Origin of the sequence: Arthrobacter sp. UCD-GKA (assembly GCF_001863355.1) — a bacterium.
Taxonomy (GTDB): Bacteria; Actinomycetota; Actinomycetes; order Actinomycetales; family Micrococcaceae; genus Paeniglutamicibacter.
The window spans coordinates 113,386-170,427 of sequence record NZ_MOLR01000004.1 but is presented as its reverse complement, the minus strand read 5'-3'; the positions used below and the strand labels follow the sequence as shown (position 1 = coordinate 170,427).

The following is a 57,042-nucleotide window of genomic DNA, read 5'->3' as shown; positions in this document are numbered from 1 at the left end:
GCTTATTCGCGGTTTGACGGGCGGCTATGTGGTCCGGGAAGCTGCCATCAGGCCGTTGACGATGGCGCGCAGCCCGGCGCGGAACGCGGCGTCGGCACTGTTGCGCCCGGTGGCCCGCTGCGCCTCCAGGGCGCCCTCGAAATTCGGGATGCCTCCGGCGTTTTCCCCGGGGTCGAAGATGTCCAGCGGTGCGGTGGCATCGAGGGCCGAGCCGAAGATGAATGATTCCAGGGCCACGATGGCGGGAATGATGTCTTCCTGCTTCCAGCCGGCGCGGGTGAACCCGGCCGCGACCTTTTCATACATTTCCAGCGTGCGCGGGGACCCCGAGACCGGCAGCACCGCGATCAGCGGGATCAGCGGCGCGTGCCCGGCGAAGATGTCGCGGTAGGTCACCGCCCAGGCCGTGAGCGCCTCATCCAGCGGCAGGGTCTCGAACACGGTCGAATCGACCCCGTCCATCACGATTTCCTGGATCCACTGCATGATCTCCTGCTTGGACTCTACGTGGTTGTACAGCGCCGAAGGGGAGACCGACAGCGACTTCGCCAGTGCCGACATGGTCAAGGTGGAGTATCCGCCCGCCACCACGAGCTTCAGCGCCGCCCGCGCAATGAGCTCCCGGTCCAGGACCCCAGACCTCGGGCGCCCGGCGCGGCGGCGCGGCGCGGCCGTGGAAGATGCTGGTTCTTGCTTCAAGTTCCGCTCCTGACGTGGCCCACTTCACAATACTGCACAACATGGCCTACCATGGAACCAGTCTAGTAAATGAACGTCATTCATTTAGAACACCGGAAGAAGTGGACATCATGACAACCCTGGATCGCGACGTCGTCATCATCGGAGCCGGCCCCTCGGGCCTGACCGCAGCCTACGAGCTGCGCAAGGCGGGAAAGACCGTCGCAGTGCTCGAGGCCCGCGACCGTGTCGGCGGCCGCACCTGGAGCCAGGACATGGACGGGGCCACCATCGAGATCGGCGGCCAGTGGATTTCCCCCGACCAGACCGGCCTGTACTCGCTGATCGAGGAACTGGGCATCGAGACCTTCGAGCGCTACAAGGCAGGCGCCTCGGTCTACATGGCGGCCGACGGCACCCGCACCGTCTACACCGGCGCGGACTTCCCGGTGGCCGAATCCACCGTCGCCGAAATGAACAAGCTCATCGCCGAGATGGACCGCCTTACCGCTCAGGTCGACCCGGACGCTCCGTGGGAGCACACGCGGGCCGAAGAACTGGACATGATCTCCTTCCACCACTGGCTGCGCACCCTCTCCGACGACGAGGTGGCCTGCAACAACGTCGGCCTGTTCATCGCCGGCGGCATGCTCACCAAGCCGGCCCACACCTTTTCCGCGCTGCAGGCACTGCTGATGTCATCCTCCGCCGGCTCCTTCACCAACCTGGTCGACGAGGACTTCATCCTCGACCGCCGCATGGTCGGCACCATGCAGGGCGTCTCGATCGCCGTGGCCCAGCGCCTGGGCACCGACGTCTACCTGAACAACCCGGTGCTCAAGCTCGACTGGTCCGAGGAGGGCGTGACCGCCCATGGTGCCGACGTGACCGTCAATGCCAAGAAGGTCATCGTCGCCGTCCCGCCGAACCTGTACTCGCGCATCTCCTACAACCCGCCGCTGCCGCGCCGCCAGCACGTGGCCCACCAGCACCAGTCCATGGGCCTGGTCATCAAGGTCCACGCCGTCTACGAGACCCCGTTCTGGCGCGAAGAGGGCCTCTCGGGCACCTGCTTCGGGCCGACCTCGATCGTGCAGGAAATCTATGACAACACCTACCACGAGGAAAGCACCGGCACCCTGGTCGGCTTCATCTCCGACTTGCAGGCCGACGCGATGTTCGAGCTCTCCGAGGCCGAGCGCAAGGAAACCATCCTCCAGGACATGGCCACGTACCTGGGCCCGAAGGCACTGGAGGCGAAGGTCTTCTACCTCTCCGATTTCGCCGCCGAGGAATGGACCCGCGGCGCCTACGCCACCAGCTACGACCTGGGCGGGCTGTTCCGCTTCGGGCCAGACCAGAACAAGAACGTCGGCCCGATCTACTTCTCCTCCTCGGATCTGGCCGGCGAGGGCTACCAGCACGTGGACGGCGCCGTGCGCATGGGACGGCGCACGGCCGCCCGCATCGTCGCCGCGGTGGACGGCACCGCCGACGACCCGGGGTACGACGGAGTCATCTCCAAGTTCGGCACCCTGACCTCGATGGACGCCTAGGTTCCATGCGCTATCTCGTTGGATACACCGCCGACGCCCGCGGCGCGGAGGCCATCGCGCTCGCCGCGGCGCTGGGCGGGCCCGCGGCCCACCTGGACATCGCCATGGTCCTGCCCGAGGACACCCCGTTCTCGGCCACCTACCCGGGCAGCGACCACGGATACTCCTCCATCCTGGCTGACCAGGTTGACGCCTGGGCCAAGGAAGCGCTCAACCTGGTTCCGGCCGGTCCCACCGCCCGGGTCATCGCCCGCGCGGTCTCCTCCCCGGCCGCCGGATTGATCGCCATGGCCAAGGAAACCGGCGCCCGGGCCATCGTGCTCGGCGGGCGCAAGCGCCACGTGGCAGGGTTCTTTGTCCCGGGCTCGGTGGCCAGCTCGCTGCTGCACGCCTCGCCGTTCCCGGTGGCCATGAGCACCCCCGGTGCCGTCGCGTCCCTGGAAAGGGCCGGGGGCAAGCTCAGCCGGATCACCGCATTCGTCGGCACCCGCCCCGGTGCCCGCGCCGTGGTGCAGGCCGCAGCAACGGCGGCAAGCAACCAGGAACTGGCGCTGCGCGTGGTGTCCCTGGTGGCCCAGGACCATGCCACGGCCGGTTCCGCGGAAGCGGTCGACTCCATAGAGCGCACCCGGGCCGCGGCCGCCGCCATCGTGGAGGAACTCGGCCTCACGGCCGAGATCACCGTGGCCTCCGGCACGGGCATCGACGACGCCATCGCCGAACTCGACTGGGTGGACGGCGAAATCGCCGTCGTCGGCTCGAGCCGCCTGGCGCGCAAGCGCCGGCTCTTCCTGGGCACCACCGCCCAACGCATGCTGCGGACCCTCCCGGTCCCGCTGGTTGTGGTTCCCAAGAACCACAAGCCCGAAACGGCCCGCTCCTAGCACCAACTCCCCGCATGAGGGTGCCGCGCTTTCCCCTGCCCGCCAGGCGGGAAGCGCGGCACCGCCTGGATGAAGGAATACAACCATGAGTCGTGACACAGCGACCGAATCCCGCGCCACACCGGCGGCCGAATCAGGCCTGGGCGACAAGGGCCTGTCCAAGGGCACCGTCGGCGTGCTTGGTGCCGTGGTCATCGGCATCTCCTGCATTGCCCCCGCCTACACCCTGACCGCTGCCCTGGGTCCGACGGTCGCCGAGGTCGGCACCCAGTTGCCGGCGATCTTCCTGGCCGGTTTCCTGCCGATGCTGCTGGTGGCCCTGGGCTACCGCGAGCTGAACTCCGCGATGCCGGACTCCGGCACCTCCTTCACCTGGGCCACCCGCGCCTTCGGCCCCTGGATCGGCTGGATGGGTGGCTGGGGCCTGATCGCCGCGACCATCATCGTGCTCTCCAACCTGGCCGCGGTCGCGGTGGACTTCTTCTACCTGCTGATCGCCCAGCTCACCGGCAACGACGCCATCGCGGAGCTGACGCGCAACCTGTGGGTCAACATCCCCACGACGCTGGTGTTCATCGCCGCCGCCTGCTGGATCTCCTACCGCGGCATGCAGACCACCAAGGCCTTCCAATACGCGCTGGTCGCCTTCCAGCTCGTGGTGCTCACCTGGTTCGCCGTGGCAGCGTTCAGCCACGTGAACAACGGCACCGCCTTCGACCCGACCCCGATCGCGCTGGACTGGTTCAACCCGATGGCCGTGCATTCCTTCGCGGCCTTCGCCGCCGGCGTCTCGCTGTCGATCTTCATCTTCTGGGGCTGGGACGTTACCCTGACGATGAACGAGGAAACCACGAACCCCGCCAAGGTCCCGGGCCGCGCCGCCACGCTGACGATCCTGATCATCATGGGCATCTACATGGTGATCTCGCTGGCCGTGATCTCCTACGCGGGCATCGGCGAAACCGGCCTGGGTGCCGGCAACCCGGAGAACCAGGAATCGATCTTCGCGGTGCTGGCCGGACCGATCATGGGCCCGTTTGCGATCCTGATGTCGCTGGCGATCCTGTCCTCCTCGGCGGCTTCGCTGCAGTCCACCCTGGTGTCCCCGGCCCGCACCATCCTGGCCATGGGCTACTACAAGGCGCTGCCCGAGCGCTTCGGCAAGGTTTCCCCGCGCTTCATGTCCCCGTCCACGGCCACCATCACCGCCGGCTCGGCGGCCGCGGTGTTCTACGTGGTCACCCGGTTGCTGAGCGAAAACGCGCTGTGGGACACCATCACGGCCCTGGGCCTGATGATCTGCTTCTACTACGGAGTCACCGCACTGGCCTGCGTCTGGTACTTCCGCCGCGAGGCGTTCGACACCGTGCGCGGCTTCTTCTTCAAGTTCCTGGCCCCGCTGGTGGGCGGGGTGATCCTGCTGGTGATGTTCGCGAGCACCGCACGCGATTCCATGGACCCGGACTACGGCTCGGGCTCCAACATCGCAGGGCTGGGCATGGTGTTCATCCTGGGCATGGGCGTGCTGGTCCTGGGCGTGGCCGTGATGTTGTACATGCGCATCCGCCAACCCGGGTTCTTCAAGGGCGAGACGCTCAAGCGCATGCTGTAGGCGTTGGCCCGGCAAGACCCCTGGTGGCTGCCGGTTTGGCGGGAGACATGTTCCCCGCCAAACCGGCAGCCGCCCCGTTAAGCCCGAAATGCGGCCATGATCCGGTCCCGTGCGGGCATGGGATGATTGAGGCTGAGGGGCATGGCCCCGCCACCTTCGAAGAAAGAGAGTCATGAGCGAGGAACTTGTGGTGTTGTTGGCCAACGACGGCACCCGCATCGGAACGGCATCCAAGGCGCTCGTGCACACCGCACACACGCCCTTGCACCTGGCCTTCTCCTGCCACCTCTACGATGGCCAGGGCCGGATCCTGATGACCCGGCGCGCCCTGTCCAAGAAAACCTGGGCAGGGGTGTGGACCAACTCGTTCTGCGGGCACCCGGGGGAGGGGGAATCCTTTCCCGAGGCCATCGCCAGGCGCGCCGAGCAGGAACTGGGCACCACCATCTCCTCGATCGCCCCGCTGCTTCCGGACTTCGCCTACCGGGCCGTGGACGCCTCGGGAATCGTCGAGAACGAGATCTGCCCGGTCTTCTCCGCGCTGATCACCTCCGAGCTGGCCCCCAACCCGGAGGAGGTCGCCGAGTACGCGTGGGTCGAGCCCCAGGCGCTGAAGACCGCCGCGCTGGCCGCGCCCTTCGCCTTCTCCCCGTGGCTGCTGGAACAGATCGCCCAGGGCTCGCTGTCGGAGGGTCGGCCCTAGGTGCGTGGGTCAGTATCGCTTTGACGGTCGGCACTGTGTCTTCGGGAAACCTGGCCGCGGATGGCTTGATTGGGGTGTCTGGCGACCAGCGGTGAAGTATTCCGGTTTCCGGGGTTCCTTTGGTCCGGATCGGGGTCTGGTGGGGGCCTGCGCGCAGCACAGGCCCCCACGCCTCGTTCCCGCTACCTGGCCGGATTGCCCCGGTAACCATGCAGCTTCATCAGGTTGTGGCAGGCGGCCAGCAACTTCCACTCCAAGGCCGCCTTCCCCAGCCCGCGCAGCAACGAGTGCTTGCCCTGCCGCGTGTGGACCTGCCCGAACACCGGCTCGACGATGGCCTTGCGCCTCGAATAGACCTTCTTCCCGACCTTGGTTTTCAGCTTCCGGGCCATCCGCTCTCCCACGGTGGCGTTCGCCGGGATCCGGCCCCTGGGTGCCTGAGGGATCGGGGTCGAATGCTTCATGCGGCCGGTGGAAATGAAGAACTCGGTGCCATGCGCCGTTTCAAGGTCCCGCGCGATCGCGAGGTTCGCCTTTGAGCAGTATCCGGTGTCCGCCAGCCACTTCCTGGGCATCCGCCCGAGGTTTTCCATGGCCTTGTCGACCATGGGAACCAGCTGCCCGTAGTCGTTGGCTGCCTGGTTCAGTTCCGCCGCAACGATGACCTGACGGTATTCATCTACGACGGCCTGGCCGTTGTAGCAAGTAGGAGAAGGCACCGGAGGCCTGCTTCATGATCCGTGCGTCGGGATCGGTGAAGTTCCGCTGCGCCTTGGGCTTCGGCACCGCATTCTTGGCCGCCTTGTCCCCGGCGGCGGTGATGCCCTCGTCGTCGTCCCCGCGGTCCCGGGCCTTCTCCTCGGCCTCGGCCCGCGCCTTCTCGGCGGCCTCCGCCTCGATGGAGGCCCGAGCGATGGTCATCGCCTCGGCGCGTGCCTGCCGGCTGGCCAACTCCGCCGGCAGCTTGTCCGCGCGCTTGACCGGCCCGAACTTCGCGTCCTCCGTTGCATCCACGGTCTTGGCCTCCGCCAGCAGGCCGCAGACTTCCCGGGCCAGGACCTTCTGCTTTTCGGTGAGCCGCTCATAGGACATGGCCTTGTGCTTGGAGGCATTGGCCCGGACCTTGGTCCCGTCCAGGGCCACCTTCCCCAGCTTCACCATCCCCGCAGCCCGGCAGAGTTCCAAGGCCTGGAGGAACACGTTGGCGAAGGCCGCCAAATGGCGATCGCGGAAGCGGGCAATGGACCGGAAATCCGGGGCCTGCTGCGCCGCCGGCCCGCGGAACGACACCACATTGGTGTAGGCCCGCTCAAGCTCGCGGGAGGAACGGACCCCGGTGCAGTACCCGTAGAGCAGGATCCGCAGCATCAGCCGCGGATCGTACGGAGGCTGGCCCTTCGCCTTCCGGTAGGAGGCATAGAAGCGGTCCAGGTCCAGCTCGTTCGCCACCAGCTCGGCGATGAACCGGGCCAGGTGACCCTCGGGCAGCCATTCGTCCAGGGACGGCGGCACCAACATCACGGCATCCGGATCGAAGGCCCTGAACCGCTTCTTCGCCCCGCCCTTCAGGTCGATCCGGTCATCGGAGGCGACCTCCACCCGCTCCACCAGGGACTCGTCAAACAAACCATCCTGCGGCAGCGAAGAAGTGGTATCCATACCCCCAATTACCCCAGTGTTGGCGCTGAAACCCGGTTAATCCCCCGGCGCTTTAAGGATTCCCCGGATCACCGTTTCCCACTACTGACCCACGCACCTAGAAGGAATACGCCTGCTTGGTTGGTTGGCTGTCCAACGCGGCCCTACCCCAAATCTTGAATCGTTTCTCCAGACCTTCAACGGCCCAGACACTTACGCCAAGTCTTGAGGATACCGCGCGCCGCCCGAAACCTTCCTCGAAAAGATCGACGGCGGCCAACCGCTGCTCGGCGGTTAAGGAGCTATGTTGATTCATGAAAAATTCCCCGAAAGTATGGATCTGGTTTAGTCAGTCCAACTTTCGGGGAGCAGTTCAAAGATCACCGGCGGCCCTTCGTGCGTCAGCGGCCGGATGCCGAGCCCTACCTACTAATCGTCCATCGGCACCAAGGCGGGCACAGGACTCATGGTGCTCGACAAACGGTTTTGCGCGGAGGCTGCTGCCTGACGGACAAATCCCTTGAGTATGTTGAGTTGTTCATCGCTTGTTTTCCAGAGAACCTCTGGATGCCATTGAACTGCGACAACGGGCTCGTTTGGCATCTCAAAAGCTTCAATTAGCCCGTCGTCGGCATAGGCGACTTCTAAAGTTCCCGCCGGGAGCCTTTTGATTCCCTGATGATGCAGGCTGTTGACCGATATCTTCGACATCCCTCCGAGCCATTCAGAGAGCTGGCTGCTCCCGGCCACCGAGATGTCATGAACCGTCGTGACCAAAGCTTCCTCCGTATATCGATGCTTCACGAGCTCTCCCCGATCCCGGGGAAGATCCATATACAGATCCCCTCCAAGTTCAGCAGTCAATAGCTGAGCCCCACGACAGATAGCAAGAACTGGGATGCCTCGCGAACGCGCCGATCGCCAAGCTCGAAGTTCGTTTTCGTCACGGGCGACGTTCACTCCACGTAGAGTCGGATCCTGACGGTCCCCCTGATATTGCATTGGATCGATGTCACCGCCGCCGCTCAGAATAAGTCCGTCTACCCGACCGGTGATCTCATCGATTCCGAATACTTCCGCCTGACAATCAACAGCGAGAGGTACCGCGCCAGCTTCGACGATACCTTCAAACATTTGCCGCCAATGAGTGAAATCCTCAAGTTCTCGCGAGGAGTAAGTAATGGCAATGATTGGACGAGGCACAGATACTCCTTATTTCATTTTTGAACAAGAATCTAATGAACTGCACGCATACTCGACATACCAAGTGCGCGCTGAACCCGCTCCTACTACTGGACTTGCTGCACATCAAATTCGAGCGCGTTGACCTTTGCCTGTTCAATGAGCTGCAGGTACATTTCCGGGCCATCCGGCCACTGCGAAACGATTTTTCCCGTTTTTGACTGGAAGTAGTTTCGCGTTTCGCCCCACACCGTGAGACCCAACCGATCCTGCAACCAGGTGTTGTAGGACTCGAATTGCTTTCGTGAAACATCGACCGTGGACGCACCGCGATCGTCCATGCTGGAAATAACCGAAGCGATAAAGGCCGCCTGTGCCTCATAGAAAGTAACGAGGGGTATTGAATTGGTATTCGGTCCATACATCATGAAGAAGTTAGGGAAATCCGGGACCATCATTCCGAGGAACGCTGATGGCTCGCCCGCCCAAGCTTCATGGAGATCCCTCCCGTCGCGCCCTCGGACGGTCATCCCGCCGAGGTAGTTTGCCGCGTCAAATCCGGTCGCAAAGACAACGACGTCGAGTTCGTGCTCCTCCCCGTTTGAGTCCCGGATTCCTTGTTCGGTGAGTTCCTGGGCTCCAAACGGCACGATCCGAACCTTCGGATCTTGAATTGCTTGGTAGTAGGAGTCGCTATTGACGGTACGACGAGATTCGAATGGAAATTTGGGGGTGACGAGCTCAATAAGGTCCGGACGGGCTGCCAGCTCTCCCTGAAGATAGTCCAGCGCGCGCTGTGCCCGCAACTGATTCCAATGGCCATCCCTCTTGGCGTGGCTTGAGCCCCGCTGCATCTCGTCGTACCAGTCATACAGACGTTGCCTCTCTGCAAAATAGGTGTCGCTGCACGAGTACGCCTTGCGTTCTTCCTCGGTGAAGTCGCGCGCCTCCTTCGGGACTATCCAGTTCGGCTCCAACTGGAAGATCGTGACGCTTTGTGCGGTCTTGGTCGCTTCGGTCACGATCTGGACGCCAGACGACCCCGTCCCAAGTATTCCCACGCGTTTGTTTTCCAGCGAAAGACCTTCCGACCAGCGGGAAGTGTGGCAAATCGGGCCTGGGAAAGGATGATCGCCTCGAGCAAAAGGTGGAATCAATGGAATATTCAGAAAGCCAACACCACTGATAACGGCATCGAAGGCCCCGTAGTTAGTCCCGCTTGATAGTTCGATTGAATAAGTTTGGGATTCGTCATCCCAAATAACTGAGTCAACCCTCTCGTTCAATCGAATGCGACGCCCCAGATCCCACTTTTGAGCGACGTGGTTCAAGTAAGCGAGAATCTCGTGCCACTCAGCGTGAGTGCGGGACCAGTCGTACTGCTCAAATGAAAATGAGTAGATGTGCGATTCGAGGTCGACCTCAGCGCCTGGATAGCGGTTGTGCCACCATGTACCGCCAAGCCCCGGAGCCGACTCGAACATGGTGAAGTTTTCGACACCATCCCGAATCAACGCAGTGGCGGCCGCGATTCCACTGAATCCCGCACCGATAATAGCCACCCGAGCATTTCGGGAGATTGATTGTTGGGCCATCTCGCACACCTTTCCTAGAACCTGAACATGCCGTAAGAGCGAAGCCCTCACTTAATTTATAGTCCAAAAAAGTCTATTGGTCTAGTCAATGAACCATAGAACTTTCAGCGGTCACTTCCCGCAAACCGCTCCTGCCTTGTAGGTTGTATCCATTTGCCGACCGCCGAAACTCCAAAATGGCTCAATTTCCGCAGATTTTCCTCGTTCGCAGAGAGGTAGGCCCTCTGGTCTAGACGTCCCTGATCGCGGCAGATTGCGAGGAAGCCTGCCACCTTGCGACACGAAACATTGGGCAGCCCTGCCCCTTGAGTGAAAATAGCCCTTCAGAAATTTGGTAACTTGCGTTGCGAATCGGCTATGATCCCCCTCCGTGAGGGTGGCGTAGATTCGCGATTTTCGAGATCTGCCGGGAAGTTCCTTCCGGTCATCCATCACCAATTCCAGAGGTCAGCCAACCGGATTCGACATCACACTGGTATGGCAAATGGGTGTCACTGCTAGCCGATCGTCAACTTGATTTGCCGCAACAATCGGCATGGCGCATCCAAGGATTCCCGCCCTCTTCAGGCCACTCGAACGTGATGCCGCGACGCTGCGCCCCGAAGGGGATTTGCTGCTCGCTTGACAAAAGGGGAGCTTGGATTCTCTGCGGCATGCCGTCGTGAGCCAGTGAAGTATCGAAGGAAAAATGGCCAGGTGGCAAGCAAAGCAGCCCCTAGCGCCCCGTAGTCGCTGCCACTCCATCCAGAACGGCCGTTGTGGCGCCTCGAAATTTCAGAGATCCCCGCAAGAGTTTCAGGTGTTCACTCCGACCGGAGACTCGGCTCACTCACCCAACGATGGGCGGAGACATCCAACTCGCGACCGCACCGACCTCTTACCGGACCTTGCGTGAGACTGACCGAACAACTGGTGTTTAGTCCATAAATCGGCTCAACCGTTTACCGCTTCAGCCAAGATTCGATTGTCCTGCGCGTATCACGGATATGCGCCTCCATCAGTTCGGCAGCAAGAACATCGCTTTTCGCCTCAATAGCCCTCAATATTTCATCATGCAGGTCATTCGCATTCTCCTCAATGCGACCAAAGAGCGACCCCACCGGGGCCCACATCTGCCGGCGGGCATGACCGACCGCTTCGAGCAGCTGTGGATTCTGCGCTGCCGCCGCAATTCCCAAGTGAAAAGCCGAATCCAGCGCCTGGAAACGGGCCGTATGCTCAGCATTCTGGTCCGCGAGGCAGACCTGCAGGCTTGTATCCATACTTTCTAGTAGCGCGCGGAGCATAGCCACATCCGACCCTGTTCGTCGGGTGGCCGCAAGCCCCGTCGCCGCGGACTCGACGATAGAACGAAAGTCAAAGGCGTCACGGATTTCCTGCTGGTTCTTCCGCATCATCAAGCGGGCAAGCTCTGGATCAAGAGGTGGCGTCTGGACGACAAACCCGCCGCCTCGCCCACGCCGCACCGTCAACATCCCTTCGCGCTCGAGGACGGTGACCGCAGCGCGAACGGTCGTGCGAGACACGTCCAACTGCTCAGCCATTTCCCGCTCAGAGGGGAGCCTGTCGCCAGGCCTAAATTGACCCGCCTCAATAGAACGCCGAATCTGATCAAGCACAAGCTCATGGGCTGCGACTTGTCGGACGGGCTTCAAAGCACTCTCATTACGCATGTGCGGTTCCTTCCTTCGGGGTCATAAGGCCCAGATTTAGTTTGAGCATATCTGTGAATAGAGTGCCAAGAGAAAAATAAATGGTCTAGTTACTTGACCTATGGCCCTTTAGTGCTGAATGATGAGCGTTATGTCAGTCACACTCACAGATGGGAAAGAGAACTTGAGCTCAAAAGTTATTGTCACGGGTGGAGCCGGAGTTATTGGCCAAGCGATCTGTTTGAGGCTCAAGGCCGAGGGGTATACGCCCGTTGCATTTGATCTTTCATCCGCTGTATCTTCAGGGTTCCGAGAGGGCCTAGAGGGCATCCAGGCCGTGGACGTCGATATCACTGATCAGTCGAGCGTGGACCGCGGGATTCTTGAGACACTTGGTAACGGAGAGAAACTCGCCGGTCTCGTCAATTGTGCCGGCATCCTGCGTGAAACAAGTCTTGGCGGTCTCAAAGCTGAGGATATGGAGCTCATGTTCCAGGTGAACATTGCGGGTATGGCTCGGATGACGGAGGCCTGCTCCCCTCATCTGCACGATGGTCAGGCCGCTATCGTCAATATTGGCAGTTTGACGGGGCACTTCGGTCGATTCCGCGGAGCGTCAGTCTACGGAGCCACGAAAGCTGGGGTTTCCACCTATACACGCTACCTCGCCGAAGAACTGGCTGAACGAGGGATACGTGTGAACAATGTAGCCCCCGGCGTTATCCGCGCCCCGATGAGCCCTTCCATGGCAGCGGTTTCCGGAGGAGAAGAGGTATCCGCCAGCTATGCAATGCTCAAGCGGATCGGAGAGCCGGAGGAGGTCGCCGAGGCGGTCGCCTTCCTGATCTCTCCCAAGGCCTCATTCATCACGGCGCAAACCCTCCTTGTCGATGGAGGCGTTGTCGCATGGTAACCACGATTCAGAAGAGCACAAACGAAGAAAGTCTTGCACGTCTCGCCAACGACGAAAGTTTCGAGCGTCTAGATGCAGCTGACCCCTGGGTCATCGACGTGAAGCCCGCGGGTGAGGTCATTCCAGGCTTCCACAGTCGCCTGGTACTTACCTCTGGCGCACCGATGCCTTGGAGCGAATACACCGGAGGGCAGCGCGAAGCACTGATCGGGGGCGCTCTCTTCGAGGGACTCGCAGCAGATCGGGCTGGTGCCATAGCAGGTTTCGAATCAGGCGACATTGAGGTCGGCGGTTGCCAAGACTATGCCGCAGTGGGCTCCCTGGCCGGCATTTACACAGCTTCAATGCCGGTCTTCATCGTTCAGAACCGAGCACACGGCAACCTGGGATTCTGCAATTTTTACGAAGGCAAAGAGCCACGAAGGCTGAACTACGGCTGCTATGACGAGGGCGTGCATGAACGCCTGCTTCATGTGAACACGGTACTGGCCCCCGTGGTCGGCGAAGCGATCCGTCGACTCGGAGGAATCGCGCTGAAACCTCTTATCGCAAAGGCTTTGCGCATGGGGGACGAAGTCCACAGCAGAAATGCCGCTGCCTCAGTCCTCTTCAGCCGCGAGATCCTGCCAAGCGCACTGGACATGGTGCAGGAAGACTTCCCAGGCGTCCGGGAAACAATGCTTCATCTGGCAGAAAACGACTACTTCTTTCTAAGGCTCTCAATGGCCGCGGCCAAAGCCAGCGCTGACGCCATGCACGTTCAGGGCTCCTCCCTCGTCAGCGCGATGGCCTTCAGCTGCCGGGGTTTTGCAATAAAAGTTGCTGGTCTGGACGGCTGGTTTGAAGGTCCACCGCCGCTCCACGAGGGAAAGCTCTTTGCCGGCCACGACGAAGGAGAAATCACCTGGATGGGTGGCGAAAGCCCGATCACCGAGACCATCGGGCTCGGCGGATTCGCCCAAGCCTGTGCTCTCTCGTTGCAGAACTACCAAGGTGGCTCTGCTGCTGCCATGATCGACCGGAACACCGAGATGTATCAGATCGTCCATGGCGAAAACGGAAGCTACAAGATTCCGCTCTTTGACTTCCGCGGAACGCCAACCGGTATCGACATTTTCAAGGTTCTTGAAACGGACATTTTGCCCGTGATGGATGTTGGTCTGGCCGGCCGCGATGGCGGACAGATTGGGGCCGGTGTGATCCGAGCTCCCCGCGAGTGCTTTGAGCTGGCTGCGGCAGCATGGATGGAAAGGTACGGGGTGTGACCGTCACGAGCCGAGGTTTCGAGCTCACCTTTCAGGGCACAACTGCCCTCGTCACAGGGGCAGCTTCCGGGATTGGGAAAGCAACGGTTGAACGTTTTCTCGACTGTGGCATTGAGGTATTGGCCCTCGACCGAAGTGTTTCACCGGCCGTAACACGGAACGGGGTTTCTTCGTTTCCGTTTGCTGCGGACGTGCGAAATACCGACCAGTTGAAACTGGCAATAGCCGAATTTGGCCGGGCCCCTAATTATGTGGTCAATTGTGCCGGAATCCTTGATCCCACGGGGTTCAACAATGTCGACCGTGAAGCCTTCATGAAGGTGCTCGACGTCAACCTTGTCGGTGCTTACCAGGTGATTGACCTCGTGCGCGATGCAGGAGCGCTCCTTTCGGTCGTCAACGTCACCTCGATCGAAGCGACTCGTGTCGTTGCTTTGTCGGATCCAGACCCACACCCGGCCTACTCGGCGTCGAAAGCTGCGTTAACGATGCTTACCAAAACTGCGGCTCGGGCACTGGCGCCACTGGGTGTCCGTGTAAATTCCGTGGCTCCGGGTTTTGTGCTGACGCCAATGGCTCAGGAACATGGTGGACAGGAGAGCTTGCCTCCCGTTCTTGGACACCGAGTGCCTCTGGGCACGTACGCAGAGGCCAGTCAGATTGCCGACTCGATCGCTTTCCTATCCAGCGATCAGGCCAGCTACATTACCGGATCAGAACTAGTTGTAGACGGCGGCTTCCGGCAAACTTAGAAGATTGTTGAACCCGAAGTGCACTTTCCCACATTCTCTCGATTGATCGTTACGAACCATAGGAGATACGTTGCTTTCCTCAGTTGAATTTTCCACCCTTGGCCTTGAGACCTATCTGGAGCTCATCGAAACCGGTGAAATAGACACCGTCATGTGCGCAACTCCCGATCCGTATGGCCGCCTCGTTGGCAAGAGACTAACAGTGCAGGCGTTTCAGGCCCTGTGCCTCGACGGACATGGAGTCCACGCAACCAGCCATATGTTTGCCACAGATATAGAGCTCAATTCCCTCGAACTCCCGGTATCGAACTCCGCGAACGGCTGGGCTGATATTCGGCTGGTGCCCGATCTGACGACCTTACGACGCATTCCGTGGGAAAAGAACACACTGCTGGCACTGTGCGACGTCTACGAATCGGATTCTGATGACTTGCTCGCAGTCGCACCCCGAAGCATCCTGAAGGCCCAGATCGAACGTGCCCGCCAGGCAGGAATTCGGCTGAAGTTTGCCTCCGAGCTTGAGTTCTACCTATCGAGGACTCCTCACAAAGAAGCCTGGAAGACCGGGTACCGGGATGTCGAGATGCTGTCGAGCTACCGCTCTGATTACCAGATGCTTCAGTCGAGCCGCGATGAATGGTTTATTCATCAGATCCGGACGATGATGCCTGAATTCGGGATCTCTGTTGAGTCGTCAAAGCCCGAATGGGGCCTCGGGCAGCATGAGATCACCCTCGATTACTGCGACGCCCTGGAGATGGCGGACCGGCACGTTCTGTTCAAGCACGGGATCAAGGAACTCGCGTATAAGGCGGATCTGACCCCAACCTTTATGGCAAAACCCTCGATAAACGATGTGGGCTCGTCATGTCACCTCCACGTCAGTATCTGGGATGAGAACACCGGCTCCCCCTTATGCTGGGGAGACAACGGAATGTCCACGACTTTTGGGAGTTTTGTCGCTGGTCAGATGAAGCATGCAGTAGAGCTTGGGCTTCTCTTCGCGCCGACGGTGAATTCTTACAAAAGGTTCCTGCCCAACCAGTTTGCAGGAGGGGCCATCGCACTCGGACTTGACAACCGTTCCTGTGCCTTCCGACTTGTAGGTGCGGAACAGTCCTTCCGCGTTGAGAATCGGATTCCCGGTGCTGACGTCAATCCCTATTACGCCTACAGCGCGACAATTATGGCGGGGTTGGACGGCATTGAATGGAACCTCCCGGCACCTGCCATTTTCAAGGGAAACGCGTGGGAGGGACCGCAAATGGAGTTCATGACAACTTCGCTGCACAGCTCCATTGACCGCTTCGCCCAGAGTTCACTCGCCCGCTCAGCCTTCGGCGACGACGTCTACGAGCACATTTTGGCATCTTCCCGAAGTGAACTTCTTGCTTTTGACTCAGGCGTCGTCACCGATTGGGAAACCAAGCGCTACTACGAACGCGTCTAACCATCCACCCTGCAAACCACATGAAAGGAACCACAGTGACTCGACTCGACCCAATTGCACAGCAAATGATTGACGAAACCCGATCATCGGGCCAAATAAATGCGCATCTGCTGCCAGTGGCCGATGCTCGTCTACGGTTTGAGGCCGCTTTTGCGTCTCTCCAGAAGCCGGAGCTCGCTTCGGTTCGTGACGTGACTATTCCGACACGCGACAATCAGGCGATTCGGGGGCGCCTTTACCTTCCCGATGGCCGTACGGCACCCGGTCTGGTCCTCTATTTCCATGGAGGAGGTTGGCTACTGGGGAGCATTGACTCGCATGACGTAACGGCCCGAAAGCTCGCGGAATCCTCCGGATGCCCCGTCCTTTCCGTGGACTATCGGCGAGGCCCGGAGTCTCCATTCCCCACGGCCGTTAACGACGCCCTCGATGCGCTCGCCTGGGCAAGTTCCCCAGAGAATCCTCTCACCATCGAAAACAACAACAGAGTCGTGGTGGCGGGCGATAGCGCGGGTGGCAACCTCGCTGCTGCCGTCGCCAATGAAAGTCGTGATGAGGGGACTGTCATTCACCAGCTCCTCGTATATCCGGTGACCACGTGGGATCTGGACCGCGGAATGGACCCCGAGTTTGATGGCATCATGCTGGAGCGCGATGAGCTCCAATGGCACCAAGACAACTATCTTGCCTTCGAAGAAGACCGGTCGGACCGACGAGTGAATGTGCTATCTGCCGATCTTCGGGGCGTGCCTGAAGCAACAGTTATTCTGGCCGAATGCGACCCTATCCGCCCGCAGGGCGAGCTCTACGTTGAAGCTCTGCGAGAAGCCGGGGTCACTCTTGAAGTTCAACAATATACCGGGATGATCCACGGGTTCTTCGGTCTCGACGAAGTGTTCCCTGTTGCTGCAGAAGCGATGGAATTCGCGGGTCAGCGGGTTTCGGAGGCATTCCGATGAGCGACACAGGCTCAGTCACCCTCGTCACTGGAGCAACAGGTGGCATTGGAAAAGCGATCGTCTCCGAGCTTGTACGAGGAGGGCACCACGTCATAGCAACAGATCTCCGGGAGCCGGCCGCGAAGGACCGGGTGCCGGGCGCCCAATACGTTGCTTCAAATCTCTTGGACGATGCAGGGATTGAACGGCTGATCTCTGCGGTTCCGGGAGGGCTGCTAACAGGCTTGGTCAATGCCGCAGGCGTTGCCTTTTTTGATACTGATGGTTCCGTATTCGATATCGCAGAACCGGTGTGGGCGCAGACTATTGGGGTGAATCTAGACGGGCTGCGAAAGGTTACCAAGGCCGCGCTTCCCCTCCTTCGTGCAGGAAACCAGGCATCAATCGTAAATATCGCAAGCACTGCGGGTCTCCGAGGTATGGACGATCCTCTTGATGCATACCAAGTCTCTAAAGCTGCAGTGGTTTCGCTCTCCCAGTCAATCGCGCTTCAGCTTGGTCCCGAAGGTATTCGATGCAATACCGTCTGTCCCGGGGCCATTCTTACCCCGATGATATCTTCCCTCTATGACGAGTCTCCTGAACGCCGTCAAGACATGGAGAGGCGCACGCCGCTGCGTAGACTTGGTCTGCCTGAAGATGTCGCTTCCGCAGTTTCCTTCCTTCTGTCGGACAATGCATCATTCGTGACAGGAACGAACCTTGTCGTCGATGGTGGCTGGACGGCGCAAATCAAATAAAACATTAGTAACCACAAACTGTATGGGTCTCGATAGCGGGAGTTTCCTAGCTAATTACTCCGAGACTCATACCCTGCCTAGTCAGCCATTATATTAATATCAGGAAATGTATGACCTAACTTTTCTTCGGGGCCAGCTTCCCGAGGTTGAAGATCGCGGCAAGGTTGGCGTGGGTGTCGATTTCTTCGGTGAGCATGCGCCGGGCCTTGGGCCGGCCTCCGGTGGAGGGGTACATCATCACGGTTTCCTGGATGCTGCCTTGCCGTTCGAGCAGGTCGTGCACCGAGTGGTGTTCGCCGGCTTGTTCGGCTTCGCGGCGCATCAGGTGGGCCATCTACAGGGCCAGGACGCAGGTGAAGGTGTGGATGCGGATGTTGTGTTCGGTCCAATGGTTCATCGGTGAGAAGGAAACCACCTGGGTGTCCTTGAGTTGCCGGAACCCGAATTCGGCATCCGACTGGGCCCGATAGGCCTCCACCACCTCGCCGATGGGCCAGTGCTCGTGGGTGGTGACTAGGATCCGCTACCGAAGACCTCGTCCTCGAAATCCCGACGGGCTGCCTCATCGATGCTCACGCTCAGGCGGTGGGCGGCGGGCGTGGTGCCGGTGACCTCGCAACGCAGGATGCGCTGGAGCCAGGTGTCGCGGGTAATCGAGGCGATGTGTTCGGTAAGTTCGGTGGTGGTGCAGCGGGTCTTGCCGCGTTCCAGTGTGTCGGTGAGGTCCGCGAACCTCGCCTGGGTGTTGACCATTGCGTAATTCGACGATGAAGCCGTCACCGGATCTGACGACGAACCAGCTATGAAAACACCCCGCCACGATATTCCTGGCGGGGTGTCCATGGTCATGGTGGTGGCGTGATCGTCAGTGGTGCCGCGGGGTTATTCACTGGAAAACAAGGGATCTGACCGGCCGGCGAACCCGAGGTTCCCCTTGAGGTAGCAGGTGGTGTCCTCCAAACCCATGGGACCGATGGTGAATCGGGTGCCGATGCGCTGGTCCAGGGCAGACCTGACCGCCAGTTTCAACCGCCTGCGCAGGGTCGGTTGGCCGATGAGCAGCAACGAGTATTCTACGCTTTGGGAGCCACTGATATTGCCGTTGGGGGCCGGTACCTCCCCGGGTGGGAGCCACCGGCCTCCCGCGGGCCTATCCGTTCCTGAACGGCGCCGATCTTCTCGCGTCATGTGTACGTTCGGCCCGGATCCGGATGGGTGGTGGACGTCCCGGTCAGTGTCCACCTCGGCGTGGACGCCGGTGCCGGCCCACCTGCGGACTGCTCGTGCAGGACATGCAGTGTGCCGGGCCGCAACGACGTTCCCTGGGCGCGCGTCGTCTACGGAGGGGCTTCGCTGCAGGGTCCTCGCCGGACAGCAGCTCCGCTATCGCCGCCAGGATGGAGTCCGCCGTGTACTTCCCGTGGTTGGCGGTGCCCGGCAGCCTGCAGAGGCGACCGGTCCAGACCGGACCTGCTCACGTCGCGGCGTCGCCCACCACCCCGCCGGCCAAGTGGCTCCCGGCAATGCCCTTGGTGGCTCCCATGGAGAAAATTTGCGCTTTCCCGCGGTGGTCCCCACGCGCAATATTGCTGGCTCCCATACGAGCCAATATTCAATCAGTCACTACAGCGAGGACCGCGCCGGCTCCCCTGTATTCTTTCTGTATGCTCGCCGCCCACCTCGCATGGTGCCTGTGCACCGCCCGGGCACAGCTGAGCTTCACCGATGAAAACTGTCCCGTCCCCCCAAAGACCCAGTCGCCAGCTGGGAACTCCCCACCCATGGGTGAATCCGGCCCCGCAGCACCATCCGGATCCAGGGCGGCCGGAAGACCCTCAAGTTGCTCATCATGCCCACCGCCCGCCGGTAACGGGTCATGAGCCTCATGGGACAGCATGCCGAAGTCCACAGAAAGTAGCCAGACGCCCTGAACCCAAAAACGGCAGAATTCCCAACCGGGGATCCTGCCGTTTTTGTACGCCCAGCATGGGCATTTGCTTGGAGGTGAAAGTCCTCTGAAGGAGAAGGTGGTTTAACTTCTAGCCAATGGCAACTGCGTCACCGCGAGGTGGGGTGGGAAGGAAGCCGGAGGCAAAACCCTGCACCGAGGAACACGAACCGCATAGAAGGCATGCCGGTTGGGGTAAGCCGGCAAACGACGGTGAAGCCCGTCCCACCAAAACGGCCAGCGTGTAAATGCGGCGGCGGCAGGGGGAAAGTAAATGTTCTTATCTGGGGAGATCTGCTCCAGTGCGTCACCAGCAGTCGGGGTGGAGCGGCTCGGCCTTAAGGGTCGTGGCTGATGGGGCAGAAGTCAGCAGACGCCATAGTACCCACCGGGATCTTGTAGGTGGTGGGGAAGGGCCGAACGCTGGGAATTGATGATTGGAAGCGATATTTCTCGTGACTCATTGGCATCGTAGTAAATCCGTGGAGAGCGGAGCAGATGGCTTGTTGGAGGTACCGGTGAATCCGGGAGGGCCCCTGTCTGTGCGTAGTAGTGGGATTCCGGCGGGTATCGGGGACAACGTCAGGGGTGAGCAGGATCTATGGGAAAGTGTCTTTTCCCAAGGGAACCTGCTGGCCGCGTTGAAACGCGTTGAGCGCAACAAGGGCGCTGCCGGTGTTGACGGGTTGGGCACGGGGGATCTCCGCGGCTGGCTTCGGGAGCACTGGGTGGCGACTCGGGAGGCGTTGGACGTTGGCACGTATGCTCCGTTGCCGGTGCGTCAGGTGATGATTCCGAAACCTGACGGCGGCCAACGGATGCTGGGGGTGCCGTCCGTGCTGGATCGATTGATCCAGCAAGCTCTCGCGCAGGTCCTGGCCCCGGTCTTTGAGTCGGGGTTCGTGCCGGTCTCCTACGGATTCCGGCCGGGCAAAAGCGCCCACGATGCCGTGAAGGTCGCCCAAACGGTGATCTCCCAGGGGTATCGATGGGTGGTTGAGGTTGACCTAGATGCGTTCTTTGATCGGGTGAACCACGACATGCTGATGGCCAGGGTTGCGCGGAAAGTGAAAGACAAACGGGTCTTGAAATTGGTCCGCCGCTATCTCGAGGCGGGGATCATGGCCAACGGTATTCGACGGGACACGACGGAGGGAACCCCTCAGGGTTCTCCCTTGTCGCCGTTGCTTTCGAACGTCATGCTTGACGATTTTGACCAGGAGTTCTGGGGTCGGGGGCATCGCTTCGTGCGGTACGCCGACGATATCCGGTTGTTCCTGAAATCAAAGAGGGCCGCGGTCCGGGTGCTCGACCAAGCGACGAGAGTCCTTGAGCGGCGCCTGTCGCTTCGGGTGAACCAAGAAAAGTCCACGATCAACCCAGCGAACAAAGCTACCTTGCTGGGTTTCGGGTTCTACTTCGCCAAGGGCGGGGTCAAGATCAGGATCGCCCCAAAGGCGTTCACGCGCATGAAGGAGAAGATCCGTGCCCTGACCTCGCGGAAGTGGAGCGTGTCCATGGGGTACCGCATCGAACAATTGAATCGCTATGTGCGGGGTTGGATGGGCTATTTTCGGCTGTCTGAGACACCGAAGAAGTTCTCCGAGCTGGATAAGTGGTTTAGGCGTCGGATGCGGCAGATCCGGTGGAAGGAATGGAAAAGAACGCATACGCGGGTCGCGAACTTGCGCAGGCTCGGGATACGCCATGATTTGGCGTATCAATGGGGCATGGCAAGTCGTGCGTACTGGCGTGTTGCGGGATCTCCGATTCTTACTCGGGCGCTGCCCAATGCTTATTGGGCGGATCAAGGCTTGGTGTTGTTTCGCCAGAGTTGGGACAGGTTTCAAACGACCTAGCGAACCGCCGTATGCGAGGTCCGCACGTACGGTGGTGTGAGAGGTGGGAGGCAAACCCTCCCACCTACTCGATTGCCGTCGTAATTCTACAAACTTAGGCGTTCGTCGCGGGCCTGGAGGTCACCCCTCAGTTGACCACGGCAGGTGTACTCTGGCCGAGCCGCTCCGATTTGCTCAAGGTCCGCTTTCCGAACACGAGGTTCTTGAATTGCATCAATTAGTGGTGTTCCAGATGCCGTGAACGCTCCCAGCTCGTGATGTTAGTACGGAGCCATTGCTCATACTCTCGGATTTCCGTGCGCTGGAGCTGGTGCACTGCACCAACAAAAATTTCGCCCAGGAGTTCCTTCGCGATCGGGGAATTCGCGAACTTTTCGGTGGCCTCGGAAAGTTCCGTTGGTAGTGGCGCTCCGGTTTTGGCGGTTTCGTCAAGGTCCAAACTATTTTCGATTCCGTGTATACCGCCAGCTAGCACCCCAAGAGCAGAGAAATACGGGCTGGTGTCGGCGCCAGAAATGCGATGTTCCACCCTGGCAGCACTCACGTTTGATGTCAGTGTCCGGCAGGCAACGCTTCGGTCATCGTTTCCCCAGCTGGGGCGGTTGGCCACATACATATCCGGGGCAAATCGTTTGTAGGAGTTGACATATGGCGCGAAAAGGGCCGTGAAGTCAGACATTGTCGCAAGCAACCCGGCTAGATATTGTCGTGCGGTTTCGGACAGCCTGCCAGGCTCTTCCGCAAAGATATTCCGACCACCGGCCATAAGACTTGAATGGATATGACCTCCGGCACCGGACTCGCCACCAAAGGGCTTCGCCATGAACGATGCGGCAAGTCCTCGTTCTGCACAGAGTTCACGCATGTACTGTTTCGCTCGGGCAGCATTATCTGCCGCTCGAAGTGCTGGTTGCGGTGACAGAGTGAATTCAAAGAGACCTGGGCCAAGTTCTGAGTGGAATGTCTCTACTTCAATGCCGATGTGTTGCATACGCGCCACAAACTCTTCGATGAGATCGGCGGCGCCAGCGATTCTGCTCAAGCTGTATGCGTTTTTGACTCGACCAAGTCCCTCAGTCTCGCCGTCTCGCCTTCCACGATCCTCGTCATGAAATATCCAGAATTCAAACTCATAGCCGAGGACTGGGGTGAGTCCACGTTTTAGGTACCGTTCAACGACTCGCTGCAGTGCTCCACGCGGCGAGGCGCCGAATGGTTCGCCATCGTTCGTCACTAGGTCCGCGATGACGGCTTCGGTTTCATCACGCCAGGGAAGGGTTACACGCGTTTCTTCATCAATACGAAGTGATGAATCTGGGTATCCATTCGTTGCGTTGCTAAACGCATTGTCCGTGACGCTGTCCGGCAGCGAAAGCCCATACAAGATTGAGCTGAAGTTCGACAGGGAATCCGGTCGCGTCTTTTCAGACCTCAGCATTTTCCCGCGTATCCCGAGGGCGTAATCCGGAATTTCGAGTCGGGTCAGTGGCACCCTTGGCGTTGAATAGGTCATTCCCGTTCCTTCAAGAAGTACTCGTTGGGCGACTTGGCCGACTGTCAGCCGTTCTTCCGACACGTGTGTAAATTTCATCTGGGATAAGAGAGGGATGTCGATAGACCCACCAGGTACAGGCCGTGGGACCATCGCCGTTGTTCCAAACGGGGGGATCGATTACCCTGGTCGGATACCCTAGCCGATCGATGGGCATCACTTCGTTGAGCAGACAGCAGTGCACACAGTATGAACAAACGCCTGTCTGGTTCCAAGCCCAGTCGTGTGGCTCTGTGGTCACAGCAAAATCAAAGGGGTGCCCAGAACGAGGTTGGCCGCTCGTTATGGTGGCGTCCACGGCCCGTCCTCCAGAACCGCACGGAGCAAAGCGAAAACCTATGCGGTCGTCCTCATAGATCACTTCTATGTCTCCCTGACGATCGACTCCGGCCAAATGGGCATGAAAACCGTCAACGATGCTGATCATGAGTTGGTGGGCTGAGGTTTCCCACGGCTGATGCTCAAGGCTGTATCGACGGGCATGTATTTCATACCAGTCGGACAGGAGATAGTCCCACAGCAGAACGAGGTTTTCCTCTCCAAGAAGCCTCACGGCGATATCAATCAGACCAGCGACTCGATCGACCGCGTCATCGTGCATTGCGAGCCAGGTGGCTCGTGCTTCTTCAATGAGAATCGTCGTTTCGGCGTCGGCGTTCTTACAGGCAGCAAGTACACGCCGGACTGAGTTTTCGTAATTCGGCCATGCAGCCTCAATCCCCCGCATGGCGCGCTCTCCAAGTACCTGGTGAAGTCGGCCTTGCTCGCGTTCGATATCGGATTCGAGTGCCCCTTGGCCGCGGACCCAACTGATGATCGCCTGCGGCCAATCCTCATAAATTTCCCGCAGTTCCTGGGCTTCGAGCAGGCTTACATCCACGAGATCCGCTGCGTCGTGCCATCGAAGTTCCTGGGCTGCACGCGTTGCCTCCCGGAATGTCCCATTCGAAAGTTCGTCCCAGCTTCCGGTCCGTGTACGCCTGCCCAGAAACCCAATGAATGTTGTAGTTCCGGAGTTCGGGCCCTGAACTCCCGAGCCGGGAAACAAAACGGATCCAGTCATCGCTGAACTTCGGGAAGCGTTTGGCCGCCGTCGACAACTATGCTTTGTCCGGTTATGAATGAGGCATCGCGAGATCCAAGGAAACTCACCGTAGCGGCAATATCTTCTGGAAGCCCTATTCGACCGACGGGGATTCGCGAGACAACATCCTGAAGTGCGTCTTCCTCCGAATAGAGGAGCTTAAGATTCTCGGTCAGGATAGTTCCGGGGGCGACCGAGTTCACTGTGATGCCTGCCTGAGCCAGTTCCACGGCTGCCGAGCGAACGAGTGCTTCCAAGCCCCCTTTTGATGCCGCGTAATGTGTCAGATTGGAAATGCCTGTGCGAGGACCTGTGATCGAACTGATCATGATAAATCGGCCGTACTCCGATCTGGTTAGGTCAGGGATCGTTTCCCGCATTAACAACATCGCAGCTGTGAGATTGAGGTTCATGACCTGGTCCCACGCATCACGAGTCATTTCGCGGAGCGGTTGCTCCGGATATATTCCCGCTGCATGGCACAACAGGTCAATATCTCCGAAGAGATGGGACCGCGCCTGAGACAGAAACTGGGGAATGAGTTCGAGATCCAGGAGGTCGCCTTGGACAAAGAACGCCCTCCCTCCGCTTTCTTCAATAGTGTGACAGGTTTCCTCACCGGCGTGCTTGTCGCGGCCCACTACTGCAACGCATGCGCCTTCCGATGCAAATCGTCGCGCGATAGCTTGACCAATGCCTCGTGTCGCCCCGGTAACGACTACTCGCCTGTCCTCATGCAATTTATTCATCGTTCTTCGTATTCCATTCTGTTGTCAATGGCTCCCGCAGGGGTCACTGACAATGGCTCTTCCAAGTGAACCTCATAGACAGTCGATCCGATTCGGGCGTACGTTGCCGGCTTTGCCTGCCGCCAGTAGAGCGCTAGCAAGATGCCCAAGGTGAAGACGGTCACGACTGCCCACGGCACCAACCGTCCCACCATTGTCGTCGCAGCTGGCCCTGCAGCGACATCGTAGTTGGTGAGAAGCAGCCAGATGACAACCGCCATCCCGCCACCGCCGACGATGGGCGAGAGGAAGGTACGCCACCAACTGGCCGTCTCGGGGTGGTTTCCCCGAACATGGAAGTAGCTGATTGCGGCCATGCTGGTCAGAATCTGGGCTGTGAGGAAAGAAATTGTTGCGAAGAAGGCGACCAGCACGAACAGCTCACCGTAAGGGTCGACACCAGCAAAGAAGCTAACAATCAGGAGAACTGCTGCAAAGCAGCTCTGCACCATCGACGCGATGTGGGGAGACTGGTGGACCGGGTGAGGCTTCCCGAGCGCACGAGGAAGGATTCCGTCTCGCCCGATGGCGTAGAGATAACGGGTTGCAGAATTGTGGATTGCTAGTGCGCATGCGAATGAACCAAGGATCATGAACCATTCCATGGCAAACACACTCCAAGAGCCTAAGTAGGTCTTCATCGGATAGTAGAGCAGATCGAATGGGTTGGCCCCGGTGGCACGTTCGACCGCCCCGGTTGCACCGTTGCCGGCCACCATGGCCCACGAAATGAACGCGTAGAAGAGACCAATGCCGACAACAGCAATAAGAGTGGCTGCCGGGATCACGCGCTTTGGGTCACGGGATTCTTCGCCGTAAATAGCGGTGGATTCGAACCCGACCCAGGACCAGAATGCGAAGAGCAAGCCCACGCCGACAGAACCACCGACCAATCCGTTTGTGCTGAACGCGTTGATCGGGTTCAGCGACTCAGGCATGAGGCCGTTCGGTCCGCCTCCGTGAAAGAGCACCGAGAACGCCATTGCAGACAGCAATGCGATCTCGCCGATGAGCACCACTGCAAGAATTTTTGATGCGAGACTAATGTCTCTATATGAAAGCAGACTCATGATGGCAACCACGCTGACTGCATAGACAATCCAGGGAAGGTCGATGCCCAACTGATTCTTGAACGTCTGCTGGCTAAACGCAGAGAAAATCCCCACGAGGCCTGCTTCCATTACCATGTAGCTCAGCATGCTCAGAAAGCCGGCGCTAAGGCCGAATGGCTTGCCGAGCCCTCGCGAAACAAAGGTGTAGAAGGCTCCGGCGGAGGTGATGTGCTTCGCAAGGGCTGTAAAACCGAAGCTAAAGATGGTGAGCACGATGGTGGCAACGAGGAAGCCCGCTGGCGCGCCTGTTCCGTTCCCGACTCCCACCGCGACCGGTACGTTTCCAGACATTGCGGTTACTGGCGCAGAAAACGCCACCACCATAAAGACCACGCCGACAAGGCCAATCGTGTTGGGTTTGAGTTTGCCCTGCGAGACCGGAGGACGTTCAGTTGACTTAGACAAGGGTGCTCCTAGTTGCAATTTGCAATAAGTGATGTCTGCAGAGTAATGAAGATAAGTGCCCGAGCAGACTCCGTGGAACTTCTGTCCTCAAACTACTTAGAACTATTGCCCCAGTCAATAGTCCTTTTAGACTTTTTCGAAGAAACCTAGGGTGAACGCTAGTTCTCTTCTCCCGGCCCATTGCCCCTGGATGAAGACGAAAAGAAGGGCGACGTCACTTTTCTGGGATCAGCTTTCCGCCGTGGCATGCCTTGTTCTCCCCCTAGGCGTGTGGGTCGGTAGTGAAAAATGGCTGTGGAATCCTACAGCGAGAACCCACTATTTAGTTCAAAATTGATGTATCTGCTGTAGGTTACCTACATACAAAATGGGTCAAAATCGACTACTGACCCACGCACCTAGCAGGGGCGGAAGCCCGGTACGGAAAACCAGGTTAATGGGTTCGCGTCCGACATTGCCAACCTTGACGCGAACGCCAATGAATCCCCGCCCGTCGGATCGCGCCGTCCGCGGAAGTGATGGCCATTGCTTGGAACCCGGTGCGTCTCACTGCAGCAAATCCACGACGAGTGGGCCGACGAATTCCATACCGACCCCAAGCCCGCCCATGAACCCTGCCAGTATCGCCACGGCGATGAGCGCCAAAAGCGCCAGCATGCCGATCTGGGCCCATGTCTCCCGTGCCTTCGATACATTCCGCTTTGCCCGTGGCTCTGCGCGGGTCCCGTTACGGTTACGTGGGTTCCCGGGTCGATGGCCTTGGGTTTTGGCTGTCGTGACATGTCCGCCATGAGCCACGAATACGACAACCAAGTGAAGAGCACCAGCAGGAGCACGCTCACCAACAGCCGGATCGACGAGGCCGCGGTCGGCGATAGGCGATTGAATATCATCGTCGGCTGGTTGGTGGAGGGGCTTGTGGGGTTGTACGTCACCGCTCTTGTTGAGCCGGCTTCTACCGTGTTCCACAGATCCGAAGGCAATTCCACGCCGGTGGCGTGTTCTTCCGCCAGGTGACCAGGCGTGAAGGTGTAGTCAATCAGGGAGTACACACTCTTGGTTCTGCTGCTTGGCGCGGTTTTCTTGTAGTGCTTGCTGACAGTGGCCGATGCATGGACTCCCGACTGTGTCAGCTCTTGTTTTCCGGCGATGGAGATCACCAGCGTGCTGCCGCCCCACACCGGGCCGGCCAGCAACGCGGCTTTGGAAACTAGCAGCGGAACCGAGTTCATGAAGCTCTTTTTCCGGGCCTTCGACAGGCGGCTTTTCTGCTTCGGCCTGGATGGCGCGCGGTGCTTGGCGGTCATCGTGGGGGGGCATCGATCCAATCTCCGGGGATGCTCCGGAGGTGCTCCAACACGCTGTGGAGCGGGCCGCCGACGGTGGGACAAGGCTTTCATCTCCAAACGACTTTACGTCGGAACAGGCCAGTCTCCGTAAATGGTCGAATATGGGTGCAGAGGACCAGAGCAAACGGAAGATCCTTCGTGGCTGCCGACCTAATCCGTATTTCCTTGGGTTCGTGCCAAGCCCGTGGCACCGCGGTGGTTCCGTGTTCCGTCTCGGATCGCTGGGAACGCATGTCGCCCGCGGGCCAAGATATCCGCACGCTGCTGCTCGAATGCATGTTCCGTGGCGGAAGCCGCCGTCATCGCAATTTAGTAGGAAGACCTAGTAAATTTTGGCCCTTCCCAGTAGAGTCGCGAATGAGTGAACGACACGGCACCCGGGAAGGGAATACGGATGAAGATCGCGGTTTTGATCAAGCAGGTTCCGGACACCGCCGAGGAACGGATCCTGGATCCGGGCAGCGGACGGGTGGACCGGGAGGCAAGCGACCCGGTGATCGACGAGATCACCGAGCGCGCCCTGGAACTGGCCCTGACGGTCAAGGACCAGGACAAGACCACCGAGGTGGTGGTCGTGTCCATGGGGCCGGCCGACACCGCCAAGTCCATCCGCAAGGCCCTGTCGATGGGCGCCGACTCCGGGATCCACGTGCTGGACGACGCCCTGGCCGGGGCCGACCTGGTGCTCACCGCCAGGATGCTGGCCGCCACCCTGCGCGACACCGGTGCGGACCTGGTCATCGCCGGCAACGAGTCCACCGACGGGCGCGCCGGAATGCTCCCGGCCATGGTCGCCGAGCACCTTTCCCTGCCCATGCTCGGCTCCCTGGTTTCAGCGGACATCGGCAGCGACTCGGTCAGCGGCCGTCGGCAGAACGAATCCGGCACCCAGGAGGTCGTCGCGAGCTACCCGGCCATCATCACCGTGACCGAACGCTTCGACGAGGCCCGCTTCCCCAACTTCAAGGGCATCCTGGGCGCCAAGCGCAAGCCCGTGGAAACCCTGTCCGCCACCGATCTCGGCGGGGAGACCAATGCGGCCAGCACCGTGCTTGATGTCGCCCAGCGCCCGGCCCGAACCGCGGGGGCCAAGATCACCGACGACGGGAACGCCGCCGCCGAACTCGTCGACTTCCTCGCCTCCCGGCGCCTGATCTAGCGAAGGACCATTCCATGGCAAACATCCTGGCACTGGTTGAACTGACCCACACCGGACACCTGGCCGCCTCGGCCCGCGGCATGCTGGCCGTCGCCGCCCGGCTCGGCACCCCCGTGGCCGTCACCGCCTCCGAGACCGCCTTGGACCCGGCCACCGCGGCGCAGCTGGCCGACCTCGGCGCCGCCGTGATCCACGCGGTCCAGGTTCCCGGGGCCAACGGCACACTCATCACCCCGCTGGTCGACGCCCTTGCCGACGCCGTGGCCGCCCACGCACCGGCCGCGGTGCTCGTGGCAGCCTCCGTCGACGGGCGCGAGGCCGCCGCACGCCTGGCCGTGCGCACCGGCGGCGGCCTGCTGGCCGACGTCGTGGACGCAGCACCCACGGATGCCGGCATCGTCACCGAGCACTCGGTCTTCGGCGGCGGATACACCGTCCACGCCCAGGTCTCCGGCGCCCTGCCCATCATCACGTTGCGCTCCGGGGCCATCGACGAGTCCGCGGCCCCGGCCGCCGGAACGCTCAACGCGGTGGTCCTGGAGCCGCCTGCCACCCGCAGCGCCACCGTGACCGCATTTGCCGATGCCCCGGAAGACTCCGCGCGGCCCGAACTGCGCGGGGCCGCCACCGTGGTCTCCGGCGGGCGCGGCCTGGGCTCGGCGGAAAACTTCGTGCTGGTCGAACAGCTAGCCGACGCACTTGGCGGCGCCGTGGGCGCCTCCCGGGCCGCGGTCGACGCCGGCTACATCGCCCAGACCTCGCAGGTCGGGCAGACCGGCGTATCCGTCTCCCCGCAGCTCTACGTGGCACTGGGCATCTCCGGGGCCATCCAGCACCGCGCCGGGATGCAGACGGCCAAGACCATCGTGGCGATCAACAAGGACGAGGACGCCCCGATCTTTGACATCGCCGACTTGGGGATCGTCGGAGATGTCTTTACGCTGGTTCCGCAGGTGATTGAGCTGCTCAAGTCCCGGACCTAGCACCCGGGACGCACCCCGATGACGATCCCAACCACGAACGCGAGGCACCATAAATGACGGCCCGGTCCACCCCCAAAAAGCAGGCCACCAACAAATGGGCACGAGCCGGCATCATCGCCGGGTCCCTGGTCGTCCTGCTGGTTATCGCCGTCTTCGTGGCCCGTTGGCTGGTCAGCCTCGAATCGGTCAAGACCTGGATGGACACCTACACCGGGCACTCGGCGCTGCCCGACGGCGCCCCGGTCGGGTTCCCCGCCTGGCTGGGCTGGCAGCACTTCCTGAACGTGTTCTTCCTGGTGCTGATCGTGCGCACCGGCTGGCAGGTGCGCACCAATACCCGGCCCGCCGCCCACTGGGTGCGCAACAACAAGGGCCTGATCCGCACCAAGGGCGCCCCGGCGCGGATCAGCCTGGACCTCTGGTTCCACCTGACCCTCGATGCCCTGTGGGTGCTTAACGGCCTCATCTTCATCATCGTGCTCTTTATTTCCGGGCAGTGGGTGAGGATCGTGCCCACCAGCTGGGACATCTTCCCCAACGCCTTGTCCGCCGGGCTGCAGTACCTGTCCCTGGACTGGCCGACCGAAACCGGCTGGGTCAACTACAACGCCCTGCAGGTGCTGACCTACTTCGTGACCGTCTTCATCGCCGCCCCGCTGGCGATCGCCACCGGGCTGCGCATGTCCGGTGCCTGGCCCAAGAAGGCCGCCGCACTGAACAAGGCATACCCGATGGAACTGGCCCGCGCCCTGCACTTCCCGGTCATGATCTACTTCGTGGCCTTCACCGTGGTGCACGTGGCCCTGGTGCTGGCCACCGGCGTGCTGCGCAACCTGAACCACATGTATGCAGCCAACGACTCCACTTCCTGGACCGGACTCATCATCTTCGCGGTGTCCATCGTGGTGATCGTGGGCGTCTGGTTCCTGGCCCAACCGGTCTTCCTGCGTCCCCTGGCCTCGCTGACCGGCAAGGTCGGGAAATAGCCAGGCAACACTTCCGACCATCCGCCCGCCCGCCATCGACGACCCAGGAGCCGAGAATGTTTGAACTCACCGAAGACCAAAAGGCCATTGTCGAGATGGTGGCCGACTTCGCCGCCGAGAACATCGCACCGCATGCCGCGGCCTGGGACCGGGACCACCATTTCCCCGTCGATGTGCTGGCACAGGCCGGGGAACTGGGGATGGGCGGGATCTATGTCCGCGAGGACTTCGGGGGATCGGGCATGAGCCGGCTGGATGCCGCACTGATCTTCGAGGAGCTGTCCAAGTCCGACCCGACGATCGCCGCCTACATCTCCATCCACAACATGGTCGCGTGGATGATCGACCGCTTCGGCAACGACGAGCAGCGTGCGGCCTGGGTTCCGCAGCTGTGCACCATGGAGATGCTGGGCAGCTACTGCCTGACCGAACCCGGGGCGGGCTCCGACGCCGCGGCGCTGAGCACCCGGGCCGTGCTCGACGGCGAACACTACGTGCTCAACGGGACCAAGCAGTTCATCTCCGGAGCGGGGGCCTCGGGCATGTACCTGGTGATGGCCCGCACCGCCGACACCGGCGGTGCCGGGATCACCGCGTTCATCGTCCCGGGCGAATCCGCGGGGCTGTCCTTCGGCGCGTTGGAGGCGAAGATGGGCTGGAACGCGCAGCCCACCCGCCAGGTGGTCATGGAAGACGTCCGGGTTCCCGTGGGCAACCGGCTGGGCGAGGAGGGCACCGGCTTCGGTATCGCCATGAAGGGCCTGAACGGGGGCCGGGTGAACATCGGGGCGTGCTCGGTCGGTGGCGGCCAGGCGGCGCTGGACAAGTCCATCGCCTACCTGAAGGAGCGCGAGGCCTTCGGGGCACCGCTGATCGGGCAGCAGGCGCTGCTCTTTGCGATCGCTGATATGGAAACCGAACTCGAAATCGCCCGGACCATGATCTGGCGCGCCGCGGACGCCTTGGAACGCGGCACCAAGGACACCGTCCGGCTGTGCGCGATGGCCAAGCTGGTGGCCACCGACGCCGGCTTCAACGCCGCAAACACTGCCCTGCAACTGCACGGCGGATATGGTTACTTGTCCGAATACGGGATCGAGAAGATCGTCCGTGACCTGCGAGTGCACCAGATCCTTGAAGGCAGCAACGAGATCATGCGCCTGATCATCGGGCGCCTGGCTGTGGAGAAGTAGGCTCCCCGCGCGGCATGGGCCGAGCCGGGCCGCCGGGGCCGGGATCGGTGGGGTCGTGACGCTTGTGCCCTCGGGTACCGCGTTTCCCCGAGTGCGCCGGGGACACGACGGACCGGTTCCAACCAGTGGTTGGGGTCGGTCCTTCGCTTCCCTGCAGGTTCATGTTCTGCGGGTGCCTAGTTGCCCGCCCAGGCGGTGGCCTGAACCTCGACCAACAGCTCGGGAGCGAGCAGCGGCGCAACGATGGTGGCACGCGAGGAACGGTGGCTGCCGAAGGTGTCGACCCAGGCACGGTTGTATTCCCCGGCCATGGCCGCGTCGTTGATGTAGACCGTGGCGGTGGCGACCGCGTCCAGACCGAGACCATGGGCGGCCAGCACGGTGTGCAGGTTTTTGAGCGTCTGGACCGTTTGCGCGTAGATGTCTCCGGCTCCGACCAAGACCTTGTTTTCGTCCTTGGCGACCATGCCGGAAACGAAAACCAGGTCTCCGGCGCGGGTGGCGCTCGGAAACGGGCTGGCCCCGGTGGTGATGCCTGCAACGTCGATGTTCGTAAGTCCCGAAGTGCCCATGATGCTCCTCAACCAAATATGGTGCGGACGGCAAAACACCGCCCGGAAAAAGACTAGGGCATCAAGGGCAAGGTCAATGGAACCCTTGCCGGGCATGTTTCGGCCGGTCAGCTCAGGTGGTCGAGCAGCGCGGTGGTGCGGTAGGGGATCACGTCGCGCAGGATCATCGAGGTGGAGGTCCGGGTTATCCCCGGGCACAGCCGGATTTCCTCGCTGACCCGATAGAGGTCATCCGGATCGGTGGCAACTGCCCGGATCAGCAGGTCGGTGTCCCCGGCCGGGGCCACGCATTCCAGGACCTCGGGAATGAGGCTCAACGCCGCGATGGCCTCATCCAGGTGCGACTGGTCCAGCTCGGCGCTGACGACGGCCGATACGCCGCGTCCAACCGAGGCGGGCTTCACGCGGCTCGAATTCGGGCGCAAGGCGCCGGAACTGGCCAGGCGCTCCATGCGTGTCTGGACGGTTCCTCGAGCCAGCCCCAGGCGCTGCGCCAGCATCATGGTGGGAACGCGGGGATCCTCGTCCAAGGCCAAGAGAATGCGCCTGTCCGTATCATCCAGTTGGTACGATTCCGGCGTCATTCCGGCTCCTTCGCCTAGGTTCGGTCAGACTGACCAAGTTGTTCGGTAGCTACCACTCCATGTTAGTCAAAATGATCAGTGATACCCAACTGTGTTGCACGGTATGCCCGGTTGTTGCTTTAGTGGTTGTTAGAAGCTCAACCAAGGTCACAAGCTACGGGGAGCAGACCCTTGCAGCGGGACTGGATCCAGGCCGCGCTACAGGCCGGCCCACAAGGCCCCTGGTCGAAACGTCAGAGTGGTCCGCAAAGATTCCAAAACTTGGAGTCACCGCGGACCACTCTAGTTTTTTGCCCCCGGGAGGTCCCGAGCCCAGTGAAACCAGCATCCGTTATCCACAGAAGCGACCTGGACCGCCTCGGTGAACCCGGAAACGGGTAGCCTTCAATACATGAGGTTCATGCGTCTAGAAGATGTCGCCGACGAGTTGAATGTAAACCTGCCGCAGGTGCGATCATTGGTACGCAGCGGGGACCTGCCGGCCATCAAGATCGGCGGTCGCGGAGTCTGGCGGGTGGAGCGCAGCGAACTTGAAGCCTACATCCAGCGCCAGTACACCGTGGCGCGCGAATCCATCGAGGCGGGGGCCGCCGACGGCGACGAGGAATAGGCGCCTGGAGAGAATCGATTTTGCATGCGGGTCGCCACGGGTTTAGGCTGAAAATGTTGCGGCTCCAAGCCATGACACGGGGCATTAGCTCAGTTGGTAGAGCGCTTCGTTCGCATCGAAGAGGTCAGCGGTTCGATTCCGCTATGCTCCACACATCGGCACCCGCCGGAACCCTAGGGGTTTTGGCGGGTGTTGTCCTTAGTGCCGGCTGGATCCGTGACGAGTTCCCAAGCGGTGACCGACACGGCACCGCCGTCGATGATGTCCAGGTCCACCGGCGAACTATGGCGCAAAGTCCCTGCGTAGGGTGCGACCAGCATGGTCCCGGTGCGCACGTCGCCCGCTGCCGCCATGGCGTTCCAGCCCAGGAAGGCCCGCGCGCTTTGACCGGGCAACAGGGTGATGGCCGAGACCCCGGCATCATCGGTCATGAACGAACCGCCATGGACCAATAGCACGTCGATGGCCCACCCTTCGGCGTTGTTGAAGGCGATGTCTGGGTAGGACTCCACGACGCAAGGACCGGTCCCGGTATTCGTCAGGTCGAAGCCCATCCCTCGGTGTCCCGTGGCCCCTTCCGGTTCATGCCATGAGATGGACACGCCTTCGCCCGGACACCAGTTTTCCCCGGCCGGTTGGAAGGCGTCCGACCGATCCGGCCAGCCGTACGGGGTTGGCGAGGGCGCGTCGGGCGGCGGGGGCGCGGCCAGCGGGGTTTGGGTTTCCGCGGTGTCGTTGTGGGCGGCGGGGATCGTGACGACAAGTATCACCGCGAGCAGTCCGGACACCAACAACGGCATGGCATCGGGCTGCCGCCGCGCGGCCTTCGGGCCGGGGAGCTGCTTGGGGGATCTCATGGCCAGGGTTCCCGCCAGCGCGGGCAGCCAACCCCAGATGATTCCCCAGTAGCCGGCTGCAAGCAACGCGGGCTGGACACCGTCCAGCAACCACGCCAACCGTGCCGGCGGCCAGGAGGCAATGACGTAGCCGAGGGAGGCAAAAGCGGCCGCGGCGAAACCGGCAAGCACGATGGACATCCACGCGGCAAGGAATCCGATGGGTTGATCTCCGGCTTGCTTGCCCGCACGCATGCCGGCTCACCGCAGCAGCAGGAGCGTAAAGGCCATCAATGCCAGGACGGAAAACAGGGAAAGCAGGATCGGCCACGGCTGGGCCGATTGCCAGGTTCGCATGGCGATCGTCTCGGGAAAAAGCATCCGGGTGAACTGGGCAGGCAGGCGGACCTGGTGGGCGAGCATCCATCCGTTCAGCGCGCCGCTGAACAGCCAGAGGATTCCTGCCCCGGCAACGATCCATGCGGTGCCGATGGCTGTTTTTCCGTGTTGTCCCATGCCACCGAGCCTATCCGAGCTGGCTCGGGGTGCGGCTCCACCGGCGGGTCAGCCGCGGGCCGAGCGCGGCGACCAGTCTTCGGGAAAGGCCCCGGAACCTAGGAAATCGCCCAAGGCCGAGGACGCGGTTTCGTCCAACAGCTCATCGGCCTGGGCGTAAATGACCTTTTCCTCCATGGCGTTGTGCTTGTCTAGAAGCCCGAGCAACTCGGCGCAAGCGGTGCGGGTGCCGGGGGCGTCTTCGTGTTCGATCAAGCTGTCGATTTCGGCCATGGTGTTCCACAGCTGGCCGTGTTCGCGTTCCATGGCGAAGATCGGCCCCATCAACCCGCGCCTCTTCATCGGCGGGAAGAGGAACTCTTCCTCCAGGTAGATGTGGCGGCGAAGTCCGGCCAGGGAGCGCATCAGTGTCTCGGACTGATCCTGCGCGGTTCCGGTCGCGGCCAGATACGCCTCGATCCCGCCATCGATTTCGCGGTGCTCCGCCTCGAGCGCTGCACCCAGTGTCTGTTGTTCCACGACGTCTCCTTGCCCGAATCCACGATGGGATCCCCAGCATAGGCACGTTCGTCCTCCCGAGGATCCCTGGGAACATGCGCTTGTGCCGGCAGAAAAACGCGAATCGATGGGTAAACCGCGTGTAGCATGTATCGGTGGACCAGGCACTGCAAGGGCCGCCGCCTCATCCCCAGACCCAGGGAAAGATTCATTACATGCCCCTGCCCCGCAGGTACGACCCCACGATCGAGGATCCCCGGATCCCCGATGCCAACGAATTCCAGCACATGGCACTCGGATTCGTGGAACGGCGCATCCGGATCTTCCACTTCATGCTTTACGGCGCGGGGCTCTTCCTGGCTTCGGCAGCCGCTTTGCTGGTGCGTCGGCTCACCGACGTGGATCCGTGGGGAACAGCCGTGCTGACCGGTCTGGGCATCGTGGTCCTGCTCATTTCCGGGGCTGTCGCCGGATTGGCGGCACTGCGCCCGGCCAAGCCATCGGTGGCCTTTACCGTGGCAGACCAGTCGATCCGGGGAGACAAGGCTGCCGCCATCGGGATTGCGGTGGCCGGTGCGGTCTTCACCGTGATTGCCGCCTTCATGGCCGGTGACCACGACATCGCCCGGGTATCGAGCATCCTGGTGGGGATGTGGGTGGCCATCGCCTTGGCGATCCATGGCCTGCTCCACGCCCGCAAACTGCGCATGGAGCGCGACAAGGTCTACGCCGCGCACCTGGCCAAGAACGGGGCCTCGCCGCAACCCGACCGGCGGGTGGTTCGCGAAGTCGCGCCCGGTCCGCAGGTCTTCGACAGCGAGCCCACCGAATTCGAACGGGAAGCCGCTGCCTATGCCGGGACCCGGGCCCGTGCCTGGGCCTGGATGCTTTTCGGTCCGCTCTTTGTGTACTTTCTTGCCCCGGTGCTGGTGATGAGTTGGGCCATGGGGTTCGACTACGAAATGTGGATCGTGCCGGTGCTTGTCGCCCTGGGCTTCGCGCTGGCGTGCTTTGTCCACGGCTTCTTGAAGCTGAAAAGAGAACGCCCCGGAAAGGTGCGGTACAGGCGGTGGTACGGGCGCAACATGTACCAATCGGTGGGCAGCAATCGCAGGACGGGCATCGCGTACTACAGCATGGCGGTGGGCATTTTCATCACGGGGTCGCTGCTTGCGGGGATTGCCGCCAGTCCCGAATTCGTGCTCTATCCAACGGCATTCGCCATCATGATTGCCGCGATGGCCCCGCTGATGTTCATCGCCAGCAGGATCCTGCACCGGCGCCGCGAACTCTACACCGCATGGCTGCTGCGCAACGGCATGCCAATCGAGGTCACTCCGAGCGGGCAGTCCGATAATCCACGGGGGAGCGCAGGTAACACGGGCCGAACCTGAGTGCCCGGATCGCAGCCCGGTGTTGGAACCAGGCGAACCGCCGGATGCGCGCCCGCATGCCCAGGCCTTCGGGCGGGGGACACCGGGCCGATGGTTGCTGCAGCCCCCTCGCCGGCTTCGGCCGTTGGGTCCTTTGCTGTTGACGCGGGCGCAGGTTGCCGCACGCTTGAACCCGACCATGGGTTGGTTGCGGAAGACCATCGGTTCAGGCCGTGGCGCATCCAAGCAGGGCAGCCGGCGTGGGCCGGGGTGCGCCCATGTTCCAGTGGATCCCGTAGTGGTTTTTGGCGCGGTCCCTGGCTGTTCCGCAGAGGCAAGAATTCATTCCGAGTTTAGTTTCCGGTGGTCAACCGTCCGTTCGACGTTCCTATGGTTGCTGCGGGGCAACCTGCATCTGCCTCAGCCTTCCACCTATCGTTTTGCCGCCCGGCAGGCCCATGACGTGGCGCCGCCAGACGGACATTTCCAGCGGAAAGAATCCTGAACCAATGAACAACAGACGAATCCTCGCCCCGCTCTCGGTGGGTGCACTTGGCCTGTCCTTGCTCCTGGGCGGTACCTCGGCAGCAGCCGCCCCGATTGAGGGAACGGTTACGGCCTCGTATTCCCACATGGTGCTCAACGTCGGTGCCACCGATCTCGACCGCAACTTCGCCTGGTACTCGGATGCCGCCGGCGCCCAGCAGCTTAAACTGGCAGTCAAGGGAGCCGAGGCGGACACCACTCGTATCCTGGAGCCCACAGCGTCCGGCACATCGAATGAGCAGCCCGGCCTGTCCTGGCAGCATGCCGCAGCCACGGGCCTGACGCCGGGGGCCACCTACGTTTGGCAGGTGGGATCCGACGCACTGGGCTGGTCGGATCTGCAGGAGTTCAGCATCCAGTCGGACGAGAAGCTGGACGTGCTTGTCTATGGCGACACGCAGATCGGCTCCGGCGGCGGGGTTCCCAGCGACGTCGGTGCGTGGCAGGAAACTCTCGACGCGTCGCTCCAGTCCGTTCCCGACCCAGACTTTTTGCTCTCGGTCGGCGACCAGGTGGACGACCACGACTCGGATTCCCAGTACGACGACTACCTGTCGCCGAGCCAGCTGCGCCAGCACTCCCTGGCCACCAACATCGGCAACCACGACGACGGCTCCGTTTCATACGCCGAGCACTTCAACATGCCCAACGAACACGATCTCTCCGGCTGGGACGCCGGCCTGGGCAACTACTGGTACATCCAGAATGACGTTCTCTTCGTCTCCCTGAACTCCAACGAGCAGGACCCCGCGGCACACACTGCGTGGGTACGCGACATCGTCGAACAGCACGGTACCGGCGTGGACTGGAAGGTAGCCACCTGGCACCACGGGCTCTACTCCACGGCATCGCACGCCACCGACGGCGATATTGAGAAGCGGCGAGAATGGATGCCCCAGCTGATGTCGGAACTGAACTTCGACTTGGTCCTCTCCGGGCACGACCACGTGTACACCCGCTCGCACCTGCTCAACCAGGGCCACGCCGTCGGCAACCTCGATGCCCCGGCCGAACTGGCCAAGCAGGACGGCGAAGTGCTTTACCTGACGATGAACTCCTCCACGGGATCGAAGTACTACTCGATCCAGGAGGACATCGACTTCACGTTCAACGCGGTGGAGAGCCAGAACCGGAAGACGTCCTACTCGCATCTTCAGGCCGACGGTGATTCGCTCCGCGTCACCACCCGCCAGGTCGACGGCACCGTCCTGGACGACGTCACACTCACCCGCGCCGCGGAAGACGCCGTCCCGAACCCGGTACCGGACCACCCGGCGCAGACCGTGTTCGAGGGCCCCGGATACGTTGACAAGCCCATTGAAAACGTGGTCAACCCCGACACCGGTGAGGTCTCCGTGGAGGCTCGGGTGCTCTCCGCCAACGACGACGTCGAAGAGTACGTCGCCAACGGCAGGATCTACCTTGATTCCTCGGACCTGGAAATCACCCAGGAATCTCCCGGCAGCGAGGATCCCGAGACCCAAAACATCGGCATCCGCTTCGACCAGGTCGCGATCCCCGCGGGTGCCACCGTCACCGGTGCCTACCTGCAGTTCACCACCGACGAGCCGAACAAAAATGCCGATCCCTTCGATGTCGCGATCTCCCAGGAGAACACCGGGCACGCGGCACGATACACGGAGGACGCCTACAACGTCTCCAACCGCGAATTCCTTGACGACACTGTCGCATGGAGTGGCATTCCCAGCTGGACGACAGCGGGCGAGGCCGGCGAGGCCCAGCGCACCCCGGACGTCACCGGTCTGGTGCAGTCCGTCGTTGACCGCGAGGATTGGGCCAGCGGGGCTGCCATGGCCTTCAAATTGACCGGAACCGGAACCCGGACCGCCGAGGCCTATGAAGGCGGCACGGGCGAGGAAGCTCCGAAGCTCATGGTCACCTACACCCTTGACGGCGCCACGGAAATTGCCGCCACTATCGATGACGCACGTGACGACGTCGAACAGTACTCCGCCTCCGGGAAGATGGACCACGGTTCCTCCGACTTGGAAATCGTTGACGAAAAGGAATCGCAGATCATCGGCCTGCGCTACGCCGGACTTCAGATTCCCGCCGGCGCTGAGATCCTGTCCGCCCGCGTGCAGTTCACCACGGATGAAGAAGACAAGAACACCGATCCGTTCAACATCAGCATCGCTGGCGAGGCGGCAGGTTCATCGGCAGCTTTCGGCGACACCGACTTCGAACTGGCCGGCCGTGAACTGACCACGGCGCGCGCGACATGGGCCGATATTGCACCATGGCTCATCGAGCACGAAGCGGGCGCGGACCAGCGCACCGTTGATCTCTCCAACATCGTGCAGGAAATCGTGGACCGCGAGGACTGGGCTGCAGGCAACGCCCTGTCGTTCCTGCTTTCCGGCACGGGCCTGCGCAGCGCGGAATCGGCAGACGGCGAGCCGACCATGGCACCGAAGCTCAACATCGTTTTCCGCGCAGGCGAGACCGTCGAACCCAAGCCGGGCAAGCCGGATCACGCGGGCCAAAAGGGCAAGCCGGATCACGCGGGTCAAAAGGGCAAGCCGGATCACGCCGCCGATCCGTCCAAGCCCGTCCAGCCGACGACGTCTTCGGAAAACTAGCCGCCACCGTGGACGGCGCCCCGGGCCGCAACCGGGACGCCGTCGAAGCGAACGTGGTGACCAAAGGGCACCGATGAACCACCCGAGGACCTCCGGTATCGAATTTCGACCATCCGGGGGTCCTCGTGCATCACGCCGCCAAGCGCGACCGGTCCCGCCGTATCGGCAGCCGGACCGGCCAAGGGCCGAGTGCCACCCGCTCGCGTCCCCGCGCGTCACATGGCGACGCCCTTGACCAGGAATACTTGTCTCCCGGCAGGCCACCCGGGGCCACGTCGGACACGGGATGAACGCCCAATCCCACCCCGACAACGAGCACCGGCCCGGGGACCTCGGGGACCAATGCCAGGACTTTTCGGACGCCGGGGATGCCGACCCGTGTACCGTGAGCCTCATGGGGCAGGTCATTTTGGCATGCTCCACACAGGAAGAGAACACGAAGAATGGGCTTTACGAACGAACTTTCACTGGGTGTCATAGCCACTTCCAGCAAGGTGGACGAGCAACGTTTGCCGATCCACCCGTCTCACTTTGAACGTATTGACGAGCGCTTCCGAGACCGCATCACGGTCGAATCCGGCTACGGCGTGGCCTGCGGAATGGACGATGAAGACCTCGCGCCGTTCGTGGGAAATTTTGCCACTCGCGAAGAAATCATGGCCGGCAGCGACATCGTTCTCTTGCCCAAGCCCCAGGCCTCGGATCTGGTGCAGATGCACGAGGGCCAGACACTGTGGGGCTGGCCGCACTGTGTCCAGGACACTGCGCTGACGCAGCTGGCCATTGACAAGAAACTCAACATCATCGCCTTCGAGGCCATGAACCACTGGGGCACGGACGGCAGCTTCGGGCTGCATGTGTTCCACAAGAACAACGAGTTGGCGGGCTACTCATCGGTCATCCACGCCCTGCAGCTTTGCGGCAACACGGGTGACTACGGGCGCAGGCTCTCGGCCACCGTGATCGGCTTCGGCGCAACCGCCCGTGGAGCTGTCACCGCCCTGCGCGCCCACGGGATCCACGACGTGCGTGTCCTGACCGGACGCTCCGTCGCGGCCGTCGCTTCGCCCATCCACGCCGTCCAAATGGTCCAGTTCGACCACGACGGCGGACCGCACCTGAGCGAGGTCATCACGGACGAGGGACGCTTGCCGCTGGCACCGTTCCTGGCCGAAAGCGACATCGTGGTGAACTGCACCCTGCAGGACCCCAACGCGCCGTTGATGTACCTGAGCTCCCAGGACCTCGACGCATTCGCCCCGGGCAGCCTGATCATCGATGTTTCCTGCGACGAGGGCATGGGATTCGAGTGGGCCAAGCCCACCACCTTCGCCGACCCGATGTTCACCGTTGGCCGGAACATCAACTACTACGCGGTCGACCACAGCCCCTCATACCTGTGGAACTCCGCCAGCTGGGAAATCAGCGAAGCACTCCTGCCCTTCCTGGATGTGGTGCTGGACGGGCCCGCCGCCTGGAAGGAAAATGAGACGATAGCCCGCGCCATCGAGATCCGGGACGGCGTGATCGTGAATCCGGCCATTCTCGAATTCCAGAACCGGACCGCTGCCTACCCGCACGACATCAACGCCGGCTGACACCGGCGCGGTTTCGTGTCCCGGGGGCCAGGGGGCGCGGAACCGAACCGACAGGAAGGACCCCCGACCCATGGACGCGCTCTTTTCCGACAGCTTCCTGGGCCGTCCCCGGCGGGAGCTGGCACCCGGGGCCCACTGGGTTCCGGACTGGCTGGACCTGGAGGAACAGCGCTGGATCGTGGCCCGCTTCCACGAGTGGGGGCGGGGCCCGGTGCCGCCGCGCGCGGCCAGGATCGGTGCACACGAGATGTCGGTGCAGACCGTGTGCCTCGGGTGGCACTGGCGGCCCTATGCCTATTCCCGCGAGGCCGTCGACGTCAACGGCAACCGGGTGCTGGAGTTTCCCGACTGGATGGTGCGACTGGGACGCAAGGCCTTGTTGGCCGCCACCGGGGACCAGTCAGCGGCCAAGGCCTACACGCCCGACACCGCCCTGGTGAACTACTACGGTGCCGACTCCAAAATGGGCATGCACCAGGATCGCGACGAACGGTCGGTGGCCCCGGTGGTCTCGATTTCCATCGGGGACACCTGCACCTTCCGCTTCGGCAACACCCTGAACCGCAGCAAGCCCTATCAAGACATCGCGTTGGCCTCCGGGGACCTGTTCGTCTTCGGCGGCCCGGTGCGACTTGCATACCACGGCGTCACCAAGGTCCTGCCCGGAACCGCTCCCGCCGGTTGCGGGCTGGAAACCGGACGCATCAACATCACCATGAGGGTCACCGGACTGGAGGGATGAACCCCAGCGATCGGCGGTCCCGGATCAATCCCCGGGCAGGTTCACCGTGGCCCGGACGGCCAGGTGGTCGCTGAGCCCGGCTTCGACATTGCTGTTCGAGGTGACCTCCAGCCCGCGCACCAGCACATGGTCAAGGCGCATCATGGCAAAGGGAGCCCGCGGCCAGGTGAACCCGAACAGCCCGTCGTCCTGGTTGGGCTCATCGAGCACCGTGGACATCTGCGCGAACGCCCGGTCGGTGCTGGTGGCATTGAAGTCGCCCACGGCCATGACGTTTTGGCGCGGGTCGGCCCGCACCGCGGCGGCCAGCTGCCCGAGCATCACGTCGCGGTCGACGTGGTCGTTGGGCCGGGCCGAGGCCGCATGGATGACATAGAGCGAAACCTCTCCCTGCCCCGTGGCCACCCGAGTCGACAGGGCCCGCTTCCACCCCAAGCCCAGGTCCAGGGAACGGGACCCCTCAAGCGGATACTTGCTCCAGACCCCGACGGTGCCCACCACGAAATGGTGCGGATAGGCGGCGCCCAGGGCCTCGGTGACTCGTGAGGCGCTGCCGGCGTCGAGCTCCTGCAGGGCAACGACGTCGCTGCCGCTTGCCGCCAGCTCCCGCGCGGACTGCGCAGCCGCCCCGGTTCCGGCCTTGGTGTTCTGGCTGGAGACCGTCAATGTGTGGGTCGCGGACGCCGGCGCCGTCCAGGACAGCGGAACTATGGCCGGGCCAAAGGCCAGGATCCAGGTCAATGCGGGCACCAACAGGACCACCAGCGAGGTGCGGCTGCGTGAGGACAGCGCCACCAGCAGCAACAGCGGAACCACGAGCCCCAGCCAGGGGGCGGCGTTGTCCAGCAGCAGGCCCAGGCCCAGGGCATCCGGGATGCGGGTGTGGAAAGCGATCAGCAGCGCGGTTCCCAGCGCGCCGAGAAACACCAGGAACCGCAGGAAACGCTGGGCGCGCGAGGGAGGCCGACGGGTACGTTTCGCAGCGCGTGGCCGGGGCGGGTAAACAGACATCGTTACCAAGAATCGCACATCGGCCTGTTCGATGCATCGACGGCGGCTGTGATTCCGCCCAGAGACCTGTCACGTGATTCCCAGCCGGAATGCTGCTGTTCTTCGGCTCCCATCCATCGGCCATGGCCGAACCCTCGACTCTTGCCACGCCAAGTGACATTCTGAAGAGAGGAATACACACGGTCACCACCACTTTCCCGAAAACCCCGAATCACGGCGGTGGCACCATCCTGGCAGGAGACGAAAACCATGAGTGAAGCGGCGACGACGCAAGCGGAAGCGCAAGGAGAATTTGGGACGGTGGTGATCGGCGGCGGACTTGCCGCGGCCCATTGCATCCACGAATTGCGCGAGGGCGGCTACTCCAGGCCCATCACACTCATCGCCTCCGAAAACGAAGTTCCCTACGAACGCCCCCCGCTGTCCAAGGAATTCCTCCAGGGCAGCAAGCCCGCCCTGGAACTCGAGCCCTTCCCCGGAAGCTGGTACACCGGAGCGGACGTTGCGATGCGCCTGGGCACCACGGCCGAAGCCATCGACACGGCAGCCAAGACCGTCTCCCTGTCGGACTCCTCGACCCTGGGCTACGAAAACCTCGTGATCGCCACCGGATGCCGTTCCCGGCTCGGCGGCCGCAACGCCAACATGACCGGGTGGGACCTGCCCGGCGTCTACACGCTGCGGTCGCTGGACGACTCGAAGGCCATCAAGGAGCAACTCGTGTCCGGCCGGCACCTGGTCATCATCGGCGCCGGGTGGATCGGGATGGAGGTCGGGGCCTCGGCACGCTCGGCCGGCCTCGAGGTCACGGTGCTGACTCCGGACCAGGTTCCCCTCGCGACGGCCATGGGCACCGAATTCGGGTCGCATGTGGCGCAGCTGCACATCGCCAACGGCGTCCAGTGCCGCTTCGGTACCGGGGTCACCGGAATCGCCGCGGACCCCCAAAAGGGGTTGGTGGTGCAGACCCCGACCGGGGACATTCCCGCGGACATCGTCCTGCTGGCCATCGGGGCGGTGCCCAACAACGAGCTGGCCGTCGCCGCGGGCCTCGAGGTCGGCAGCGGGGTCGTGGTCGATGAGCACCTGCGCAGCAGCGACAAGAACATCCTGGCGATCGGCGACATCGCCGAGGCCTACAACACCGCGCTGGGCCGGAACATGCGGGTCGAGCACTGGGACAACGCGATCCGCCAGGGCAAGCTCGCCGCCGCCACCATCCTGGGACGCGATCAATCCTATGACTGGTTCCCGTACTTCTTCACCGACCAGTTCGACTTGGGCATGGAATACGTCGGGGACCGGCAGGCCGAGGACGAGGCGGTGGTGCGCGGGGACATGGCCTCGGGGGAGTTCATCATCTTCTGGTTGCGCCACGGCGTGGTCACCGCCGCCATGAACGTGAACATCTGGGACGTCAACGACCACCTGCGCTCGATGATCGGCAAGAGCATCCCGGTGGCGACGCTCCAGGACACGGGCAACGACCTGATGGCCCTCTAGGGCCGGCACCACAGGTCCCGGAACAACGCGAGGCACCCTGATCCGTACCGGTTGTGGGGGTGCTCACCAAGGCTCCCCGCGGTGCTTGTAGCCACGTAGGCTGGAGTCTGCGGCGGCAGGAACGCAAGCGTTTGCCCGCCGTCGACTCCGCACCGTACCTCGAAAAGAGACCCGTGAATTCCGACGCCACCGCCCCGGGCAGCACCAACCTGAAACGCTCCACCCAACTATCGGGGCGCGCACTGATGCTGGCGGTCGTGGCCCTGGCCATGGGCGGGTTCGGCATCGGCACCACCGAATTCGCCATCATGGGCCTGCTCCAGGAAGGCGCCGCGGACCTGGGCGTCAGCAACGCCCGGATGGGCCTGCTGATCTCCGCCTACGCCTTGGGCGTCGTGGTGGGGGCACCGATCCTCACGGCACTGGGCGCCCGGGTCGCCCGCAAGACCATGGTCCTGTGGCTCATGGCGTTCTTCACGCTGGCCAACCTCAGCTCCCTGTTCGCCGCGAACTACGAGTGGATGCTCGTGTCCCGCTTCCTGGCCGGGCTGCCGCACGGCGCGTACTTCGGCATCGCCGCGATCCTGGCAGGCACCCTGGTGCCCGCGTCGATGCGCGGACGCGCCATCGCCTGGGTGATGCTGGGGCTCTCGGTTGCCAACGTGCTTGGCGTGCCCGCGGTGACGTTCCTGGGGCAGAGTTTCGGCTGGCGCTGGATGTTTGCCGTGGTCGGCCTCGTCGGGGCACTGACCTGGGTTGCCATCCGCATTTTCGTGCCATTCTCCCCGGTGCACGAGGGAGCCAGCATCCGCAGGGAACTGTCCGCGCTGCGCAGCGGACAGGTGTGGATGGCGATGCTCACAGGCATCGTCGGCTTCGGCGGGTTCTTCGCCGTGTATTCCTACATCAGCCCGATCCTCACCGATGTCACCGGGCTGCCGATCCGGGCCGTGCCGCTGGTGCTGGGACTCTACGGCATCGGCATGGTGGTCGGCTCGCTGATTGGCGGAAGACTGGCCGACTGGTCAGTTCTTGGCGCCATCTACGTCGCGACCTCCGCCATGGTGCTCTTCATGGCGCTGTTCGGCGTGGTGGCGACCCACATGGTGCCGACCTTGGTGCTGGTCTTCATCCTCGGCGGCACCGGCTCGCTGCTGGTGCCGGCGCTGCAGGCGTTGCTCATGGATTCGGCCCCCCACGCGCAGTCTTTGGCCGCCTCGCTGAACCACTCGGCACTGAATGTCGCCAACGCGCTGGGCGCGGCCCTGGGCGCGGCGGTCATCACCGCCGGGCTCGGGTACCGGGCGCCCGCGTTCCTCGGTGCGGGCCTGGCACTCCTCGGGCTGCTGCTGGCGCTGGCCACGGGATTCCGGGCCAAGCGACTGGCGGCAGCCGCGTCGAGGTAGCGGCACCGGCGGGCGCGGTGGCGCGTTACTCGGAAGTCGCCGCCAGGCGCCCCAGCTTCTTGTCCATGGCATCGTGCGTCTGGGACATCAGTTCCTGCATGGTGCCCACGACATCGATGCTGCGGTCCACCAGCCACTGAAGCTGCAGGCCATCGGCCGCAGCCAGGACCAAGCGCGTCATGGTGCGGAAATACTCGAGTTCCTCGGCCGACGGCGTGGCCTTGCCGGCGTAGTAGGAGTCTTCGGAAATCTTCAGCAACCGGGCATTGCGTTCCTGGAAGTAGGCCGCCGCGGGATGCTCCGGGTTCGCGGCCGCCGCGGCCATCGTCACGTACAGGGCAATCAGGCCGGGCTCGCTGGGTGCCTGCCCCAAGACATCGGCAAACTGGTCTTCTTGCTGCTCCAGGGTGCCGGTGATTTCGTTGCGGGCGTCGCGCCTGCGCAGGATCTGGACGAGAAGGTCTTCCTTGGAGTCGAAGTAATGCATCACCCCGGCCAGGGACAAGTTGCACAGGCTCGCGACCTTGCGCAGGGATGTTCCCCGGTAGCCTTCAAGTGCAAACACCTCCAGCGCCACATCTAGAATCTCGGCACGCTTTGCTATGCCCTTTGCGTATGAACCACGTATTGCCATGTTGCTAGAGTAGCGAGATTTTGGGCCATCTCTTACTAACCTGACACCCAGCGGTATTAGGTGTGTCACCTGACCTGTGAAGACTCGCAGGAAGCGGATTCCGTGCCGCAGGAGCGGACAGCTGGCTGTGTTGGGGTCCGAAGCCCGCGGGCACCGCGGTGCCGCGTCCCGCACGTCGTCCGGAAGGCCGCTGTGAGCGACGTCATGTTTGGGTTCGCGGTGCTGGTTTTGCCGCGGGTTTTTGCGCTTTCCTGCGTCCGGCGGTGCGGTTCGGCCGGGCGTGCGGGGCAAGTGGAACCGGGTCGATTGGCGTTTGGGTGCCGGGGTGCTGTAGATTGTTATCTCGGTTCGGCAGCCCTTCGGGAAAGCCTGAAACCAATCCTTTTCGGGGGTATGGCGCAGTTGGTAGCGCGTCTGCATGGCATGCAGAAGGTCAGGGGTTCGAATCCCCTTACCTCCACGAAATACGGAAGGCCTCAAACATCATGTTTGGGGCCTTTCGTGTATGTCGCGTGGTGCGGTTCAACCGATGGCCCGGTATCCCGAATAGCCGATCATGGCGCGCAACCACGTCACCAGCGGTTCAATCCCGGCATGCGGGAGGTCGCTGCCTCCGGCCGTGAACACGGGCACTTCCCCGCGCATGTGCTTGGGCAGCAGGCGCAGGATGCGGTCGCTGTCGCCGGAACCGGTCAGCAACAGGGCAACGGGCCTGAACCCGAACACGGCCTTGACCAACGCCAGTCCGTGCATGCGTGAAAAGCGCAGCGGGCCCACCAGGACCACGCCGTCGAAATAGATGAGTTCGTGCGCCGATGAACTGGTGACTTCAAGGATTTCGGAGCGCAGCTCATGGGCGTGCAATTGCTCGGCAAGCTCGGTGGAACGCAGCTTGGCAAGTGCATCACGTTGGTAGTAGACGATGGCAACGCGATCCATGCGAATCCCTCATTCCTGCAACGAACGCAGCGCGCGGGCAGGACCCGCGCGTCATTCCCTCCCACAGTATGCGCATTTGCAGGGAAATGGCTAGGAGTGCGGTGCCCGCGGGGCACACCCCAAGACGTTATCCAACGGACGCGAATGCATCGTGTTGCGCACAATTAGGGCACAACATGGAATATCGATTGCGGGTGGCGGCCTGCGGCCCCATACTGGCGGCAACAGTCTTCTGGGGGGAAGCAATCAGGGGGGAATTTTCGATGTTGGGGTCTTGGGGACAATACAGTTCAGTGAAGGGGGCCTGCGGGCTCCTGGTGGCCGCGGCGCTGCTGGTTTCGTCGGTTCCGACGATGGCTGCCGGGGTCTCCGAGGTGCCCGCCGCTGCGGCCTCGGCGTCCGTGACGGTGGCGGCGGCGCTTCCGGCGTCGGTGCGCACCACCGCGAACCTGAACCTGCGCACGGGTCCGAGCACCGGGTACCGGATCCTGCTGACCATTCCGAAGGGCACCACGGTCAAGGTGCTCTCGCGTGCCTCCAACGGCTGGTACAAGGTCAGCTACGCCGGCCGCACCGGATGGGTCAGCAACTACTACGTCACCGCCGTGGCTTCCTCGTCCCCGGGGGCGTTGCCGGCGTCGGTGCGCACCACCGCGAACCTGAACCTGCGCACTGGTCCGAGCACCGGCTACCGGATCCTGCTGACCATTCCGAATGGCACCACGGTGAAGGTCTTCGACCGGGCCTCCAACGGCTGGTACAAGGTCGGCTACGCCGGTCGCACCGGCTGGGTTTCCAATGCGTACGTCACCACCGGCAGCGGAACCTCCACGCCATCGGCACCCGGCACGCCCCGGTCCACCGGACCGAACCGCACCTCGCGCGTGGTGCTGACCTTCGACGACTGCCCGCGCACGCTCAGCGCCTTCACCGCGACCATCGACTACGCGGCAAGCCACAACATGGGCCTGGTCATCGCACCGACCGGCAACTGCCTGTCCTCGTTCAAGTCGCGTTACGGCGTCGACCTGGCGGCGCGGGCCCGGGCCAAGGGGCAATGGGTCATCAACCACTCGGTGAGCCACCCGGACCTGCGCCCGCTGAGTTGTTCGGCCGCCGCCGCCCAGCTCGGCGGCACAGGTGTGCACACCAATTTCGGCCGGCCCCCGTACGGTGCGGTCGACGCCAGCGTCGTGTGCGCCTACGACCGGGTGGGCATGGCGATCTGGACCTGGTCGCGCGACACCCTTGACTGGAGCACCAAGTCGAAGGCGACCACGGTGGCCCGGGCTTCGGCCGCCAGGGCCGGGGACACCGTGCTGATGCACATGCAGTGGCAGGGCTTCGCCCCCGACTCGCTGCGGCAGATCAAGGCCAATCTGGCCGGCCGCGGGCTGGGCGTGTGCCGCGCCTACCGCGGTGCCGACGGGGCCGGAGCCGTTCTCAGGACGCCCGTGCTGCTTCCTTCGTCGCTGCCCTGCTGACTACAGCTGCCGGGCGCCGGGCCCGGGGACCACGGAGAAGATTTCCGGGGCGATGTATTGGGCCGCGGCAAAGGCCTCCTGCACCGCGGCCGAGACCTGACCGGCGCGCGAGACCTCAACCAAGGCGATCGCCGAGCCGCCGAAGCCGCCGCCGGTCATCCGGGAACCGATGGCGCCCGCGGCGATTGCGGTGTCCACGGCCAGGTCCAGCTCGACGCTGGAGATCCCGAAGTCGTCGCGCATCGAGGCGTGGCTGGCCACCAGCAGCTCGCCGATGGCCGCCGGCCCCTGGCTTTCCAACAGCTCGACGGTCCGAAGCACCCGCTGGTTCTCGGTGACAATGTGCTTGACCCGCCGATAGATCGCCGGGGCCAGGCTGGCCTCGGCCTCGGCCAGGCGTTCGATCCCCACATCGCGCAGGGCCTTGACTCCCAGTTCCTCCGCCCCGCGGGTGCAGGCAGCCACCAGCTCCTTGTAGCCGCCCGAATCGTGGGCGTGGCTGACCCGGGTATCGATCACCAGCATCACCAGGCCTGCGGCCGCCAACGGCAGGGCCACCTGGCGCCCCTGGCGGGTGCGGCAGTCAAGGAACAGGGCGTGGTCGGGGGTGCTTAGCAGCGAGGCCGACTGGTCCAGGATCCCGGTCGGTGCCCCGACGAAGTCGTTTTCGGCCGACTGGCACACCAGCACCAGTTCCTCGCGGGAAAGGCCCAGGCCCAACTGCTCGTTCAGGCCAAAGGCCACGGCGCATTCGAGGGCGGCCGAGGAGGACAGGCCCGCCCCGATCGGCACCGAGGAATCCACCAGGATGTCGGTGCCGGGCAGGGTGAAACCGCGTTGTTCCAGCGCCCAGAAGACCCCGGCGACGTAGCGGGCCCACGGGGCCACCGCCTGGGGGACCAGCGCATCCAGCTCGGCCTCGACGACCGGGCCGCCCCGGGTCGAGGCGACGCGCAGCAACCGCCCGGATCCCTCCGGGCGGATCCGCAGCCCGACTCCCGCGGCCCGGTCGATGGCGAAGGGCAGCACGAAGCCCTCGTTGTAGTCGGTGTGCTCGCCGATGAGGTTCACCCGGCCGGGCGCGGCAAAGCACGCGTCGGGGGAGGAGCCATACAAGGCGGTGAAGAAAGCGGGCAAGGCATCGAAGGCGGTGGGCAGGGCGGTCATGGCATAGTCTTTCACAGGGCGGGAATGGTGTTCGCCAAGCGGGCGGCGGACGCGCGCAGCGCCGCGGCGGCGGCCTCGGGTGTGACATCCCCGATGAACGCGCCCATGGCAGCCTCGGAGCCGGCCAGGTACTTGAGCTTGTTCTCGGCGCGGCGCGGGGAAGTCAGCTGCAGGTGCAGCCAGGCCTCGGACCGGTGCTCGTGCGTCTGCGGAGCCTGGAACCAGCCGGCGATGTACGGGGTGGGGGTGGAGTACAACCCGTCCACGGTGAGCAGCAGCCGGTGGTACATGGCAGCCAGCTCGTCGCGCTCCTCGCCGGTCAGCTCGCCCAGGTCCGCGACCTGGCGGTGGGGCACCAGGTGCACCTCGACGGGCATGCGCGCGGCATAGGGCACGAAGGTGGTGAAGTGGGTGCCGCGTTCCAGCACGCGCCGTCCGTCGGCGACCTCGAAGTCCAGGATGTCGGCCATGAGGTTGTTCCCGGTGCGCGCCTTGTGAGCGGCGGCCCGCGCCAGTTGGTTCTCGGTGCGCGGGGTGGTGTACGGGTAGGCGTAGACCTGCCCGTGCGGGTGGTGCAGCGTCACCCCGATCTCGGCTCCCCGGTTCTCGAACGGGAAGACCTGCCCGATGCCCTCAAGCGCGCCCAGTTCCGTGGTGCGCTGGGCCCACGCCTCGATCACGGTGCGGATGCGGCGCTCGCCGAGCGTGGTGAGCGATTCGGTGTGCCCGGGGCCGAAGGCAATGACTTCGCAGCGGCCATGGGACGGGCGCACCGCGCCGAGCTCGGCCTCCACGTGCGAGGCATGCTGCCCGGGCCCGAAGGAAGGGAAGCGGTTCTCGAAGACCACGACGTCGTAGGTGTCCGCCGGAATCTCACTGGCCATGTCCGGTCGCGTGGGGCACAGCGGGCATTCGCTGGCCGCCGGCAGGTGCGTACGGCCCTGGCGGTGGGCGGCGAAGGAGATCCAGTCCCCTGCCAGTGCGTCGTAGCGCAGTTGCGAGGTTGCCGGGCGGGCAGGCAGCTCGCGGGTGTCGGCCGGGGCGGTGAAGCCGGCCGGGACCGCGGCCTCGTCGAAGAAATAGAGCAGTTCCCGTCCGTCGGCCAGGGTGCTGCGTACCGGTTCGCTCGGGCTGGGGTTCTGGTCCACTGCTGCTCCTTGGCGAGATATGTCATCAATCCAAATCAAACAATTCCGATCAAATTCTATCAGAAGGCAACGTAAGGCGGAAGGAGGGGAACATGCTCCCAAGGGCCCGTCGCCGGACGTCCCCATCATTGGCGGATGTGGGCGCGGGGAAATCCCGGGCAGGGGCTGGCGGATCCGTTCCGCGCAACTTCGAACACCAAACGACGATTTGTGTTCGTTTTTTCGCTACGATGGATTACTGAACCAGATGCCCAACCGAACGGATCGCCATGACCGAGATGCTGGCCAGTGCCCGGCAACAACGCATTCTCGATGCCCTGCGAGAACGCGAGCAGGTGCGCGTGACGTCCCTGGCCGCCGAGCTGGGCGTCTCGGAGATGACGGTGCGGCGCGACCTGAACGCGCTGGCCGAGCGCGGCGCGCTGGTCAAGGTCCACGGAGGGGCCACGCTGGATGCCGCCCCGACCAGCAGCGAACCGGGCTTCACGCACAAGCTCGCACTGGAATCCGGCGAAAAGCAGGCCATTGCCCAGGCCGCCGTGAAGCTGATCAAGCCCGGCATGTCGATCGCGCTGAACTCGGGCACCACCACCTACGCCCTGGCCTCGCAGTGCACCGGGATCAAGGACCTGACCGTGGTGACCAACTCCCCGCGGATCGCCGAGATCTTCTATGCCGCGGCCAACCCGAGCCAGAACATCATCCTGACCGGCGGGATCCGCACCGTCTCCGACGCCTTGGTCGGACCGCTGGCACTCTCGGCGCTGGGCCAGTTGCACGTGGACGTGCTCTTTTTGGGTGTGCACGGCATGACCTCCGAGGACGGGTTCACCACCCCGAACATGCTCGAGGCGCAGACCAACCAGGCCTTCATCAAGGCGGCGGCACGGCAGATCATCGTGGCCGACCACACCAAGTGGGGCGTGACCGGGCTGTGCCAGATCGTCCCGCTGTCCCAGGTCGACGCGCTGATCACCGGACCGCGTCTGGACGAGGAAGCCAAGGTCCTGCTGCGCCAGGCCCTGGACACGTTGATCCTGGCCTGAGCCGCGTCCGAGCTTTCCTAGAACAGGGTTGCCTCGGGCGGCGGCTCGATGCCTTCGAGGCGCAGCAGGAACAGCTTGGCCCCCAGCCCTCCGGCGTATCCGGTCAGCGAACCGTCCGCACCGATGACCCGATGGCACGGAACGATGATCGAGATCGGGTTGCGCCCGTTGGCGGTGCCCACCGCGCGCGTCAGCTTCTCATCGCCCAGCGCCAGGGCCAGCTGTCCGTAGCTGCGGGACGTGCCGAATTCAATGCGTGCCAATTGCTCCCAGACCCGCTTCTGGAACTCGGTTCCCTGCGCATCCAGCGGCACCCCGAAGGCGGTCCGGGTGCCGGCGAAGTATTCGGCAAGCTCGCTCGCGCAGTGGGCGATGAACGGGTCGTCGGCCACCGAGCCCAGCAATTGCCCGAGCTTCTCGGGGTCCGGCGGGTGGGAGTGGTTTTCCATGTAGATCCCGGCGATCCCGCGCGTCGAGGCCACGATCCGCAGCTCGCCGAGGGGCGAGTCCATGACGGCGTGGCGCAGCCGGCGATCCTCAGCCAAGGATCTGCCCCAGCGCCGCCTCGAAGTCCGGATAGGCAAACTCGAACCCGGCATCGGCCAGCACCCTGGAAGTCACGTGCCGTCCGGTGGTGCCCAGTGCCGGGTCGGTGTGCAGCAGCACTGCGCCTGCGGAGAGGATCGGCCTGGGGGTGGGCAGCGAGAACCTGCGCAGGGGCCCGGGCGCCACGCGGGCACGCAGCGCGGCCATCATTTGGCTGTTGCGCACCGGATGCGGGGCCGCGAGGTGGATGGTCCCGGCCGGGAGGGCGAGGTTTTCCTCCAGCCCCAGGGCCGCCCGGACGATGCGCAGCCAGTCGGCCAGGTGGATCCAGCTGACCCATTGGTCCCCGCCGGCCACCGGGCCGCCCAGGCCGACCCGGGCCAGCAGCGACAGTCGGTCCACCAACGGGCTCTCCTGCTCGAAGACCAGGGAGGTGCGCAGGATGTTCAGCCGCTTCGTATGCGCCCCGGCCGCCGCATCCTCCCAGGGCTTGGCCACCCCGGTCATCTGCGCCAGCGCGGCCGCGCCGGTGGGCAGGGAGGAATCCTCGGTGAGGTGCCGTTCTCCGGCGTCGGCGAAGATCGCGGTGGTGCTGGCCTGCAGGAACGCGGACAGCGGCTCCGGGGCGGCATTCGAGGCGTCCACCAGTGCGCGGGTGGAATCCACGCGCGAGGAGCGCAGGCGCGCGATGTTGGCCTCGGTTGGCGGCAGGTCCACCAGTTCCCCGGCCAGGTTCAGCACCGCGGTGTCTGCTCCGGCGCGGTAGAGGACGGTGGACCAGGGGCCCTGGTTCTTCCCGTCCCACAGGACCTGGGTGTAGGGGCTCTCGGGACGGATGGTGCGGGTGAGGATGGTGACCTCGTGCCCGCGGCAGTACAGGTCCGCCGCGGCGCGGGAGCCGAGGAACCCGTGGCCCCCGGCGATGACGATGCGCAACTCGTGCGTGGCGGTTCCCCCGGCCAGCGCATAGAGCCGGGCGCAGTTCTCGGCGAAGTGTGCCGCGATCGGCTTGGCCGCGGTCTGCGCGAACACGACGGAGGCCGGGCCTGCGACCGTGACCGACTGGGTCAGTTCGGTGCCCCCGGGAACCTCTCGCAGCGACCAGTCCACCAGCAGGTGCCCGCCGGGCTGCGGCTGGCGCCAGGCGATGGAGCTGCCCTCGTCGAACCGGGTGACGGTTGCCGCTGGTGCGGTGGCCGAATGGATCGGCCCGATGAGCTTCCCCGCGGGGGCCAGGTCCAGCTCGGTCCCGGCGGCCACCGGCACCTCGTGCGGTTCCAGGCGCGCAATGGCCCGGTTCCATTGGGGGACCCGGGATGGGTCGCGCAGCACCTCCCACACCGCGGCGGTGGGACGTGCGAGGAAGTGGGTTTGCGTGCGCTGCCAGGCCATGGTCCCAGCTTAGCCACCCGGACTGCGGCGCTACACCCCCGTGACGAACCCGGCCAGTGCGGCCAGCTGCGTGGTGCGCACGGCCGGGTCCAGGTACATCATGTGCCCGGCCGCGTAGTAGTGGTGGCTGAACCGTTCCCTGGCCGCCGGCGGCACGTCCAGGTGCGCCCAGACGTACTCGGCTGCATAGTGCGGGGTCGCGCCGTCGTGGTAGCCGTAGTCCACGTGCACGCGCAGCTCCGGGATGTCGATGAGCAGGCGCTCGAGGTCCCCGGTGACGTCGATGGGCTTGCCTTCGAAGGTGTCGTAGCTCCAGGGGTTCACCCGGCCGGTGAGCACCTCGTAGGGCAGGTCCGATTCGTAGCCCAGCTCGGCGCGCACGTAGTGGTTGATGGCCGCGGAGAAGGGGCCGGTGATGGCGCGCATCGAGGGGTCGTCCCAGGTGTGGGATTCCTGCAGGCGCGGGGGGACCCCGGTGAAGCGCCCGTCGATGCGCCCGACCATCAGCCCGTTTTCGCGCAGCAGCTCGGTGGCGAATTCCATGTAGTCCCAGCGCAGGTTGGTGCGCCGGATGAAGGACTCGGAGAGCGTGGTGAGCTCGGCCAGGTGCTTGACCACCCCGTCGTACTTGCGCTTGGAGAGCCGGTTGCCCAGGTGCAGGGCCACCACGTAGTCGCCCGAGGCGTAGTCCTCGGCATCGCGCACGATCTCTTCCAGCGGGCGGTTGCCGTGGCGGCCGTGGTAGTGGGCGATCGCCGCGTAGGTGGGCAGGTGCAGGGCGTAGGGGGTGTCGTTGCCCGGGGCGAAGTCCAGGGTGGACATGTTCAGCACCGTGGAGATCAGCCCCAGCCCGTTCACCGCCATGCCGTGGGCCTCCTGCAGGCGCCGGGCCACGGCCACCGCGCGCATGGTGCCGTAGGACTCGCCGATGAGGTACTTGGGGGAGAGCCAGCGCTGGTTGCGGGTGACCCAAAGCCGGATGACCTCGGCGACCAGGTCGCGGTCGGCGGTGAAGGAATGGAATTCGTCGGTGGTCCCGCCCTCAACGACGCGGGAGAACCCGGTGTTCACCGGGTCGATCATCACCACATCGGCGTGCTCGAGCAGCGACTCGGGGTTGTCGATGACCCCGTACGGTGCCGGGGTCATGTTTCCCACGTCCCCGGAATCGACGATGCGCGGTCCCAGCAGGCCCATGTGCAGCCAGAGGCTGGCCGAGCCGGGGCCGCCGTTGAATGCGAACACCACCGGGCGCCGGTTGGCCGCCGTTGGTCCGGACGGCTTCTTGGCGCGGGACTTGGTCCCGTTCCCGGTTGCGGGTGCTTCCTCGGTCTCGGCGGTGTAGGCGACCAGGAAGATCTCCGCCTTGGCGTTGAAGCCCTCGGTCTTGCCCTCGGTGTCTTCTTCCTTGCGCAGCACCATCCGGCCGGTGGTGCTGGTGTAGCGCAACCCGGAAGCGGTGCGGTGGCTGCGGGTGACAAAATCGTCCACGACCTCGGGCTTGGGCGTGGTCTCGGGCGCGTTCGGGGAGGGTACGGAGACATCAGGCATGCCAAGATCTTACCGTCGAAAACCGGTTCTCTGTGGGTCCGTGCGCGCTCGCCGGGGGAGGGGAAAACGGAACCGGCGGTGGATTCGCGGGGCCGCTAGGGTTTTCCCGTGAATCCACCGCCGGTTTTGCCGTGGCCGGTGGAGCGGCTAGGCCTGCGGCCCATTCCCGTAGGGGTTGGCCGGAGGTGCCGGCGGGCCTGCGGGGCCGCCGAACGAGGGGCCCGTGCCTCCCGGGTAGGTGCCGGGTGCGGGCTGGTTGGAGCCTGCGGCATTGCCGCCGGCCAGGCGCACCAGTTCGCCGGTGTTCTGCGCGGTGCGGATCGTGGCGATCAGCGATTCCAGGCCCATGCGTGCCAACGCCAGGTAGATCAGCACCACCAGGGGGCCGATGATGATCAGCGCCAGGAAGCCGAAGGCCACCTGCCTGGTGGCGAACGCGGAAATCACGATGCCCAGGTACAGGATGCCCAGGCCGACGGTGATCAAGATGTAGACGATCTTGACGACCTTGGGGGTGACGAAGCTGTCGAAATTGAAATCGAAAAGTTCCTTCATGCGACTTTCCTCCCTCTCAGGGGCTCTTTGTATAAGCGAGTGACTATTTGTCGTTCCAAGTCAAGCACGACTCTGCCCCCTCGCCGAAACATGGCGAGGGGGCAGGGTCACATCCAGGGGTTGGCTACGGAACGACGGGTGCCTCGACGTAGGGTGCGTTCTCCTCGATTTCCGCTTCCATCGCG

Annotated in this window: 49 protein-coding genes, 2 tRNA genes and 2 pseudogenes (1 of these 53 only partly in view); 26 read left to right on the top strand and 27 right to left on the bottom strand. The window is 63.1% G+C overall.

What is annotated here, in order from left to right; genetic code table 11:
- Positions 1-24: 24 nt before the first annotated feature.
- Positions 25-699, bottom strand: a complete 675-nt coding sequence (locus BLJ79_RS07055; RefSeq protein ID WP_083411070.1) for a TetR/AcrR family transcriptional regulator — start codon at positions 697-699, stop codon at positions 25-27.
- Between BLJ79_RS07055 and BLJ79_RS07050 the strand changes: the two genes are divergently transcribed.
- The 4 genes from BLJ79_RS07050 to idi all read left to right on the top strand — a co-directional run bounded on the left by BLJ79_RS07050 (position 681) and on the right by idi (position 5,433).
- On the top strand, positions 681-2,234 hold the full coding sequence (locus BLJ79_RS07050; RefSeq protein WP_353615468.1) for a flavin monoamine oxidase family protein: 1,554 nt from the start codon (positions 681-683) through the stop codon (positions 2,232-2,234). The genes BLJ79_RS07055 and BLJ79_RS07050 overlap by 19 nt on opposite strands.
- A 5-nt stretch (positions 2,235-2,239) precedes the next feature.
- On the top strand, positions 2,240-3,118 hold the full coding sequence (locus BLJ79_RS07045) for a universal stress protein (RefSeq protein WP_071214016.1): 879 nt from the start codon (positions 2,240-2,242) through the stop codon (positions 3,116-3,118).
- An 85-nt stretch (positions 3,119-3,203) separates the two neighbouring features.
- Positions 3,204-4,730 carry an APC family permease gene (locus BLJ79_RS07040; RefSeq protein WP_071214015.1) on the top strand — a complete coding sequence of 509 codons (1,527 nt, stop codon included), beginning with the start codon at positions 3,204-3,206 and terminating at the stop codon, positions 4,728-4,730.
- Between the two features lie 172 nt (positions 4,731-4,902).
- Positions 4,903-5,433, top strand: a complete 531-nt coding sequence (idi, locus tag BLJ79_RS07035) for an isopentenyl-diphosphate Delta-isomerase (protein WP_071214014.1) — start codon at positions 4,903-4,905, stop codon at positions 5,431-5,433.
- 182 nt (positions 5,434-5,615) lie between these two features.
- Here idi and BLJ79_RS07030 read toward each other — a convergent pair.
- The 5 genes and pseudogenes from BLJ79_RS07030 to BLJ79_RS07015 all read right to left on the bottom strand — a co-directional run bounded on the left by BLJ79_RS07030 (position 5,616) and on the right by BLJ79_RS07015 (position 11,521).
- Positions 5,616-6,951, bottom strand: a pseudogene (locus BLJ79_RS07030) (IS1182 family transposase).
- 238 nt (positions 6,952-7,189) lie between these two features.
- Positions 7,190-7,387 (bottom strand): helix-turn-helix domain-containing protein, encoded by a 198-nt coding sequence (locus BLJ79_RS22815; protein ID WP_139194765.1) that lies wholly within the window; start codon positions 7,385-7,387, stop codon positions 7,190-7,192.
- Between the two features lie 113 nt (positions 7,388-7,500).
- Positions 7,501-8,274 (bottom strand): gamma-glutamyl-gamma-aminobutyrate hydrolase family protein, encoded by a 774-nt coding sequence (locus BLJ79_RS22310; RefSeq protein ID WP_139194764.1) that lies wholly within the window; start codon positions 8,272-8,274, stop codon positions 7,501-7,503.
- An 86-nt stretch (positions 8,275-8,360) separates the two neighbouring features.
- The gene (locus tag BLJ79_RS07020) at positions 8,361-9,848 is read right to left on the bottom strand and encodes a flavin-containing monooxygenase (protein WP_217641830.1); all 1,488 of its coding nucleotides are present in this window, start codon (positions 9,846-9,848) and stop codon (positions 8,361-8,363) included.
- A gap of 941 nt (positions 9,849-10,789) precedes the next feature.
- Positions 10,790-11,521, bottom strand: a complete 732-nt coding sequence (locus tag BLJ79_RS07015) for a FadR/GntR family transcriptional regulator (RefSeq protein WP_071214012.1) — start codon at positions 11,519-11,521, stop codon at positions 10,790-10,792.
- 130 nt (positions 11,522-11,651) lie between these two features.
- Here BLJ79_RS07015 and BLJ79_RS07010 point away from each other — a divergent pair, with 130 nt between their 5' ends.
- The 6 genes from BLJ79_RS07010 (at position 11,652) to BLJ79_RS22305 (ending at position 17,579) form a co-directional block, all read left to right on the top strand.
- Complete coding sequence (locus BLJ79_RS07010) at positions 11,652-12,413, top strand: SDR family NAD(P)-dependent oxidoreductase (protein WP_071214011.1); 762 nt, start codon at positions 11,652-11,654, stop codon at positions 12,411-12,413.
- Positions 12,407-13,678, top strand: coding sequence for a YlbE family protein (locus BLJ79_RS07005; RefSeq protein ID WP_071214010.1), 1,272 nt, complete (start codon positions 12,407-12,409; stop codon positions 13,676-13,678). The genes BLJ79_RS07010 and BLJ79_RS07005 overlap by 7 nt, the downstream gene beginning before the upstream one ends.
- Positions 13,675-14,430, top strand: a complete 756-nt coding sequence (locus BLJ79_RS07000) for an SDR family NAD(P)-dependent oxidoreductase (RefSeq protein WP_217641829.1) — start codon at positions 13,675-13,677, stop codon at positions 14,428-14,430. The genes BLJ79_RS07005 and BLJ79_RS07000 overlap by 4 nt, the downstream gene beginning before the upstream one ends.
- Positions 14,431-14,500: 70 nt before the next feature.
- Positions 14,501-15,880, top strand: a complete 1,380-nt coding sequence (locus BLJ79_RS06995) for a glutamine synthetase family protein (protein WP_071214008.1) — start codon at positions 14,501-14,503, stop codon at positions 15,878-15,880.
- 35 nt (positions 15,881-15,915) lie between these two features.
- Positions 15,916-16,839 (top strand): alpha/beta hydrolase, encoded by a 924-nt coding sequence (locus BLJ79_RS06990; protein ID WP_217641827.1) that lies wholly within the window; start codon positions 15,916-15,918, stop codon positions 16,837-16,839.
- On the top strand, positions 16,836-17,579 hold the full coding sequence (locus BLJ79_RS22305; RefSeq protein WP_083411068.1) for an SDR family NAD(P)-dependent oxidoreductase: 744 nt from the start codon (positions 16,836-16,838) through the stop codon (positions 17,577-17,579). Before BLJ79_RS06990 ends, BLJ79_RS22305 begins: the two co-directional genes overlap by 4 nt.
- 115 nt (positions 17,580-17,694) lie before the next feature.
- Here BLJ79_RS22305 and BLJ79_RS24030 read toward each other — a convergent pair.
- Positions 17,695-18,320, bottom strand: a pseudogene (locus BLJ79_RS24030) (transposase); the annotation flags it as partial.
- Positions 18,321-19,964: 1,644 nt separating this feature from the next.
- Here BLJ79_RS24030 and ltrA point away from each other — a divergent pair.
- A complete protein-coding gene (gene ltrA, locus BLJ79_RS06970) occupies positions 19,965-21,386 on the top strand; it encodes a group II intron reverse transcriptase/maturase (RefSeq protein ID WP_286135298.1) in 1,422 nt (473 codons plus the stop codon).
- A gap of 217 nt (positions 21,387-21,603) precedes the next feature.
- Here the strand turns inward: ltrA and BLJ79_RS06965 are convergent, their stop codons facing one another.
- The 5 genes from BLJ79_RS06965 to BLJ79_RS22810 all read right to left on the bottom strand — a co-directional run bounded on the left by BLJ79_RS06965 (position 21,604) and on the right by BLJ79_RS22810 (position 27,634).
- The gene (locus tag BLJ79_RS06965; RefSeq protein WP_071214003.1) at positions 21,604-22,899 is read right to left on the bottom strand and encodes a glutamine synthetase family protein; all 1,296 of its coding nucleotides are present in this window, start codon (positions 22,897-22,899) and stop codon (positions 21,604-21,606) included.
- A gap of 10 nt (positions 22,900-22,909) precedes the next feature.
- Complete coding sequence (locus BLJ79_RS22300; RefSeq protein ID WP_217641825.1) at positions 22,910-23,818, bottom strand: hypothetical protein; 909 nt, start codon at positions 23,816-23,818, stop codon at positions 22,910-22,912.
- 179 nt (positions 23,819-23,997) lie between these two features.
- Positions 23,998-24,771: an SDR family NAD(P)-dependent oxidoreductase gene (locus tag BLJ79_RS06955; RefSeq protein WP_071214001.1), complete on the bottom strand. Its 774-nt coding sequence runs from the start codon at positions 24,769-24,771 to the stop codon at positions 23,998-24,000.
- A complete protein-coding gene (locus tag BLJ79_RS06950; protein WP_217641823.1) occupies positions 24,768-26,327 on the bottom strand; it encodes an APC family permease in 1,560 nt (519 codons plus the stop codon). The genes BLJ79_RS06955 and BLJ79_RS06950 overlap by 4 nt, the downstream gene beginning before the upstream one ends.
- Before the next feature lie 398 nt (positions 26,328-26,725).
- The gene (locus BLJ79_RS22810; protein WP_139194763.1) at positions 26,726-27,634 is read right to left on the bottom strand and encodes a hypothetical protein; all 909 of its coding nucleotides are present in this window, start codon (positions 27,632-27,634) and stop codon (positions 26,726-26,728) included.
- A 436-nt stretch (positions 27,635-28,070) separates the two neighbouring features.
- On the opposite strand from BLJ79_RS22810, the gene BLJ79_RS06940 reads away from it, so the two are divergent.
- Genes BLJ79_RS06940 through BLJ79_RS06925 form a run of 4 tightly spaced genes read left to right on the top strand, consistent with a single transcriptional unit; the run spans position 28,071 to position 31,997 of the window.
- Complete coding sequence (locus tag BLJ79_RS06940; RefSeq protein ID WP_071213998.1) at positions 28,071-28,835, top strand: electron transfer flavoprotein subunit beta/FixA family protein; 765 nt, start codon at positions 28,071-28,073, stop codon at positions 28,833-28,835.
- A 14-nt stretch (positions 28,836-28,849) separates the two neighbouring features.
- Positions 28,850-29,818, top strand: a complete 969-nt coding sequence (locus BLJ79_RS06935) for an electron transfer flavoprotein subunit alpha/FixB family protein (protein ID WP_071213997.1) — start codon at positions 28,850-28,852, stop codon at positions 29,816-29,818.
- A 53-nt stretch (positions 29,819-29,871) separates the two neighbouring features.
- Positions 29,872-30,804, top strand: coding sequence for a cytochrome b/b6 domain-containing protein (locus BLJ79_RS06930; protein ID WP_071213996.1), 933 nt, complete (start codon positions 29,872-29,874; stop codon positions 30,802-30,804).
- 56 nt (positions 30,805-30,860) lie between these two features.
- Complete coding sequence (locus BLJ79_RS06925) at positions 30,861-31,997, top strand: acyl-CoA dehydrogenase family protein (protein ID WP_071213995.1); 1,137 nt, start codon at positions 30,861-30,863, stop codon at positions 31,995-31,997.
- A 176-nt stretch (positions 31,998-32,173) separates the two neighbouring features.
- Here the strand turns inward: BLJ79_RS06925 and BLJ79_RS06920 are convergent, their stop codons facing one another.
- The gene (locus BLJ79_RS06920) at positions 32,174-32,569 is read right to left on the bottom strand and encodes a RidA family protein (RefSeq protein ID WP_071213994.1); all 396 of its coding nucleotides are present in this window, start codon (positions 32,567-32,569) and stop codon (positions 32,174-32,176) included.
- 107 nt (positions 32,570-32,676) lie between these two features.
- Positions 32,677-33,153: an Lrp/AsnC family transcriptional regulator gene (locus tag BLJ79_RS06915; protein ID WP_071213993.1), complete on the bottom strand. Its 477-nt coding sequence runs from the start codon at positions 33,151-33,153 to the stop codon at positions 32,677-32,679.
- Positions 33,154-33,553: 400 nt separating this feature from the next.
- Between BLJ79_RS06915 and BLJ79_RS06910 the strand changes: the two genes are divergently transcribed.
- Together BLJ79_RS06910 and BLJ79_RS06905 are read left to right on the top strand one after the other, a co-directional pair.
- Positions 33,554-33,763 (top strand): helix-turn-helix domain-containing protein, encoded by a 210-nt coding sequence (locus BLJ79_RS06910; protein WP_175475412.1) that lies wholly within the window; start codon positions 33,554-33,556, stop codon positions 33,761-33,763.
- A 78-nt stretch (positions 33,764-33,841) separates the two neighbouring features.
- A tRNA-Ala gene (locus BLJ79_RS06905) sits at positions 33,842-33,914 on the top strand.
- Positions 33,915-33,936: 22 nt separating this feature from the next.
- Here the strand turns inward: BLJ79_RS06905 and BLJ79_RS06900 are convergent.
- The 3 genes from BLJ79_RS06900 to BLJ79_RS23310 form a co-directional block, all read right to left on the bottom strand.
- Positions 33,937-34,791, bottom strand: a complete 855-nt coding sequence (locus BLJ79_RS06900) for a DUF4232 domain-containing protein (protein WP_175475411.1) — start codon at positions 34,789-34,791, stop codon at positions 33,937-33,939.
- A 69-nt stretch (positions 34,792-34,860) separates the two neighbouring features.
- Positions 34,861-35,115, bottom strand: a complete 255-nt coding sequence (locus BLJ79_RS06895; RefSeq protein ID WP_071213990.1) for a hypothetical protein — start codon at positions 35,113-35,115, stop codon at positions 34,861-34,863.
- 48 nt (positions 35,116-35,163) lie between these two features.
- Complete coding sequence (locus BLJ79_RS23310) at positions 35,164-35,634, bottom strand: hemerythrin domain-containing protein (RefSeq protein WP_071213989.1); 471 nt, start codon at positions 35,632-35,634, stop codon at positions 35,164-35,166.
- A gap of 194 nt (positions 35,635-35,828) precedes the next feature.
- Between BLJ79_RS23310 and BLJ79_RS06885 the strand changes: the two genes are divergently transcribed.
- The 4 genes from BLJ79_RS06885 to BLJ79_RS06870 all read left to right on the top strand — a co-directional run bounded on the left by BLJ79_RS06885 (position 35,829) and on the right by BLJ79_RS06870 (position 42,475).
- Positions 35,829-37,007, top strand: coding sequence for a hypothetical protein (locus BLJ79_RS06885; protein ID WP_071213988.1), 1,179 nt, complete (start codon positions 35,829-35,831; stop codon positions 37,005-37,007).
- Between the two features lie 488 nt (positions 37,008-37,495).
- Positions 37,496-40,135: a metallophosphoesterase gene (locus BLJ79_RS06880; RefSeq protein WP_071213987.1), complete on the top strand. Its 2,640-nt coding sequence runs from the start codon at positions 37,496-37,498 to the stop codon at positions 40,133-40,135.
- A gap of 443 nt (positions 40,136-40,578) precedes the next feature.
- Positions 40,579-41,733, top strand: a complete 1,155-nt coding sequence (locus BLJ79_RS06875) for a N(5)-(carboxyethyl)ornithine synthase (RefSeq protein WP_071213986.1) — start codon at positions 40,579-40,581, stop codon at positions 41,731-41,733.
- A 70-nt stretch (positions 41,734-41,803) separates the two neighbouring features.
- Positions 41,804-42,475: an alpha-ketoglutarate-dependent dioxygenase AlkB family protein gene (locus BLJ79_RS06870; protein WP_071213985.1), complete on the top strand. Its 672-nt coding sequence runs from the start codon at positions 41,804-41,806 to the stop codon at positions 42,473-42,475.
- A 24-nt stretch (positions 42,476-42,499) separates the two neighbouring features.
- Here the strand turns inward: BLJ79_RS06870 and BLJ79_RS06865 are convergent, their stop codons facing one another.
- Entirely contained in the window at positions 42,500-43,486 is a 987-nt protein-coding gene (locus tag BLJ79_RS06865; protein WP_071213984.1) for an endonuclease/exonuclease/phosphatase family protein, read from the bottom strand.
- Positions 43,487-43,735: 249 nt separating this feature from the next.
- Here BLJ79_RS06865 and BLJ79_RS06860 point away from each other — a divergent pair, with 249 nt between their 5' ends.
- Together BLJ79_RS06860 and BLJ79_RS06855 are read left to right on the top strand one after the other, a co-directional pair.
- Entirely contained in the window at positions 43,736-44,989 is a 1,254-nt protein-coding gene (locus tag BLJ79_RS06860; protein WP_071213983.1) for an NAD(P)/FAD-dependent oxidoreductase, read from the top strand.
- A 173-nt stretch (positions 44,990-45,162) separates the two neighbouring features.
- Positions 45,163-46,395, top strand: coding sequence for an MFS transporter (locus BLJ79_RS06855; RefSeq protein ID WP_498685423.1), 1,233 nt, complete (start codon positions 45,163-45,165; stop codon positions 46,393-46,395).
- Between the two features lie 25 nt (positions 46,396-46,420).
- Here BLJ79_RS06855 and BLJ79_RS06850 read toward each other — a convergent pair whose 3' ends face one another.
- Positions 46,421-47,029 carry a TetR/AcrR family transcriptional regulator gene (locus BLJ79_RS06850; RefSeq protein ID WP_071213982.1) on the bottom strand — a complete coding sequence of 203 codons (609 nt, stop codon included), beginning with the start codon at positions 47,027-47,029 and terminating at the stop codon, positions 46,421-46,423.
- A gap of 387 nt (positions 47,030-47,416) precedes the next feature.
- On the opposite strand from BLJ79_RS06850, the gene BLJ79_RS06845 reads away from it, so the two are divergent.
- A tRNA-Ala gene (locus tag BLJ79_RS06845) sits at positions 47,417-47,489 on the top strand.
- A 62-nt stretch (positions 47,490-47,551) separates the two neighbouring features.
- Here the strand turns inward: BLJ79_RS06845 and BLJ79_RS06840 are convergent.
- Positions 47,552-47,968, bottom strand: coding sequence for a hypothetical protein (locus tag BLJ79_RS06840; protein WP_071213981.1), 417 nt, complete (start codon positions 47,966-47,968; stop codon positions 47,552-47,554).
- Between the two features lie 293 nt (positions 47,969-48,261).
- Here BLJ79_RS06840 and BLJ79_RS06835 point away from each other — a divergent pair, with 293 nt between their 5' ends.
- Positions 48,262-49,452 carry an SH3 domain-containing protein gene (locus tag BLJ79_RS06835; protein WP_071213980.1) on the top strand — a complete coding sequence of 397 codons (1,191 nt, stop codon included), beginning with the start codon at positions 48,262-48,264 and terminating at the stop codon, positions 49,450-49,452.
- Here BLJ79_RS06835 and galK read toward each other — a convergent pair whose 3' ends face one another.
- On the bottom strand, positions 49,453-50,619 hold the full coding sequence (gene galK / locus BLJ79_RS06830; protein WP_071213979.1) for a galactokinase: 1,167 nt from the start codon (positions 50,617-50,619) through the stop codon (positions 49,453-49,455).
- 11 nt (positions 50,620-50,630) lie between these two features.
- On the bottom strand, positions 50,631-51,767 hold the full coding sequence (galT, locus tag BLJ79_RS06825) for a galactose-1-phosphate uridylyltransferase (RefSeq protein ID WP_071213978.1): 1,137 nt from the start codon (positions 51,765-51,767) through the stop codon (positions 50,631-50,633).
- A gap of 269 nt (positions 51,768-52,036) precedes the next feature.
- Between galT and BLJ79_RS06820 the strand changes: the two genes are divergently transcribed.
- A complete protein-coding gene (locus tag BLJ79_RS06820; protein WP_217641819.1) occupies positions 52,037-52,813 on the top strand; it encodes a DeoR/GlpR family DNA-binding transcription regulator in 777 nt (258 codons plus the stop codon).
- A 17-nt stretch (positions 52,814-52,830) separates the two neighbouring features.
- Here the strand turns inward: BLJ79_RS06820 and BLJ79_RS06815 are convergent, their stop codons facing one another.
- The 5 genes from BLJ79_RS06815 to putP form a co-directional block, all read right to left on the bottom strand.
- Positions 52,831-53,358 (bottom strand): methylated-DNA--[protein]-cysteine S-methyltransferase, encoded by a 528-nt coding sequence (locus BLJ79_RS06815; protein WP_286135297.1) that lies wholly within the window; start codon positions 53,356-53,358, stop codon positions 52,831-52,833.
- Positions 53,351-54,751 carry a DUF1731 domain-containing protein gene (locus BLJ79_RS06810; RefSeq protein WP_083411062.1) on the bottom strand — a complete coding sequence of 467 codons (1,401 nt, stop codon included), beginning with the start codon at positions 54,749-54,751 and terminating at the stop codon, positions 53,351-53,353. Before BLJ79_RS06810 ends, BLJ79_RS06815 begins: the two co-directional genes overlap by 8 nt.
- A gap of 30 nt (positions 54,752-54,781) precedes the next feature.
- A complete protein-coding gene (locus BLJ79_RS06805) occupies positions 54,782-56,302 on the bottom strand; it encodes a S10 family peptidase (RefSeq protein ID WP_071213976.1) in 1,521 nt (506 codons plus the stop codon).
- A 147-nt stretch (positions 56,303-56,449) separates the two neighbouring features.
- A complete protein-coding gene (locus BLJ79_RS06800) occupies positions 56,450-56,857 on the bottom strand; it encodes a DUF4282 domain-containing protein (protein ID WP_071213975.1) in 408 nt (135 codons plus the stop codon).
- 124 nt (positions 56,858-56,981) lie between these two features.
- On the bottom strand, positions 56,982-57,042 hold the final stretch of the coding sequence (putP, locus tag BLJ79_RS06795) for a sodium/proline symporter PutP (RefSeq protein WP_071213974.1). It continues 1,469 nt past the right edge of the window; only the last 61 of its 1,530 coding nucleotides appear in the window; the start codon falls outside the window, past its right edge — the gene reads right to left on this strand; its stop codon occupies positions 56,982-56,984.

Excerpts from the sequence above, each read along its gene's own strand:
- BLJ79_RS07050 (WP_353615468.1), top strand. The coding sequence starts at position 681 with ATGCTGGTTCTTGCTTCAAGTTCCGCTCCTGACGTGGCCCACTTCACA.
- BLJ79_RS07045 (WP_071214016.1), top strand. The coding sequence starts at position 2,240 with ATGCGCTATCTCGTTGGATACACCGCCGACGCCCGCGGCGCGGAGGCC.
- BLJ79_RS07040 (WP_071214015.1), top strand. The coding sequence starts at position 3,204 with ATGAGTCGTGACACAGCGACCGAATCCCGCGCCACACCGGCGGCCGAA.
- idi (WP_071214014.1), top strand. The coding sequence starts at position 4,903 with ATGAGCGAGGAACTTGTGGTGTTGTTGGCCAACGACGGCACCCGCATC.
- BLJ79_RS22815 (WP_139194765.1), bottom strand. The coding sequence starts at position 7,387 with ATGAATCAACATAGCTCCTTAACCGCCGAGCAGCGGTTGGCCGCCGTC.
- BLJ79_RS07020 (WP_217641830.1), bottom strand. The coding sequence starts at position 9,848 with ATGGCCCAACAATCAATCTCCCGAAATGCTCGGGTGGCTATTATCGGT.
- BLJ79_RS07015 (WP_071214012.1), bottom strand. The coding sequence starts at position 11,521 with ATGCGTAATGAGAGTGCTTTGAAGCCCGTCCGACAAGTCGCAGCCCAT.
- BLJ79_RS07010 (WP_071214011.1), top strand. The coding sequence starts at position 11,652 with ATGTCAGTCACACTCACAGATGGGAAAGAGAACTTGAGCTCAAAAGTT.
- BLJ79_RS07005 (WP_071214010.1), top strand. The coding sequence starts at position 12,407 with ATGGTAACCACGATTCAGAAGAGCACAAACGAAGAAAGTCTTGCACGT.
- BLJ79_RS22305 (WP_083411068.1), top strand. The coding sequence starts at position 16,836 with ATGAGCGACACAGGCTCAGTCACCCTCGTCACTGGAGCAACAGGTGGC.
- BLJ79_RS06965 (WP_071214003.1), bottom strand. The coding sequence starts at position 22,899 with ATGACCTATTCAACGCCAAGGGTGCCACTGACCCGACTCGAAATTCCG.
- BLJ79_RS06955 (WP_071214001.1), bottom strand. The coding sequence starts at position 24,771 with ATGAATAAATTGCATGAGGACAGGCGAGTAGTCGTTACCGGGGCGACA.
- BLJ79_RS22810 (WP_139194763.1), bottom strand. The coding sequence starts at position 27,634 with ATGACCGCCAAGCACCGCGCGCCATCCAGGCCGAAGCAGAAAAGCCGC.
- BLJ79_RS06940 (WP_071213998.1), top strand. The coding sequence starts at position 28,071 with ATGAAGATCGCGGTTTTGATCAAGCAGGTTCCGGACACCGCCGAGGAA.
- BLJ79_RS06935 (WP_071213997.1), top strand. The coding sequence starts at position 28,850 with ATGGCAAACATCCTGGCACTGGTTGAACTGACCCACACCGGACACCTG.
- BLJ79_RS06930 (WP_071213996.1), top strand. The coding sequence starts at position 29,872 with ATGACGGCCCGGTCCACCCCCAAAAAGCAGGCCACCAACAAATGGGCA.
- BLJ79_RS06925 (WP_071213995.1), top strand. The coding sequence starts at position 30,861 with ATGTTTGAACTCACCGAAGACCAAAAGGCCATTGTCGAGATGGTGGCC.
- BLJ79_RS06920 (WP_071213994.1), bottom strand. The coding sequence starts at position 32,569 with ATGGGCACTTCGGGACTTACGAACATCGACGTTGCAGGCATCACCACC.
- BLJ79_RS06915 (WP_071213993.1), bottom strand. The coding sequence starts at position 33,153 with ATGACGCCGGAATCGTACCAACTGGATGATACGGACAGGCGCATTCTC.
- BLJ79_RS06910 (WP_175475412.1), top strand. The coding sequence starts at position 33,554 with ATGCGTCTAGAAGATGTCGCCGACGAGTTGAATGTAAACCTGCCGCAG.
- BLJ79_RS06895 (WP_071213990.1), bottom strand. The coding sequence starts at position 35,115 with ATGGGACAACACGGAAAAACAGCCATCGGCACCGCATGGATCGTTGCC.
- BLJ79_RS06885 (WP_071213988.1), top strand. The coding sequence starts at position 35,829 with ATGCCCCTGCCCCGCAGGTACGACCCCACGATCGAGGATCCCCGGATC.
- BLJ79_RS06880 (WP_071213987.1), top strand. The coding sequence starts at position 37,496 with ATGAACAACAGACGAATCCTCGCCCCGCTCTCGGTGGGTGCACTTGGC.
- BLJ79_RS06875 (WP_071213986.1), top strand. The coding sequence starts at position 40,579 with ATGGGCTTTACGAACGAACTTTCACTGGGTGTCATAGCCACTTCCAGC.
- BLJ79_RS06870 (WP_071213985.1), top strand. The coding sequence starts at position 41,804 with ATGGACGCGCTCTTTTCCGACAGCTTCCTGGGCCGTCCCCGGCGGGAG.
- BLJ79_RS06865 (WP_071213984.1), bottom strand. The coding sequence starts at position 43,486 with ATGTCTGTTTACCCGCCCCGGCCACGCGCTGCGAAACGTACCCGTCGG.
- BLJ79_RS06860 (WP_071213983.1), top strand. The coding sequence starts at position 43,736 with ATGAGTGAAGCGGCGACGACGCAAGCGGAAGCGCAAGGAGAATTTGGG.
- BLJ79_RS06850 (WP_071213982.1), bottom strand. The coding sequence starts at position 47,029 with ATGGCAATACGTGGTTCATACGCAAAGGGCATAGCAAAGCGTGCCGAG.
- BLJ79_RS06840 (WP_071213981.1), bottom strand. The coding sequence starts at position 47,968 with ATGGATCGCGTTGCCATCGTCTACTACCAACGTGATGCACTTGCCAAG.
- galK (WP_071213979.1), bottom strand. The coding sequence starts at position 50,619 with ATGACCGCCCTGCCCACCGCCTTCGATGCCTTGCCCGCTTTCTTCACC.
- BLJ79_RS06820 (WP_217641819.1), top strand. The coding sequence starts at position 52,037 with ATGACCGAGATGCTGGCCAGTGCCCGGCAACAACGCATTCTCGATGCC.
- BLJ79_RS06810 (WP_083411062.1), bottom strand. The coding sequence starts at position 54,751 with ATGGCCTGGCAGCGCACGCAAACCCACTTCCTCGCACGTCCCACCGCC.
- BLJ79_RS06805 (WP_071213976.1), bottom strand. The coding sequence starts at position 56,302 with ATGCCTGATGTCTCCGTACCCTCCCCGAACGCGCCCGAGACCACGCCC.
- BLJ79_RS06800 (WP_071213975.1), bottom strand. The coding sequence starts at position 56,857 with ATGAAGGAACTTTTCGATTTCAATTTCGACAGCTTCGTCACCCCCAAG.